This is a genomic window from Flavobacteriales bacterium, from assembly GCA_016700415.1.
Lineage (GTDB): Bacteria > Bacteroidota > Bacteroidia > Flavobacteriales_F > PHOS-HE28 > PHOS-HE28.
Window position 1 is genome coordinate 2,026,030 of the sequence record CP065018.1, and the last position, 57,671, is coordinate 2,083,700.

General features: G+C 60.0%; 51 protein-coding genes (2 of these 51 only partly in view). 26 read left to right on the forward strand and 25 right to left on the reverse strand.

Annotation, left to right across the window (positions count from 1 at the left end; genetic code table 11):
• The 6 genes from IPP95_08500 to IPP95_08525 form a co-directional block, all read left to right on the forward strand.
• Nucleotides 1-5,035: the 3' portion of a T9SS type A sorting domain-containing protein gene (locus IPP95_08500; protein ID QQS71240.1), read on the forward strand. Its footprint begins 338 nt before the window's first position; only the last 5,035 of its 5,373 coding nucleotides appear in the window; the start codon falls outside the window, past its left edge; the stop codon is at nucleotides 5,033-5,035.
• A 374-nt stretch (nucleotides 5,036-5,409) separates the two neighbouring features.
• Nucleotides 5,410-6,300: a lysophospholipid acyltransferase family protein gene (locus IPP95_08505; protein ID QQS71241.1), complete on the forward strand. Its 891-nt coding sequence runs from the start codon at nucleotides 5,410-5,412 to the stop codon at nucleotides 6,298-6,300.
• Between the two features lie 9 nt (nucleotides 6,301-6,309).
• Entirely contained in the window at nucleotides 6,310-7,290 is a 981-nt protein-coding gene (locus tag IPP95_08510) for a fatty acid desaturase (GenBank protein ID QQS71242.1), read from the forward strand.
• A gap of 119 nt (nucleotides 7,291-7,409) precedes the next feature.
• A complete protein-coding gene (locus IPP95_08515; protein ID QQS71243.1) occupies nucleotides 7,410-8,351 on the forward strand; it encodes an ATP-binding cassette domain-containing protein in 942 nt (313 codons plus the stop codon).
• A gap of 50 nt (nucleotides 8,352-8,401) precedes the next feature.
• Nucleotides 8,402-9,739, forward strand: coding sequence for an ABC transporter permease (locus tag IPP95_08520; protein ID QQS71244.1), 1,338 nt, complete (start codon nucleotides 8,402-8,404; stop codon nucleotides 9,737-9,739).
• 78 nt (nucleotides 9,740-9,817) lie between these two features.
• Nucleotides 9,818-10,741, forward strand: coding sequence for a phosphatase (locus IPP95_08525; protein QQS71245.1), 924 nt, complete (start codon nucleotides 9,818-9,820; stop codon nucleotides 10,739-10,741).
• Between the two features lie 51 nt (nucleotides 10,742-10,792).
• On the opposite strand, the gene IPP95_08530 is transcribed toward IPP95_08525, so the two are convergent.
• Both IPP95_08530 and IPP95_08535 read right to left on the reverse strand, forming a co-directional pair.
• Entirely contained in the window at nucleotides 10,793-11,653 is an 861-nt protein-coding gene (locus tag IPP95_08530; protein QQS71246.1) for a hypothetical protein, read from the reverse strand.
• A gap of 297 nt (nucleotides 11,654-11,950) precedes the next feature.
• Nucleotides 11,951-13,369, reverse strand: a complete 1,419-nt coding sequence (locus tag IPP95_08535) for an amino acid permease (GenBank protein QQS71247.1) — start codon at nucleotides 13,367-13,369, stop codon at nucleotides 11,951-11,953.
• A gap of 286 nt (nucleotides 13,370-13,655) precedes the next feature.
• Here IPP95_08535 and IPP95_08540 point away from each other — a divergent pair, with 286 nt between their 5' ends.
• From IPP95_08540 to IPP95_08550, 3 genes are all read left to right on the forward strand, one after another.
• Nucleotides 13,656-14,882 (forward strand): MFS transporter, encoded by a 1,227-nt coding sequence (locus IPP95_08540; protein ID QQS71248.1) that lies wholly within the window; start codon nucleotides 13,656-13,658, stop codon nucleotides 14,880-14,882.
• Between the two features lie 306 nt (nucleotides 14,883-15,188).
• Complete coding sequence (locus IPP95_08545; protein QQS71249.1) at nucleotides 15,189-16,355, forward strand: sigma-54-dependent Fis family transcriptional regulator; 1,167 nt, start codon at nucleotides 15,189-15,191, stop codon at nucleotides 16,353-16,355.
• Nucleotides 16,356-16,518: 163 nt separating this feature from the next.
• Entirely contained in the window at nucleotides 16,519-16,965 is a 447-nt protein-coding gene (locus tag IPP95_08550) for a hypothetical protein (protein ID QQS71250.1), read from the forward strand.
• Nucleotides 16,966-17,114: 149 nt separating this feature from the next.
• Here the strand turns inward: IPP95_08550 and alaS are convergent, their stop codons facing one another.
• Complete coding sequence (gene alaS / locus IPP95_08555; protein QQS71251.1) at nucleotides 17,115-19,784, reverse strand: alanine--tRNA ligase; 2,670 nt, start codon at nucleotides 19,782-19,784, stop codon at nucleotides 17,115-17,117.
• 84 nt (nucleotides 19,785-19,868) lie between these two features.
• Here alaS and IPP95_08560 point away from each other — a divergent pair, with 84 nt between their 5' ends.
• Both IPP95_08560 and IPP95_08565 read left to right on the forward strand, forming a co-directional pair.
• Entirely contained in the window at nucleotides 19,869-20,837 is a 969-nt protein-coding gene (locus tag IPP95_08560; protein ID QQS71252.1) for a M23 family metallopeptidase, read from the forward strand.
• 17 nt (nucleotides 20,838-20,854) lie between these two features.
• Nucleotides 20,855-21,205 (forward strand): MerR family transcriptional regulator, encoded by a 351-nt coding sequence (locus IPP95_08565; GenBank protein ID QQS71253.1) that lies wholly within the window; start codon nucleotides 20,855-20,857, stop codon nucleotides 21,203-21,205.
• An 82-nt stretch (nucleotides 21,206-21,287) separates the two neighbouring features.
• Here the strand turns inward: IPP95_08565 and rfaD are convergent, their stop codons facing one another.
• Together rfaD and IPP95_08575 are read right to left on the reverse strand one after the other, a co-directional pair.
• The gene (gene rfaD / locus IPP95_08570; GenBank protein QQS71254.1) at nucleotides 21,288-22,247 is read right to left on the reverse strand and encodes an ADP-glyceromanno-heptose 6-epimerase; all 960 of its coding nucleotides are present in this window, start codon (nucleotides 22,245-22,247) and stop codon (nucleotides 21,288-21,290) included.
• Between the two features lie 74 nt (nucleotides 22,248-22,321).
• Nucleotides 22,322-23,368 (reverse strand): endonuclease/exonuclease/phosphatase family protein, encoded by a 1,047-nt coding sequence (locus tag IPP95_08575; protein QQS71255.1) that lies wholly within the window; start codon nucleotides 23,366-23,368, stop codon nucleotides 22,322-22,324.
• Between the two features lie 105 nt (nucleotides 23,369-23,473).
• Between IPP95_08575 and IPP95_08580 the strand changes: the two genes are divergently transcribed.
• Complete coding sequence (locus tag IPP95_08580) at nucleotides 23,474-25,654, forward strand: T9SS type A sorting domain-containing protein (protein QQS71256.1); 2,181 nt, start codon at nucleotides 23,474-23,476, stop codon at nucleotides 25,652-25,654.
• Nucleotides 25,655-25,725: 71 nt separating this feature from the next.
• Here the strand turns inward: IPP95_08580 and IPP95_08585 are convergent, their stop codons facing one another.
• From IPP95_08585 to IPP95_08595, 3 genes are read right to left on the reverse strand one after another with little or no spacing between them, the layout of a single operon-like run.
• Nucleotides 25,726-26,358, reverse strand: a complete 633-nt coding sequence (locus IPP95_08585; GenBank protein ID QQS71257.1) for a hypothetical protein — start codon at nucleotides 26,356-26,358, stop codon at nucleotides 25,726-25,728.
• Nucleotides 26,355-27,119, reverse strand: coding sequence for an alpha/beta fold hydrolase (locus IPP95_08590; protein QQS71258.1), 765 nt, complete (start codon nucleotides 27,117-27,119; stop codon nucleotides 26,355-26,357). Before IPP95_08590 ends, IPP95_08585 begins: the two co-directional genes overlap by 4 nt.
• Complete coding sequence (locus tag IPP95_08595; GenBank protein QQS71259.1) at nucleotides 27,116-27,829, reverse strand: pyridoxine 5'-phosphate synthase; 714 nt, start codon at nucleotides 27,827-27,829, stop codon at nucleotides 27,116-27,118. The genes IPP95_08590 and IPP95_08595 overlap by 4 nt, the downstream gene beginning before the upstream one ends.
• Nucleotides 27,830-27,902: 73 nt before the next feature.
• On the opposite strand from IPP95_08595, the gene IPP95_08600 reads away from it, so the two are divergent.
• The 3 genes from IPP95_08600 (at nucleotide 27,903) to IPP95_08610 (ending at nucleotide 31,251) form a co-directional block, all read left to right on the forward strand.
• Complete coding sequence (locus IPP95_08600) at nucleotides 27,903-28,565, forward strand: CBS domain-containing protein (GenBank protein QQS71260.1); 663 nt, start codon at nucleotides 27,903-27,905, stop codon at nucleotides 28,563-28,565.
• Nucleotides 28,566-28,873: 308 nt separating this feature from the next.
• A complete protein-coding gene (locus IPP95_08605) occupies nucleotides 28,874-30,343 on the forward strand; it encodes a BamA/TamA family outer membrane protein (GenBank protein QQS71261.1) in 1,470 nt (489 codons plus the stop codon).
• A gap of 11 nt (nucleotides 30,344-30,354) precedes the next feature.
• Nucleotides 30,355-31,251: an NAD kinase gene (locus IPP95_08610; GenBank protein QQS71262.1), complete on the forward strand. Its 897-nt coding sequence runs from the start codon at nucleotides 30,355-30,357 to the stop codon at nucleotides 31,249-31,251.
• A gap of 53 nt (nucleotides 31,252-31,304) precedes the next feature.
• On the opposite strand, the gene IPP95_08615 is transcribed toward IPP95_08610, so the two are convergent.
• On the reverse strand, nucleotides 31,305-31,793 hold the full coding sequence (locus IPP95_08615; GenBank protein QQS71263.1) for a hypothetical protein: 489 nt from the start codon (nucleotides 31,791-31,793) through the stop codon (nucleotides 31,305-31,307).
• Nucleotides 31,794-32,208: 415 nt separating this feature from the next.
• Here IPP95_08615 and IPP95_08620 point away from each other — a divergent pair, with 415 nt between their 5' ends.
• The 6 genes from IPP95_08620 to murI all read left to right on the forward strand — a co-directional run bounded on the left by IPP95_08620 (nucleotide 32,209) and on the right by murI (nucleotide 38,695).
• Entirely contained in the window at nucleotides 32,209-33,039 is an 831-nt protein-coding gene (locus IPP95_08620) for a hypothetical protein (GenBank protein ID QQS71264.1), read from the forward strand.
• Nucleotides 33,040-33,289: 250 nt separating this feature from the next.
• Nucleotides 33,290-34,030 (forward strand): isoprenyl transferase, encoded by a 741-nt coding sequence (locus tag IPP95_08625; GenBank protein QQS74229.1) that lies wholly within the window; start codon nucleotides 33,290-33,292, stop codon nucleotides 34,028-34,030.
• The gene (gene bamA, locus IPP95_08630; protein QQS71265.1) at nucleotides 34,030-36,603 is read left to right on the forward strand and encodes an outer membrane protein assembly factor BamA; all 2,574 of its coding nucleotides are present in this window, start codon (nucleotides 34,030-34,032) and stop codon (nucleotides 36,601-36,603) included. Before IPP95_08625 ends, bamA begins: the two co-directional genes overlap by 1 nt.
• A gap of 30 nt (nucleotides 36,604-36,633) precedes the next feature.
• Nucleotides 36,634-37,335 carry an OmpH family outer membrane protein gene (locus IPP95_08635; GenBank protein QQS71266.1) on the forward strand — a complete coding sequence of 234 codons (702 nt, stop codon included), beginning with the start codon at nucleotides 36,634-36,636 and terminating at the stop codon, nucleotides 37,333-37,335.
• Between the two features lie 14 nt (nucleotides 37,336-37,349).
• Nucleotides 37,350-37,859, forward strand: a complete 510-nt coding sequence (locus IPP95_08640; protein QQS71267.1) for an OmpH family outer membrane protein — start codon at nucleotides 37,350-37,352, stop codon at nucleotides 37,857-37,859.
• Nucleotides 37,860-37,870: 11 nt separating this feature from the next.
• The gene (gene murI, locus IPP95_08645; GenBank protein QQS71268.1) at nucleotides 37,871-38,695 is read left to right on the forward strand and encodes a glutamate racemase; all 825 of its coding nucleotides are present in this window, start codon (nucleotides 37,871-37,873) and stop codon (nucleotides 38,693-38,695) included.
• Nucleotides 38,696-38,811: 116 nt separating this feature from the next.
• Here the strand turns inward: murI and IPP95_08650 are convergent, their stop codons facing one another.
• The 4 genes from IPP95_08650 to IPP95_08665 form a co-directional block, all read right to left on the reverse strand.
• A complete protein-coding gene (locus IPP95_08650; GenBank protein ID QQS71269.1) occupies nucleotides 38,812-39,375 on the reverse strand; it encodes a gamma carbonic anhydrase family protein in 564 nt (187 codons plus the stop codon).
• Nucleotides 39,376-39,379: 4 nt separating this feature from the next.
• Complete coding sequence (locus tag IPP95_08655; GenBank protein ID QQS71270.1) at nucleotides 39,380-39,859, reverse strand: heavy-metal-associated domain-containing protein; 480 nt, start codon at nucleotides 39,857-39,859, stop codon at nucleotides 39,380-39,382.
• Between the two features lie 2 nt (nucleotides 39,860-39,861).
• Entirely contained in the window at nucleotides 39,862-42,111 is a 2,250-nt protein-coding gene (locus tag IPP95_08660; GenBank protein QQS71271.1) for a TonB-dependent receptor, read from the reverse strand.
• Nucleotides 42,112-42,184: 73 nt separating this feature from the next.
• A complete protein-coding gene (locus IPP95_08665) occupies nucleotides 42,185-42,592 on the reverse strand; it encodes a hypothetical protein (protein QQS71272.1) in 408 nt (135 codons plus the stop codon).
• Nucleotides 42,593-42,851: 259 nt separating this feature from the next.
• On the opposite strand from IPP95_08665, the gene IPP95_08670 reads away from it, so the two are divergent.
• From IPP95_08670 to IPP95_08685, 4 genes are all read left to right on the forward strand, one after another.
• Nucleotides 42,852-43,466 carry a NifU family protein gene (locus IPP95_08670; GenBank protein QQS71273.1) on the forward strand — a complete coding sequence of 205 codons (615 nt, stop codon included), beginning with the start codon at nucleotides 42,852-42,854 and terminating at the stop codon, nucleotides 43,464-43,466.
• A gap of 105 nt (nucleotides 43,467-43,571) precedes the next feature.
• Nucleotides 43,572-44,291, forward strand: coding sequence for a TonB-dependent receptor (locus IPP95_08675; protein QQS71274.1), 720 nt, complete (start codon nucleotides 43,572-43,574; stop codon nucleotides 44,289-44,291).
• A gap of 133 nt (nucleotides 44,292-44,424) precedes the next feature.
• Nucleotides 44,425-44,985 carry a sigma-70 family RNA polymerase sigma factor gene (locus IPP95_08680; protein QQS71275.1) on the forward strand — a complete coding sequence of 187 codons (561 nt, stop codon included), beginning with the start codon at nucleotides 44,425-44,427 and terminating at the stop codon, nucleotides 44,983-44,985.
• Nucleotides 44,969-46,069 carry a hypothetical protein gene (locus IPP95_08685; protein QQS71276.1) on the forward strand — a complete coding sequence of 367 codons (1,101 nt, stop codon included), beginning with the start codon at nucleotides 44,969-44,971 and terminating at the stop codon, nucleotides 46,067-46,069. Before IPP95_08680 ends, IPP95_08685 begins: the two co-directional genes overlap by 17 nt.
• A 196-nt stretch (nucleotides 46,070-46,265) precedes the next feature.
• On the opposite strand, the gene rpmA is transcribed toward IPP95_08685, so the two are convergent.
• The 7 genes from rpmA to IPP95_08720 all read right to left on the reverse strand — a co-directional run bounded on the left by rpmA (nucleotide 46,266) and on the right by IPP95_08720 (nucleotide 53,293).
• Nucleotides 46,266-46,850, reverse strand: coding sequence for a 50S ribosomal protein L27 (gene rpmA, locus IPP95_08690; GenBank protein QQS71277.1), 585 nt, complete (start codon nucleotides 46,848-46,850; stop codon nucleotides 46,266-46,268).
• Between the two features lie 37 nt (nucleotides 46,851-46,887).
• A complete protein-coding gene (gene rplU, locus IPP95_08695; GenBank protein ID QQS71278.1) occupies nucleotides 46,888-47,409 on the reverse strand; it encodes a 50S ribosomal protein L21 in 522 nt (173 codons plus the stop codon).
• A gap of 267 nt (nucleotides 47,410-47,676) precedes the next feature.
• Nucleotides 47,677-48,939 (reverse strand): methionine adenosyltransferase, encoded by a 1,263-nt coding sequence (locus tag IPP95_08700; protein QQS71279.1) that lies wholly within the window; start codon nucleotides 48,937-48,939, stop codon nucleotides 47,677-47,679.
• Between the two features lie 208 nt (nucleotides 48,940-49,147).
• Nucleotides 49,148-50,056, reverse strand: coding sequence for a gliding motility-associated ABC transporter ATP-binding subunit GldA (gldA, locus tag IPP95_08705; protein QQS71280.1), 909 nt, complete (start codon nucleotides 50,054-50,056; stop codon nucleotides 49,148-49,150).
• 340 nt (nucleotides 50,057-50,396) lie between these two features.
• On the reverse strand, nucleotides 50,397-52,610 hold the full coding sequence (locus tag IPP95_08710) for a hypothetical protein (protein ID QQS71281.1): 2,214 nt from the start codon (nucleotides 52,608-52,610) through the stop codon (nucleotides 50,397-50,399).
• A 259-nt stretch (nucleotides 52,611-52,869) separates the two neighbouring features.
• Entirely contained in the window at nucleotides 52,870-53,058 is a 189-nt protein-coding gene (locus IPP95_08715; protein ID QQS71282.1) for a type II toxin-antitoxin system HicA family toxin, read from the reverse strand.
• 19 nt (nucleotides 53,059-53,077) lie between these two features.
• Nucleotides 53,078-53,293, reverse strand: a complete 216-nt coding sequence (locus IPP95_08720; protein QQS71283.1) for a type II toxin-antitoxin system HicB family antitoxin — start codon at nucleotides 53,291-53,293, stop codon at nucleotides 53,078-53,080.
• Nucleotides 53,294-53,358: 65 nt separating this feature from the next.
• On the opposite strand from IPP95_08720, the gene rsgA reads away from it, so the two are divergent.
• Nucleotides 53,359-54,357: a ribosome small subunit-dependent GTPase A gene (gene rsgA / locus IPP95_08725; GenBank protein ID QQS71284.1), complete on the forward strand. Its 999-nt coding sequence runs from the start codon at nucleotides 53,359-53,361 to the stop codon at nucleotides 54,355-54,357.
• Nucleotides 54,358-54,519: 162 nt separating this feature from the next.
• Here the strand turns inward: rsgA and IPP95_08730 are convergent, their stop codons facing one another.
• The 5 genes from IPP95_08730 to trmB form a co-directional block, all read right to left on the reverse strand.
• Entirely contained in the window at nucleotides 54,520-54,786 is a 267-nt protein-coding gene (locus IPP95_08730; protein ID QQS71285.1) for a NifU family protein, read from the reverse strand.
• The gene (locus tag IPP95_08735) at nucleotides 54,783-55,928 is read right to left on the reverse strand and encodes an Mrp/NBP35 family ATP-binding protein (GenBank protein QQS71286.1); all 1,146 of its coding nucleotides are present in this window, start codon (nucleotides 55,926-55,928) and stop codon (nucleotides 54,783-54,785) included. Before IPP95_08735 ends, IPP95_08730 begins: the two co-directional genes overlap by 4 nt.
• Before the next feature lie 47 nt (nucleotides 55,929-55,975).
• On the reverse strand, nucleotides 55,976-56,437 hold the full coding sequence (locus IPP95_08740; protein QQS71287.1) for an STAS/SEC14 domain-containing protein: 462 nt from the start codon (nucleotides 56,435-56,437) through the stop codon (nucleotides 55,976-55,978).
• 95 nt (nucleotides 56,438-56,532) lie between these two features.
• A complete protein-coding gene (locus tag IPP95_08745) occupies nucleotides 56,533-56,898 on the reverse strand; it encodes an MGMT family protein (GenBank protein QQS71288.1) in 366 nt (121 codons plus the stop codon).
• 214 nt (nucleotides 56,899-57,112) lie between these two features.
• On the reverse strand, nucleotides 57,113-57,671 hold the 3' portion of the coding sequence (trmB, locus tag IPP95_08750) for a tRNA (guanosine(46)-N7)-methyltransferase TrmB (protein ID QQS71289.1). Its footprint extends 122 nt past the window's final position; 559 of the gene's 681 nt are visible here — the last part of the coding sequence; its start codon lies beyond the right edge, outside the window — the gene reads right to left on this strand; its stop codon occupies nucleotides 57,113-57,115.

The window sequence follows — 57,671 nt, forward strand, 5'->3', positions numbered from 1 at the left end:
CGGGTTCGGCCTCACCCGGCTGGACGCTGACGCATTTGATAATGGATGCGAGACCACCATTGCGCCGGAAACCTGGTTCACCATCACCACGATCCCCGTGGCGGGAGGCGGCTGCACGGCCTTCACCTTGGGCAATGACGCCTTCACCACCGCCAACAACCGCGATTTCTTCATTTCCATGGGGGGCGAAGAAGTTACCGGGGCGGTGATCAGCGGAGCCGTTAACGGTGGGGTCTGCACACTGGACTGCCTCGGCGTACCCGGCGGAACAGCCATCATCGGATCTTCCTGCGATGACGGCAACGCCAACACCGGCAACGATGTCTACGACGCCAACTGCGATTGCGTCGGGCAACTGAACGACTGCCTCGGCGTACCCGGCGGAACAGCCACCATCGGTTCTTCCTGCGATGACGGCAACGCCAACACCGGCAACGATGTATACGATGCCAACTGCGACTGCGTCGGACAACTGAACGACTGCCTCGGCGTACCCGGCGGAACAGCCACCATCGGTTCTTCCTGCGATGACGGCAACGCAAACACAGGCAACGATGTATACGATGCCAACTGCGACTGCGTCGGTTCCCTGAACGACTGCCTCGGCGTACCCGGCGGAACAGCCACCATCGGTTCTTCCTGCGATGACGGCAACGCCAACACCGGCAACGATGTATACGATGCCAACTGTGATTGCGTCGGTTCGCTGAACGACTGCCTCGGCGTACCCGGCGGAACAGCCACCATCGGCTCTTCCTGCGATGACGGCAACGCAAACACCGGCAACGATGTCTACGACGCCAACTGCGACTGCGTCGGACAACTGAACGACTGCCTCGGCGTACCCGGCGGAACAGCCACCATCGGTTCTTCCTGCGATGACGGCAACGCCAACACCGGCAACGATGTCTACGACGCCAACTGCGACTGCGTCGGACAACTGAACGACTGCCTCGGCGTACCCGGCGGAACCGCGACCATCGGATCCTCCTGCGATGACGGCAACGCAAACACCGGCAACGATGTCTACGACGCCAACTGTGATTGCGTCGGACAACTGAACGACTGCCTCGGCGTACCCGGCGGAACCGCGACCATCGGTTCTTCCTGCGATGACGGCAACGCAAACACCGGCAACGATGTATATGATGCCAACTGCGACTGCGTCGGACAACTGAACGACTGCCTCGGCGTACCCGGCGGAACAGCCACCATCGGTTCTTCCTGCGATGACGGCAACGCAAACACAGGCAACGATGTATACGATGCCAACTGCGACTGCGTCGGACAACTGAACGACTGCCTCGGCGTACCCGGCGGAACAGCCACCATCGGATCTTCCTGCGATGACGGCAACGCCAACACCGGCAACGATGTCTACGACGCCAACTGCGACTGCGTCGGACAACTGAACGACTGCCTCGGCGTACCCGGCGGAACCGCGACCATCGGATCCTCCTGCGATGACGGCAACGCCAACACCGGCAACGATGTATACGATGCCAACTGTGATTGCGTCGGTTCGCTGAACGACTGCCTCGGCGTACCGGGCGGAACGGCGACCATCGGCTCTTCCTGCGATGACGGCAACGCCAACACCGGCAACGATGTCTACGACGCCAACTGTGATTGCGTCGGACAACTGAACGACTGCCTCGGCGTACCCGGCGGAACAGCCACCATCGGATCTTCCTGCGATGACGGCAACGCCAACACCGGCAACGATGTCTACGACGCCAACTGCGACTGCGTCGGACAACTGAACGACTGCCTCGGCGTACCCGGCGGAACCGCGACCATCGGTTCTTCCTGCGATGACGGCAACGCAAACACCGGCAACGATGTATATGATGCCAACTGCGACTGCGTCGGACAACTGAACGACTGCCTCGGCGTACCCGGCGGAACAGCCACCATCGGTTCTTCCTGCGATGACGGCAACGCAAACACAGGCAACGATGTATACGATGCCAACTGCGACTGCGTCGGTTCCCTGAACGACTGCCTCGGCGTACCCGGCGGAACAGCCACCATCGGTTCTTCCTGCGATGACGGCAACGCCAACACCGGCAACGATGTATACGATGCCAACTGTGATTGCGTCGGTTCGCTGAACGACTGCCTCGGCGTACCCGGCGGAACAGCCACCATCGGCTCTTCCTGCGATGACGGCAACGCCAACACCGGCAACGATGTATACGATGCCAACTGTGATTGCGTCGGTTCGCTGAACGACTGCCTCGGCGTACCCGGCGGAACCGCGACCATCGGTTCTTCCTGCGATGACGGCAACGCCAACACCGGCAACGATGTATACGATGCCAACTGCGATTGCGTCGGGCAACTGAACGACTGCCTCGGCGTACCCGGCGGAACCGCGACCATCGGTTCTTCCTGCGATGACGGCAACGCCAACACCGGCAACGATGTATATGATGCCAACTGTGATTGCGTCGGGCAACTGAACGACTGCCTCGGCGTACCCGGCGGAACAGCCACCATCGGCTCTTCCTGCGATGACGGCAACGCCAACACCGGCAACGATGTATATGATGCCAACTGCGATTGCGTCGGGCAACTGAACGACTGCCTCGGCGTACCGGGCGGAACGGCCACCATCGGTTCTTCCTGCGATGACGGCAACGCCAACACCGGCAACGATGTATACGATGCCAACTGTGATTGCGTCGGTTCGCTGAACGACTGCCTCGGCGTACCCGGCGGAACGGCGACCATCGGTTCTTCCTGCGATGACGGCAACGCCAACACCGGCAACGATGTATATGATGCCAACTGCGACTGCGTCGGACAACTGAACGACTGCCTCGGCGTACCCGGCGGAACAGCCACCATCGGCTCTTCCTGCGATGACGGCAACGCCAACACCGGCAACGATGTATACGATGCCAACTGCGACTGCGTCGGGCAACTGAACGACTGCCTCGGCGTACCCGGCGGAACAGCCACCATCGGATCCTCCTGCGATGACGGCAACGCCAACACCGGCAACGATGTATATGATGCCAACTGCGACTGCGTCGGGCAACTGAACGACTGCCTCGGCGTACCCGGCGGAACAGCCACCATCGGATCTTCCTGCGATGACGGCAACGCCAACACCGGCAACGATGTCTACGACGCCAACTGCGACTGCGTCGGACAACTGAACGACTGCCTCGGCGTACCCGGCGGAACGGCGACCATCGGCTCTTCCTGCGATGACGGCAACGCCAACACCGGCAACGATGTATACGATGCCAACTGCGACTGCGTCGGGCAACTGAACGACTGCCTCGGCGTACCCGGCGGAACAGCCACCATCGGATCCTCCTGCGATGACGGCAACGCCAACACCGGCAACGATGTATATGATGCCAACTGCGACTGCGTCGGGCAACTGAACGACTGCCTCGGCGTACCCGGCGGAACAGCCACCATCGGATCTTCCTGCGATGACGGCAACGCCAACACCGGCAACGATGTCTACGACGCCAACTGCGACTGCGTCGGACAACTGAACGACTGCCTCGGCGTACCCGGCGGAACGGCGACCATCGGCTCTTCCTGCGATGACGGCAACGCCAACACCGGCAACGATGTATACGATGCCAACTGCGACTGCGTCGGACAACCTATCGGTACGTTGGACTGCGAAGGAGTGCTTGACGGACCAGCACTTCCCGGAACCGCGTGTGATGATGAAAATGCCTCGACGACCAACGACACATGGAGCGCTAATTGCACCTGCTTGGGGACTCCAGTGGGGCCGTGTTCTGGTGATCAGGTGGTCGTAGCGATCAACACCGACGGCAACCCGGACCAACTCACCTGGGAGATCACCGATGAGAGCAACGTCGTGATCGCCGCTGGAGGACCGGCCGCCGTTGAGAACAACATGCTGGTAAGTGAGGTCGCCTGCTTGGGAGCAGCACCCGCAAGTGCCTGCTATGGCTTCCGCCTCTACGACAGCTTCGGCGACGGCATCAGTGGCGGGAACTGGCAGCTCAGGACCATGGACGACAAGGTGCTATTGGGCGATGATTTCCCCAACGGAGGTGATTCACCTTCGCTCACCCCGGCCTACGCAGGCTACACGGAGCACAGCTTCTGCCTGCCTCCGGGTCCCGCCCAGATCGCGAACAAGTCCTGCGACATCTTCAATTACACCATGAACAGCTACGTCTATTGCCGCGATGTGGCGGGAGCGACGAGCTACCAGTTCGAGTTCTCCGATCCCGACGCCGGCTTCATCCGCCGGATCGCTGTGAACACCAACAAGGTGCGCTTCAACCAGATGAACACCAGCCCGCTGACACCCGGTGTAAAGTACTTCGTCCGGGCACGTACCAACGACGCCGGACCCATGGCCAGCGCACACTTCAGCACGGGCTGCGAGGTGGGCATGAGCGTACCTTTCTCGGTGACCTGCTCGGAGCTGATCAGCGCGCCCACCTACGGGCATTCCTGCAACGAGAGCCGCGCCTTCAACACCAACAACAGCTTCATCTACGCCACGCCGGTGGTGGGTGCGACGGAATACCAGTTCCGCATCTCCATACCCGGAGAAGGCTACGATGAGACCTTCATCCGCAGCACCTACATCCTGCAACTAAAGTGGAACAACCATCCTCCGATGGTGAACGGCTCCACCTACAATGTGCAGGTGAACGTGAAAGTGGGCACGCTGTACAGTGGTTTCTGCGGGGACGTCTGTACCATCACCATCGACAACAGCGGCAACCGTCCCGAAGCCGGCATGGCGCAGACCGCGGGAACAGCCACGATGTGGCCGAACCCTGTGCGTGAGGGACAGGTGAACCTGACCATCGACGGCATCCGGGATGCGGAGCAGAACATCACCGTGGACATCCAGGACATCTATGGCAAGCAGGTCTTCGCCAAGGAGTTCGGGAACAGCGGTGAGCACTTTACCACCATTCTCGATCTGCCGGGCGACATCGCCAGCGGGGTCTACATGGTCAACATCGTAGTGAACGGACAACATTCCGTGCAGCGGTTGAGCATCATCAAGTAAGCGCAGAACTTCCACTTTTCCCCATCTGAGGGATCCGGAGTCCACGATGTACGGAAAGCCCTTGCGGAAACGCAGGGGCTTTCTGCTTTTACCATAACATTATTCCGCAATGAAATATCCCCATTTATGGGTATTGCCAATGGCCCGGACATCCTGTTGCTTCGCACTGTGGCACTGACCCCACTTTCCCGCTTCCCGTTGAAGGAGCACTTCGGGCGGCATTTATAAGGAAAGACGGACCGTCGGTCACATTAGCGGTAGCGCGGCAGTAGGCAACGGACGCGCACCCTGCGAAGGCCCCTTCGGCAACGAAGGGGCTTTTCGCTTTCCACCTTCACCCGGTTCCGTCCCGATCGTGCTTTCTTTGGCAATCCATGGGCACCCTTGGTTACTACTTGATCCTTCCGTTGATCTACGGCATCTCGCTGCTGCCCTTCCGTGCCCTGTACCTCCTGAGCGACGTGTTGGAGTTCGTGTTGTTCCGGATCATCGGTTACCGCCTGAAGGTGGTGCGCGAGAACCTGCGGAACAGCTTCCCGGAAAAGTCACCGGAGGAATTGTCGCTGATCGAACGGAAATTCCGCCGTTGGTTCTGCGATTTGATGCTCGAGACGGTCAAAACCCTCACTATTCCGACCGCGACACTGGAGCGACGCATCACGGTGGAAGGGACGGAATTTCTGAAGCGGTATTTCGATGCGGGCACGAGCGTGATCCTCGTGATGGGGCACTGGGGCAACTGGGAGCTCGGGGGGGCACGTTTCAGCCAACTGCCCTATCACCGGTTGAACGTGATCTACCACCCGCTTGCGAACAAGCACTTCGACGGCCTGTTCATCCGGATGCGCACCCGCTTGGGCAATGGACTTTACCCCATGAAAGAGACGGTGAAGTGCATGCTCCGCGACCGGCACCAAGTGACGGCCACGGCTTTTATCGCGGACCAGACACCTGCTCCGGAACATGCCTACTGGACCACCTTCCTCAACCAGGCCACACCCGTTTTTTGGGGCACGGAGAAGATCGCGCAAAAACTCGACCGGCCCATCATCTACTTAGGCATCGACCGGCCGAAGAGAGGGCATTACGTAATGCGGTTCGAACCGCTCGTGGCAGACCCGAAGAACACTTCGGAGGGCCTCATCACCGAATTGCACACCAAACGATTGGAGCAGGACATCCACACGCGCCCGGAGATCTGGCTTTGGACGCACCGCCGGTGGAAGCACAGGCCTCCGGCATCAATGCCATTCCGCCCGGCGTAACTTTGCACCATGCTTCAAGGCAAAGATCTCATTCTGGCCACCCGTGCCTACGCGAAGGAATATCGCGGCCGTAGCTGGTGGCATGTCATCATCACCCTTGTGGTGCTGGCCGCAGGCTATACCGGCGTATTCCTCCCCACCCCGATCTGGGCCAAGGTGATCTGCGGCTTATTGGTGGCCCTCACCTTGGGCCGCATGTTCGTGATCTACCACGACTTCCTGCACCAGAGCATCCTCCAGCACTCGAGGGCCGCCCGCGGGATCTTTACAGTCTTCGGCTGGTACATGCTGGCCCCCGTGAGCATCTGGGAGCGCAGCCACAATTACCACCACGCCCATAACAGCAAGCTGTACACCAGCAGCATCGGCTCCTTCCCCATCGTCACCAAGGAGAAGTATTTAGCCTCACCCAAAGGGGAGCGCACCATCTACATGTTCATCCGCCACCCGATCACCATCGGTCTGGGTTACATCTTCATGTTCCTCTACGGCATGTGCATCCGCTCCTTGGTGAGCAACACGGGCAAGCACTGGGACAGTATCGTGGCGCTGGTCTTCCACATCGCCGTGGGCACGGGCATCTTCCTGCTCGCAGGCTGGCCGGGGCTGGTGTTCGGCTTCTTCGCCCCCTTCGTCATCAGCCTTGGGCTGGGTTCCTACCTCTTTTACGCACAGCACAATTTCCCCGGGGTGCAATTCGCCGAGAAGGATGGATGGACCTACCACGATGCGGCGTTGAGCAGCAGCAGCCACATGCGCATGAGCGGGGTGATGCGTTGGTTCCTTGCCAACATCGGCTACCACCACATCCACCACCTCAACCCCCGCATCCCCTTCTACCGGTTGCCGGAGGTCTACAAGGCCATCCCCGAACTACAGAAGGCAAAGGTCACCAGCCTGCTGCCTTGGGACGTGATCAAGTGCCTTCGACTGAAGGTGTGGGACACCGCCAAGCAGCGCATGGTGGGGCGGCGCGAGATCTACGCATAGATCCGTTCCCGGCGTCTCGCCGGTCGAACGGTCCGCCCGCTCCACGGGCGGAAGCCATCCTCTGAACGCAGGCGGCTACCTTCGGCCCGTCCGTAAACCGAAAACCCGGACCCGACGGCATGCTCGCAACGGAAACCATCGTTAAGAAATACGGCGACCATCTCGCGTTGGACGGCGTAAGCATAGAAGTCCCTACGGGCAAGGTCTTCGGCCTGCTCGGCCCCAACGGCGCCGGGAAGACCACATTGATCCGGATCATCACCCGCATCACCGGCCCGGACAGCGGCAAGGTGCTCTTGAACGGAAGACCCATGACCGAGGCCGACGTGGCTACCATGGGCTATCTGCCAGAGGAGCGCGGGCTCTACAAAAAGATGAAGGTGGGCGAACAGGCCGTTTATTTCGCCCGGCTGAAAGGGATGGACAAGAAAGAGGCCACCAAGCGGCTCAAGGACTGGTTCGAGCGCTGGGACATGGCCACCTGGTGGAACAAGAAGGTGGAGGAGCTCAGCAAGGGCATGGCCCAGAAGGTCCAGTTCATCACCACCGTGCTGCATGGCCCGCAACTGTTGATCCTGGACGAGCCTTTCAGCGGCTTCGACCCCATCAACGCGGAGCTGATCCGCTTGGAGATCCTGCGTATGCGCGACGAGGGCGTCACGGTGATGTTGAGCACGCACAACATGGGCAGTGTGGAGGAGCTCTGCGAGCACATCGCCCTGATCGATCGCAGCAAGGTGGTCCTCCATGGCAGCGTGAAGGACATCCGCAAACAATACAGCGACTCCACTTACACCATCGAATTCAAAGGGTCGAAGGTGGCCTTTGCCAATGCATTGGCCTACCACGGCGAGCTGATCGACCCCAAAGAGGACGGCGGCCTGTGCACGGCACGGGTGAAACTCCTGCACGGTGCCACGCTGAACAACGTGCTGGCGGCGACCATGCCAGTGGCACAGATCCTCGGCGTACATGAACTGGTGCCCGGCATGCACGACATTTTCATCAGGGCCGTGAGCGAAAAAGCGCCGGAGACCATTTCCACGGACATGACCGAATAAGGATGGACATGCGCAACAACACCACGGCAACTCTCAACGCTTCCTGAACCATGGGCAAGACCGGATTGATCATCTGGCGGGAATTCATCACCCGCGTGCGCAAGCCCAGCTTCCTCATCATGACCCTCCTGGGCCCCCTCCTAATGGTGGGCGGCATCACCTTGGTGGTCTACCTCGGCATGCAGGAGAGCGGCATCCAGAACATCGTAGTGGTGGACAAGGCAAACTTGCTGACGAACAAATTACAGGAGACCGACGACATCAAGTTCTTCTACGAGCCGCAAGACATTTCCGACTCCGTGTTCAAGGCCAGCCCTTATACCGCCATGGTGGAGGTGAACCCCTTGATCTTGGAGAACAACACCATCCAGGTGTTTTACAAGAGCCTGCCCAGCCAAAGCGTGCAGAACTACCTCTCCACCCAGATCGAGAAGGTGATCGAAAAGGAAAAGCTGCGCGTGAACAACGTGGATCCCGAGGTCTACCAGAAGATCAAAACCGCTTTGAACATCCAGCTCTTCGACATCGACAAGCAGGGTAAGCAAAGCTACGACCAGGCCAAGGCCGGCATCGGCTTCGCGTTCGGCTATCTCATCTTCATCTTCATATTTCTGTATGGTGTGCAGGTGATGCGCGGGGTTATGGAGGAAAAGCAGAACCGCGTGGTGGAGGTGCTCATCAGCTCGGTGAAACCGTTCCAACTGATGATGGGCAAGATCGTCGGGGTGGCCATGGTGGGCCTCACCCAGTTCCTGCTTTGGGTCGTCATTTCCTTGGTGCTCGGGTCCGTGGGCATGTCCTTCGCCAAGGACGCGATCTCCAGCTCCGCACTGGAAAAGGGCAACGTTCAAATGACCACGCAACTGCACTCCCAGTTCGAGGAACAGGCACAGGTGCAGGACCAGGAAAGCCCGAACGAACAATTGGACGTGATCATGGACATCTGGAACGACCTGCCCGTAGCGGCGATCCTCGGTCTGTTCCTGTTCTATTTCCTCGGAGGCTATCTTCTTTACAGTTCGCTTTTCGCTGCCGTGGGTTCGGCGGTGGATGCCGAGACGGACACGCAGCAGTTCATGATGCCCATCACCATTCCCATGATGGTCGGGCTCTTCATCGCCCAGACTGCGGTGTACAACCCGGACGGCCCGGCGGTGTTCTGGTGCTCGATCATTCCGTTCACATCACCGATCGTGATGATGGTGCGCGTGGCCACCGGGAACGCTTTTGAGCACCTCGGCGAACTTTTCCTGAGCATGGGCCTGTTGATCGCGACGTTCATCTTCACCACCTGGCTCGCGGGCCGCATCTACCGCACAGGGATCCTTATGTACGGCAAGAAGGTCTCGTGGAAGGAACTGGGGAAGTGGTTGTTCTATCGCGGATAATTCTGAGTCGGGGGTCGGGAGTCTTTGAGTCGGGAGTCCGACTCACGACTCAAGACTCACAGACTCACGACTGCACTTATGAAAGTTGCTGTCATCGACCTCGGTACGAACACCTTCAAATTGCTGGTGGCCGAGCAGCATAGCGGAAGCCAAAAGGGCCTTCACGTACTGCATACGGAGGAGCTCTCCGTTTTCCTGGGCCGGGGCGGAATTGAAAGGAAGGAGATCACGGCAGAGGCATCCGCTCGCGGAATGGAGGCCTTGCGCATACTGATGGATACGGCGGGAGAGCTTGGCGCGGAACACGTGAGCGGATTTGGCACCTCGGCCTTGCGGAATGCACGGAACGGCGAGGCCTTCGTGGAAGAGGTGCACAAGGAGCTTGGTCTGGTGATCAGGATCATTCCCGGTGAGGAGGAAGCCGGTTTGATCCTGGACGGCGTTCGCCAGGCGGTACCGTTCGGGAAGAAGCCCATGCTGGTGATGGACATCGGCGGGGGAAGCACGGAGTTCATCCTGGCCACCGATCGATCACTGATGTGGAAGCACAGTTTCGAACTCGGCACCACGCGCCTGTTCGAACGCTTTCCCGATATCGACCCCATGGGCATGAACACCCAACTGCGCATGGCCCAGCACATGGATGCGCAACTGGAGTCCTTGTGGTCCGTAGTGGACCGGCATTGGCCCACCACCTTGGTCGGTTCCGCAGGCTCTTTCGATTCCATCGCGGCGATGATCGCCTTGGAACGAGGCACGCCGATAGCAACGGATACCGTCTCCCTGACTTTCGATGCCACGGAATTCGATGCCTTGAAGGATCAGTTCTTCGCCATGACGCGCGATCAACGCTCGGCCATGCCCGGGCTGCCCGCGCACCGCGTGGACACCATCATTCCCGCGATGGCGTTGATCGAGCGCGTCCTTCTGCACGGGATGCATCAACTGCAGTGGAGCAAGTATTCCCTGAAGGAAGGGGCGGCGGCACGCATCCTCCCATGAGGAAATAAGAAAAGGAGGCGGGGCCGCCTCCTTTTCCTGTCCGATGATCGCTTACTGCTTCATGAAGGAGCGCATGTTACGCCTGCCATCGGCCATGCGCACGCCTAGGAGGTAGCGACCGACAGGAAGATCGGACACGTGCATTTCCACTTGTGCCTGTCCCGTGCTCATGGTCTTCACGGTGCGCCCCGAAAGGTCCAGTATGGTGAGCTCGGCCATCGGGATGGCCGTGGTCACGGTAAGCAGGTCCGTTGCCAAGGTGGGGCGGACGGTCAGCTCAGGTAAGGCGTTGGGCTCATCGATACCGGTAAAATTCCCGAAGCTCAGTTCGTCCAACGAAAGGGTGCTGCCTGCAATGCCCGCCCCGGCGCTGGACATAATGACAATGATCGCCTTGTCAGGCACGTCCGGACTGACGTAGATGATCGACATGCTGAAGGCTTGCCAAGCAGCTTGGGTACCCGCCACACTGATACTTCCCACGCCCACGGCCTCATCGCTTTGGCTAGTGGTATTGAATTTGCTCAACGTTACCGTGATGAACCCGGCATCACCGGTCTGAATAGCATGTTTCCACATACCGTTCAAGGCCTCGGGCCGTGCCGCATAAGGAAAACCGGTCATCCCGTTGGCATCCACGGCCGTCAATTGGCCCGGTATCACGCCAACGCCTGCCATGGCAAGTGATGTCAGCTTCACATAGCTGCTTCCCACCGCGCCTGGTGTTCCCTTTTCACAGGAAAGCCCCGCGCCTTGAGAGGTGGTCATCTGATTGATCGTTGTCCATTGCACCGGGTCCTGATAGCTGCCTACCGTGATCCAGTTCTCGAAGCCCGCATTGGGGATCTGTGCCATGGCCGGCACCGTGGCAAAGACGGTGGCAGCAAGAAGAATGTGTAGTGGTGCTTTCATGGTGCGGCGATTTGTATCAAAGCTGATCATTTTAACTTTAGGAACAAAACCTGTCCAAGCAGGTCCACACGCCGAATGCTTTCGCTATAAAAGGAACGGACCTGACGAGCTCCGTTGGCCAAAGGCGTCCGCACCAAAGAGCGTCCGGACTTTAGGCCCGCCACATCCGCGGTGATATGCTCCGCGTTCGCGCCTTACCGTAGCACGGTCCGGCCGATCATGTCCAACAAGATCCGGTACGGGATACAGAAATCAGCAGTTGACAATGCTCTGCGCAACATGCTGAGCCGGTGGTGCTCAGAACTTACTGTGCTTAGCACTGTAGCGGAAGTAGACCACCATGCCGATGCCGAGCCACACCACCAGGCGCAGCCATGTGTCCCAAGGAAGAGCCAGCATCATGGCGCCGCATACGACCACGCCCAGAATGGGGACCAACGGCACCAACGGCGTACGGAAACCGCGGGGTGCGTCCGGCATGCGCTTGCGGATGATGAGCACGCCGATGCTCACCAGGATGAAGGCGAGCAGCGTACCGATGCTGGTCATCTCCCCCACCACCCTGCCCGGCACGAAGGCGGCGAACGCCCCCACAAAGAGCATGAAGAACATGTTGCTTTTGAACGGTGTACGGTACTTGGGGTGAACATCGGAGAAGACCTTCGGGAGCAGGCCGTCGTGGCTCATGCTGTAGAACACGCGGCTCTGGCCCATCAGCATCACCAAGATCACCGAGGAATAACCGGCAAGGATGGCGATGATCACGGCCTGCTGGAGCCAAACGTAGGGCGTGTGCTTAATGGCGGTGGCCACCGGCGCAAGCGAATCAGTCCCCGAACCGAACTCGGTGTAGTTCGCCAAGCCGGTCATCACGTGGCCGAACAGCACATAGAGCACCGCACAGATAGCAAGCGAGCCGAGGATGCCGATGGGCATGTTGCGCTTGGGGTTCTTGGTCTCTTGTGCGGCGGTGCTCACCGCATCGAAACCGATGTAGGCGAAGAAGATGATGCCCGCACCACGGAGCACCCCGCTCCAACCGAATTCGCCCCACACGCCGTTGTTCGGTGGGATGAAGGGCGTGAGATTGGCCGGGTTGATGTAGGACCAGCCGAAGAAGATAAAGACCAGCACCACAGCCACCTTCAGTACCACGATAATGGCATTTACCCCGGCACTTTCGCGGGTCCCGCGCGCGAGCAACAGCGACATCAACGCCACAATGATCACGGCTGGAAGGTTGAACCATCCGCCCTCAAATGGCCCCGCCATCAGGTGCTCGGGGATGTGCATGCCGTGCATTGCCAGCAGTTTGTTGAGGTATTGGCTCCAGGAGATCGCGACCATGGCGGCCCCCACGGCATACTCAAGCACGAGGTCCCAACCGATGACCCAGGCCCAGATGCGGCCCATGGTGGCGAAGCTGTATGTGTAGGCACTGCCGGCGATCGGAATGATGCTGGCGAACTCCGCATAGCACAGCCCCGCAAAGGCGCAACCGACGGCACTGATGACAAAGGAGAGGACCACCGCCGGCCCCGCATGCTGCCCCGCCACCACGCCGGTAAGAGAGAAGAGGCCCGCACCGATGATGGCCCCGATGCCGAGAGCCACTAAGCTTACCGCTCCCAGCCTTCTTACCAAGGTCCCTTGGCCCTGATCCTCCGCTTCCGCGAGCAATACGCTCATCGGTTTCCTGGTGTCGTGTCTGCTCATGCGTAGTTCGGGTCGGGCGCTAAGCTATGGGAATTGGGAGACTGCGGAACATTCCTGCCACACTATCCCGACATATCCGCAAATGTGGGTGTTAGCACAGGAACCGGGCGGTGCCGTTGAGGTGTGAACGGCCACTGTGTGCATCTGGACGCGAGGCCACCAAGGAACCCCAAAATGCTGAAAACAAGAAGTGATCAAGCACATAATGATGAACGGGCCGGTCATCCCCCCTATCTTTTTTCCGTGATCATCCCGATCGCGGACCGCAAGTAATTTCGCGGCCCCCATGGGTAAGCCCGCCCGCCCCGCTTCCGCCTTCGCGCAACGCACGGTGGTCCCCGTCCTGATCGCCATCAGCGCGTCGCACATGTTGAACGACATCGTGCAGTCGCTGATCCCCGCGATCTATCCCATCGTCAAGGAGAAGTTCACGCTGAGTTTCACGCAGGTGGGCATCATCACGCTTTGCTTCCAGATGACCGCCTCGATCCTGCAGCCCTTCGTGGGGCGTTTCACGGACAAGCGGCCACAGCCTTATTCCCTGATGGTGGGCATGTGTTTCACCCTGGCGGGGATCCTGGCACTGTGGGGCGCGGGCAGCTTCACCGCCCTGCTCCTCTCCGTGATGCTCGTGGGCATGGGTTCCTCCATCTTCCATCCGGAGGCTTCCCGCATCGCGCACGCGGCATCCGGCGGAAAACGTGGCCTTGCACAATCCGTGTTCCAGCTAGGCGGCAACTTCGGGTCCTCCATGGGGCCATTGCTTGCCGCACTGATCGTGGTACCGTTCGGTCTGCACAGCCTGGGCTGGTTCGCGGTGATCCCGCTGATCGGGATCTTCGTGCTGCAGCGGGTGGGGACCTGGTACAAACGCAGTTCAGCGATCCGTGCACGCCGCCCGGCCAAGATGGTGGTACCCCATGGTATCCCGCGCAGCACCGTTAGGCGCTCCATCGTGATCTTGCTCGTGCTGATCTTCTCCAAGCAGTTCTACCTCGCCAGCATGAGCAGCTATTACACCTTCTACCTGATGGGCAAGTTCGGCTTGTCGGTGCGGGATGCCCAGATCCACCTCTTCATTTTCCTCTTCGCCGCCGCCATCGGCACACTTATCGGCGGGCCCATCGGCGACCGCTACGGGCGGAAGTACGTGATCTGGTTCTCCATCCTCGGCTCGGCGCCCTTCACTCTGCTGCTGCCCCATGCGGACCTGATGTGGACCGGTATCCTTTCAGCGATCGTTGGCCTGATCCTCTCCTCCGCTTTCTCCGCCATCCTCGTCTATGCGCAGGAATTGGTGCCGGGCAAGGTGGGCATGGTCTCCGGCCTGTTCTTCGGTTTCGCGTTCGGCATGGCCGGGATCGGTTCCGCGCTGCTCGGTGCGCTAGCGGACCACACCAACATCGCGTTCGTCTTCCAGATCTGCTCGTTCCTGCCGCTGATCGGTCTGGCGGCGGCCTTTTTGCCGCGTGTGCATGAGCGTTACCTGCATCCGGAACAAGCGAAGAGCTGACCGTACACGTAGTTGTCAGTTGTTAGGCTGGTCAGGCCGAAGCACTCCGGCGACGGTGTGCTGCCGGCTCTGCCGCTCCGCGTCCTCAACTGCCGGAGGCAGCCCCCCGTTTGCTTGGCATTCTCTGCGTCCTCCGCGTCCTCTGCGGTAAAAGGTCAGCCGATATGATCCGTTGCGACCGTTGCGGTAAAAACCACATCACCTCCGGCGCATCATCTGCGCACATCTGCGGCATCTGCGGATAAACCTGTCGCCTCCTTCCCATCTTTGCGCTTCACCTACGCAAAAGCTCAGGCGCAACAAAGCATGGCCAAGATCCTCATCATCGACGACGAAAAGGCGATCCGCAACGCGCTCCGCGACATCCTGGAACATGAGAAGCACAAGGTGGAAGAAGCCGAGGATGGTGCTTCAGGCCTTGAAAAAGCAAAGAAAGGCGGCTTCGACGTGGTGCTTTGCGATATCAAGATGCCCAAGTTGGACGGCATGGAGGTGCTGGAAAAGCTGATGGCGCATGACGATTCCATCCCCGTAGTGATGATCAGCGGGCACGGCACCATCGGCACGGCCGTGGAAGCGATCAAGAAAGGGGCATTCGACTTCATCCAGAAACCGCCGGACCTGAACCGGATCCTGGTGACCCTGCGGAACGCCTTGGACCGCGGCTCGCTGGTACAGGAGACCAAGACCCTCCGCCAGAAGGTACAGAAGGGCAAGGCCGATGGGCGCATGGTCGGAACAAGCAAAGCGCTGGAGGCGATCCGTGAAATGGTGGAGAAGGTCGGCCCGAGCGATGCCCGCGTCTTGATCACCGGCGGCAACGGAGCAGGAAAAGAGGGCGTGGCCCGGATGCTGCATGAAAAGAGCAGCCGAAAGGGCGGCCCCTTCATCGAGGTGAACTGCGCCGCGATCCCCGGGGAACTGATCGAAAGTGAGCTTTTCGGCCATGAAAAAGGCGCTTTCACCAGCGCAGTGGCCCAGCGGAAGGGGAAATTCGAACTGGCCGACGGGGGCACCCTCTTCTTGGACGAGATCGGGGACATGAGCCTGGCCGCCCAGGCCAAGGTGCTTCGGGCCTTGCAGGAAAACCGGATCACCCGGGTGGGCGGCGACAAAGAGATCAAGGTCAACCCGCGGGTGATCGCCGCCACCAACAAAGACCTGCGCAAGGAGATCGCGGAAGGCCGCTTCAGGGAGGACCTGTACCACCGCCTCAGCGTGATCCCCATCCATGTGCCCGACTTGAAGGAGCGGATCGAGGACATCCCGGAGCTGGTGGAGCATTTCATCAAGATGATCTGCACTGAGCAGGGTTGCGCCCCGAAAAAGGTCTCGGACAAGGCGATGAAGGAACTACAGAAACTACCCTGGACGGGAAATGTGCGGGAACTGCGAAATGTGGTGGAACGCTTGGTGATCCTGGGCGGACCGGAGATCGGCGATGCGGATGTCAAACGCTATGCAAACTCCTGATACTCTGCCACATATAGCTCTGGACCGGAATTCCCCCATTCCACTGTTCACATTCCTTCCGAAGGATCGGACAGGAGGGAGGCAACCTCCCGTTCTTTGAGGCGTCTTCAAGGGAGAAAACGCGTACTAATTACGCTTGGGGGGGAACCAAAACCACGCCGCCATGGAAATGCTGAGCCATATCTACAACTTCTTGTATAGCCATCTCGGGGACAGCATGTACTACATTCTGGGCTTCATGTTGGTCCTTTCCGTGGTGGCCCAATGGCGCCTGTATGAAAAAGCCGGGCAGCCAGGCATCGCCGCCATCGTGCCCATCTGGAATTTCATCGTCTTTCTGCGCATCGTAGGTCGGCCAGCCAGCCACCTTTGGCTCTTCCTGATCCCGGTCTACGGCCAGTTGTACATGATCCCCAAGGTGTGGATCGAACTGTGCCAGAGCTTCGGCAAGCGCTCCACGCTGGATCATGTGCTGGTGATCTTGCTCAATGGCCTGTACATCTTCAACCTTGGCATGAGCTACGACACGGCGTACACCGGACCGGTGTATGGACGGCCGGCCCCGGGCACACAAGACTCCAACCGGGAGCACAGCCCCAGCTTAGCCTAAGAGCCTGTTTAGAATCTCTTCGAACGCGGCCCCCGGCCTCTTTTCCGCCCATGCTTCGCCGGAAAATGATCCCGTAGACACCGCTACGCGATGATTTTCCTGCTTCGCCTGAACGAAAAATAGACTCGCGGTCCATCGCCCAAGAGATTCTAAATAGGCTCTAACAGCGTAGTCGCCTTTTTCAGTGCGCGTGGCAGGCCCTCAGGGTCCTTGCCCCCGGCCGTCGCATAGAAGGCCTGCCCTCCCCCGCCGCCTTTGATCTCGCTTGCAAGCGCCTTGATGATCTGCGGCGCTGCAACGCCCTTGTCCAAAAGTGCTTGGCCCACCATGACGCCCAACAGCGCCTTATCACCTTGACGGGCGCCCATTACCAGCAACAAGTCCGGGTTGGCATCCTTCAGCCGGAATGCCAGGTCCCGCATGCCGTTGGCGTCCAGGTCCACCTCCTCGGCGATCACACGCGCGCCATTCACTTCCACGGCTTTGGCCAGGATCGTTTCCTGCAAACGACCGACCCGCTCGTGCCCGGCTTTCTCCACCTCCTTGGCCAAATTTGCGTTCTGGTCCAGAAGCTGATTCACGGCCGCAGTAATGTCCGCCGGATGCTTCAACAGGCCGTTCAATGTGTCGAGGGTGCTCAAACGCTCCTCCACGTACTGCTCCACGGCCTCGCTGGTGATGGCTTCGATACGCCGGATCCCCGCTGCCAACGCTCCTTCGGAGACAATACGGAATCCGCCGATCTCGCCTGTGCGCGGTACGTGTATGCCCCCGCACAGCTCCACACTGTCACCGAATTTGATCACACGCACAGCATCCCCGTACTTCTCGCCGAACAGCGCCATCGCGCCCATGGCCATGGCCTCCTTCACAGGGGTATCCCGCAGTTCTTGCAAGGGCAGGTCGGCACGGACCAGGTCCTTCACCTCAGCCTCCACTTGTGCCAGTTCCTCCGGAGTGACCTTGGCGAAGTGCGAGATGTCAAAACGCAGACGGTCGGGGGCCACCATGGACCCCTTCTGCTCCACATGCGTGCCCAGCACTTTTCGTAAGGCGTAGTGCAGCAGGTGCGTAGCGCTGTGATTGCGGCGCGTGAGCTTGCGGCGGTGTTCATCCACTTCCGCCGAGAGCGGCGCGGAAACATCCTGCGGAAGCTCCGTGGTAAAATGCACGATCAACTGGTTCTCCCTCCGGGTATCCAGTACGGTCACCTTGGTACCACCTTGGGCCAACCAACCCTGGTCACCGATCTGGCCGCCGCCCTCGGGATAGAAGGGCGTGCGGTCCAGCACCACTTGGTAGCGGTCACCTGCCTTGTCCTTCACCTTGCGATAGCGCAGGATCTTGGCCTCGGTAGCAAGTTCATCATAGCCGACGAATTCGGTGGTGCCTTCCGCCAATTCCGTCCAATCCCCCGTGGTGATGGCGGTGGCCGCACGTGAACGGTCCTTCTGTTTCTTCAGCTCTTTCTCAAAGCCCAGCATGTCCACGTCCACGCCCTGTTCACGGGCCATCAGGCGGGTGAGATCGATCGGGAAGCCGAAGGTGTCGAACAGCTCGAAAGCCTTGGCCCCGTCAAGGGTGCCCTTGCTTTCGGCGACCAATTGCTCAAGCCGCTTCGTACCCAGTTCCAACGTGCGCAGGAAGGAGCGTTCCTCCTCCAGGATCACGTTGGTGATCAACTCCTGCTGCTTCGCCAGTTCCGGAAATTGCTCGCCCATCTGCTCCACAAGCACCGGTACCAACGCATGGATGAACGGCTCTTGCAGACCGAGGAAACTGTACCCGTAGCGCACGGCACGACGCAGGATCCTGCGGATCACATAACCCGCACCGGTGTTGCTGGGCAGCTGCCCGTCGGCGATTGCGAAGGCGATGGCCCGCAGGTGGTCGGCGATCACACGCATGGCGATGTCCGCCCTTTCCCCAGACCCGTCATTCCGGGACATGCCTCCCGTAGAGATGGCCTGACCCGGGATCCCGGAAATGCTGGCCCCGTATTCCTTTCCGCAGGACTTGGCAAGCGCCTGGATCAACGGTTGGAACACATCTGTGTCGTAGTTGCTGCGCTTGCCTTGCAGCACCATGCACAACCGCTCGAAGCCCATGCCGGTGTCCACGTGCTTGGCGGGCAACGGGAGCAGTGAGCCGTTTGCCTTGCGCTCGTACTGCATGAACACATTGTTCCAGATCTCGATCACCTGTGGATGGTCGTTGTTCACGAGATCCTTACCGGGTGTCTTTGCTTTCTCGGCGTCCGAGCGCACATCCGCATGGATCTCCGTGCAAGGGCCGCAGGGACCGGTCTCCCCCATTTCCCAGAAGTTGTCTTTCTTGCTGAATGGCAGCACACGTTCACCAGGCAGGTATTCCAGCCAAAGGTCGCGCGTCTCATTGTCCGCCTCCAGTTTGTCCGCAGCGTCACCACCGAAATAGGTGACGTAGATGTTCGCGGGATCGATCTTGAAGGTGTCCACCAGCAGTTCCCAAGCCCACTGTACGGCCTCTTTCTTGAAATAATCGCCGAAGCTCCAGTTGCCGAGCATCTCGAACATCGTGTGGTGGTAGGTATCAATGCCCACCTCCTCCAGGTCGTTGTGCTTACCTGAAACACGGAGACACTTCTGCGTGTCCGCAATGCGCGGGTCCGTCACCGGCCTGTTGCCCAGAAAGAGGTCCTTGAACTGGTTCATGCCCGCGTTGGTGAACATCAGGGTGGGGTCGTCCTTCACCACCATCGGCGCGCTGGGCACGATGGCATGGCCGCGCTTGGCAAAGTGGTCGAGGAAAGCTTGGCGGATCTCGCGGGAAGTGGGCATGGCTGCGTTGCTGGCTTAAGGCCTGTGAATGAATGCGCCGCGAAATTAGGTGGCGGCTAACTTCGCACCTCCCTGCCGGACCACATGGCTGAGCACAAGTACCGCTTCAACCCCAACACGCTCAACTTCGAGCGCATCCGCACCAGCGGCTGGAAGAAGTTGAAGCGCATTTCTTTGGCGCTTGCACCGGGGCTGCTGATCGGCGTGATCGGCATCTTCCTCGCCTTCCAGTTCATCGATTCGCCCAAGGAGGCCACGCTGCGCCGCGAGAACCAGCAGCTGCAGGTGGAATACGAACTGATCAACAAGCAACTGGCGGACATGGAGGATGTGCTTAGCGACATCGAGCGGCGTGACGACAATGTGTACCGCGTGATCTTCGAGGCGGACCCCATCCCCTCCACGGTGCGCATGGCCGGTATCGGCGGAGTGAACCGGTACAAGGACCTATCGGGTTTCGCGAACAGCGAACTGGTGATCGGCACCCGCAAGCGCTTGGACATGATCGCCAAGCGGATGTATGTCCAAAGCCTCTCGCTGGACGAGGTGGGTTCGCTCGTGCTACGCAAGCAGGAGATGCTGGCGAGCATCCCCTCAGTGGAACCGATCCCGCAGGACCAGACGCGTGTCAGCTCCGGCTTCGGAGAGCGGATGCATCCCATCTACAAGATCGAGAAGCCGCACATGGGCCTCGATTTCACCAGCCCCATCGGCACGGAGATCCACGCCACCGGCGATGGCACGGTGGACTTCGCCGGATACAACACCACCGGCTTCGGCATCCATGTGATCATTGACCACGGCTTCGGATACCAGACGCTCTACGGCCACATGTCCGAGTTGAAGGTGCGCGCAGGCCAGAAGGTGAAGCGCGGCGACGTCATCGGCGAAGTGGGCAGCACGGGCCTCAGCACCGGCCCGCATCTGCATTACGAAGTTCACAAGGACGGCATGCCGGTGGATCCGGTGAACTTCCTCTTCAACAGCCTCAGCCCGGAGGAATATGCACGCATGGTGGAGATCGCCGGCAATGCAGGGCAGTCGATGGACTGATCATTACATTCGCCGTGATGCCCCTGAAGGAAAAAACCATCGAACGGATGTACTGGCCCATCGGCGAGGTGGCCGAGACCTTGGGCGTGAACACCTCATTGCTCCGCTACTGGGAGAAGGAATTCGGCACGCTTAGGCCTAAGCGCACCAACAAGGGCGACAGGCTTTATACCAAGGATGACATCGAACAATTGCGGCGCATCCTGTACTTGGTGAAGGAGAAGGGCTTCACGCTGCAAGGGGCGAAGGACCAGTTGCGCAAACCGGAACCGCAGGAGGCCCCACCGCCACCGCAGCTTCCTTTGGACGAAGTGCGATCAAAGCTGAAGCGGGTGCGGGAAAGGTTGGTGGCTTTGAGAGAAAGCTGAAAGAGGAAGGCTGAAAGTTGAAAAGGGGCCTCTCGGACGACCTACGCGTAGGATAGTTGGCAGCGGCAGTTGGTGATCCCTACTACCGCTTCAACAAAAAGTCCTTCACATAATCCTCGATGCCTTCTTCCAACGTGTGGAATGGCGCATCGTAGCCGATGCTGCGCAGCTTTTCCATCGGAGCTTCGGTGAAGTACTGGTACTTGTCCCGGATGTCCGCCGGTGTGTCGATGAAGGCGATCTGCTCGGGTTTTCCCATGGCCTTGAAGACGCCGCGAGCGAGGTCTAAAAAGGTGCGGGCCTTGCCGGTGCCGAGGTTGTAGATACCGGAATGCTTTCGGTGTTCCATCAGGAAAATGCAGACGTTACACAGATCCTTTACGTAGACGAAATCCCGGAGCTGGCCACCGTCGGTGTATTCCGGTTTGTGGCTGCGGAACAGCTTCATTCCTCCGCCGGCGCTGATCTGGTTGAACGCATGGAAGACCACGGAGGCCATTCGGCCTTTGTGGTACTCGTTCGGACCATAGACGTTGAAGAACTTCAGGCCGGCCCAGAAGTAGGGCTTGGCCTCCTGCTGCAAGGCCCACTTGTCGAATTCGTTCTTGCTCTCGCCGTAGGGATTGAGCGGCTTCAGTTCATAAGGAAGCGCATCGTCGGTATCGCCGTAGCCCAGCTCACCGACGCCGTAAGTCGCTGCGGAAGAGGCGTACACCAAAGGGATCGCATATTTCGCACAGCGCTCCCAGATCTGTTGGCTGGAACGCACGTTAAGCTCGTCGAAGATCGCTTTGTTGAACTCGGTGGTGTCCGTGCGGGCACCGAGGTGGAAGATGAACTGGATCTGGTTCTCGTTCGCATCGATCCATGCGGGGAATACCGAGCGTTCCACACGGGCGCTGAGCTTCACGCCTTCGAGGTTCGGGGCTTTCTCCGGATGCGAGAAATCATCCACGGCCACGAGGTCCGCGTAGCCGCGTTCCTGCAGTTCGACCAAGAGACGGCTTCCAATGAAACCTGCGGCACCGGTGACAACGATCATGGTGCGAAAGTACCGATCACCGTGAACTACTCCAGCATGCAACGTCCACTGCGTGAGACGTTGATGGGACTGAACTACTGCACCGGCTTCACCAAGATCACATACACGGGGAAGTGGTCGCTGTAGCCGCCTTGGTACTGATCGCCCACATAGGTGCGGAAGGGATATCCCGCATAGTTCCCGTCCTGCTGCCGGAGATAGGGCTGGTTGTACACGCGCACTCCGTAATAGCGGTAGCTGCCACCAGCCCCGGTGACCAGCGCGGGAGAGAGGACGATCTGGTCGAAGAGGTTCCAGGAATCGCGCCAAGCAAGGGTTCCGATGCCCTTCTTGTAAAGGTCGTACATCGGATTGAACAGCTTCTTTCCTGTGGCCATGTCCTTGTCACCGGTGGTGTTGAGGTATTTGCGGACGGCAGGGTCCACGGGATCGTCATTGAGGTCGCCCATGTACAGGATGTTGGCCTCGGCATTTCGGGCCATCAGCGAATCGATGATGTGCCTTCCCAGTTCCGCAGCGCGGATGCGGTTGGGCAGTGAGCGCTTTTCACCGCCATATCGGGAAGGCCAGTGGTTCACCAGAACGCTGACCGTGTCGGCGTCCATCAGGCCGGTCACCAACAGCAGATCACGCGTGCGAAAGAGGCTGTCGGAGGGATCGCGAAGTGGATAGGTCCGCTCATGAAGGACGGTGAAGAACTTCGGGTTATAGATGAAGGCCACGTCGATACCGCGGCGGTCCGGGCTGTCGTGGTGGATGATCTGGTAATGACGCTTGTCCAACGGGGAGGTCTTGACGAGGTCCTCAACCACGCCACGGTCCTCCACTTCAGAGAGGCCCAAACACACCAGGCCGTCCGGGTGGATGTCGGTGCCCATCTCGCCGATCACGCGTGCGAGGTGCTGCAATTTCCGCTCATATCGTTCAGTGTTCCACAACTTGGCACTGGTGGGCAGGAACTCGGCGTCGTCGTTGGGTCCGTCGAGGGTGTCGTACAAGTTCTCCAAGTTCCAAAAGCCGATGCAACGCGGCTCATAGCGGGCTTTGTCATTCTGGGCGGTGGCACCGTGGATGATAAGAGCGCTGGCGATCAGCAATAGGAGACGGGAAGGAATGCTCATGGCGTTGGCAATTCGGGGCGGCAAGTTATCCAGTGCACCGCCCCGAATTGCCAAATTCCGTACCGCAATGACCGATGGCGGTGGAACGGACCGTTCCTTTGCGGGATGAAATGGTATCAGTCCGGACTTTTCGTGGTCCTGTGCATGCTCGGCACGGCCACCTTGTCAGCGCAAACAATTGACGATGCACGCAACACAGCGATCGGCAGCAGTGTCACCATCAGCGGCATTGTCACCTCCGGCCCTTCGCTGGGCGGAGTGCGTTATGTGCAAGATGCCAGCGGAGGCATCGCCGCCTTCCCGGGCAGTGGGTCCGTGCCCGGCTTCTCGCCCGACATGGGAGATGCCATCACGCTTACCGGCACGCTCACCGAATACAACGGCCTGTTGGAGATCACGCCCATCAGCGCGTTCTCCGTCAACAGCTCGGGCAACACCTTGCCAGATGCGGAAGTGATCCCTCCGGACGGGCTGGATGAATCCGTGGAGTCGCGCGTGGTGCGCATCGAAGGGGTCTACTTCAGCGGCTCCGGCGTCTTTTCCGCCGGCACATGGCCTGTTCAGGCGGGTCCGTTGACGGCCAACGTCTACCTCCGTTCCGGGCATCCGTTGATCGGGACCGCCGTACCCACCGGCCCGGTGGACATTACCGGCATAGCCTCGCAGTATGATAATTCGCCGCCATACACCAGTGGCTATCAGTTGTTGCCCCGTGGCTCGGCTGATATTGTTCCGCATCCGTTCATCAGCATCATTCCCCCTGTGGAACAATCGAACCTCGTGCCGGACGGCTTTCATCTCACTTGGCAGACAAACCTGCCGGGTTCTTCGCAGGTGTTCTATGGCACCACCCCGGCGCTCGGCTCCTTGGCCGGTGACGGCATCGCCACGGAAACTCACGACGTGCAGCTCACCGGCCTGCAGTCCGCCACCTTCTACTATGCGCAGGCATTCTCCGTGGCCGACAGTGACACCGCATTCTCCCTCACCGGCCTGTACTCCACCGCCTCCACCTCCAGCGGGGCCATCGCGGTGTACTTCACCCAAAGCGTGGACCACAGCGTGAGCAGCGGCGTCGATGCGATCGCGCTGTTCCAGGCCACCGACGACACCATCAAGGCCTACATCGACCGCGCGCAGCAGACGCTGGACATCGCCATGTACAACACCAACAGCACCATGCTTGTTTCCGCCGTGAACGCTGCCAAGGCACGCGGTGTTCAGGTGCGCTGGATCGCCGAGGGAAGCAACAACAACACGGCACTTTCAGGGCTGGATCCAAGCATTCCCGTGCTGTACCGCACCGATGGGCTGGGCAGCGGCACGCACGATAAATTCTTCATCGCCGATGCCGAGGACACCCAGCGCGCCACCATCATGGGCGGCTCCTGCAACTGGACCGTGCAGAGCTTCTTTGACGACTACAACAACATCGTCTTCATCCAGGACCAGGCCTTGGCGCGGTGCTACCGCATGGAGTTCGAGGAAATGTGGGGCGGCAGCGGCGCACAGCCCGTACTTGCTCTCAGCCGTTTCGGGCCGGACAAGACGGACAATACGCCGCACCTTTTCAACGTGGGCGGCAAGGAGGTGGAAAGCTGGTTCTCCCCTTCCGACGGCGTGACCGACCACATCGTTCATGAGCTGAATGCCGCCCAGAGCAGTGTGCGGCTCGCCCTGTACGCCTTCACGCAGAATGACCTCGGTGACGCCGTTGTCGCCGCCTACCAGCGCCCCGGAGTGCTGGTGGAAGGGGATATTGAGGACGTCGACGGCATAGGCGCCGAATTCAACTACCTCGTGGGACAAGGCATAGACCTGCATTCACACCTGGATGAACCCGGTCTGTTACACCATAAGTACGCTATCCTGGATGAAGGCGTCACCGGCGACCCGCGTGTGATCACCGGCAGCCACAACTGGACCGCGGCGGCCGAAACGGTGAACGATGAGAACACCTTAGTGATCCATGATGCCACGGTGGCCAACCTGTTCTACCAGGAATGGTACGCACGCCATAACGATGCAACAGGCATCGCAGAGACCACCTCTTCAGACAACATGCGCGTGTGGCCGGTCCCTGCGAACAACTGGATCAAGGTGCGGCCCGCCGCCGATGGGACGGCGCTGATCACCGTGCATGATGCGACCGGAAGGGAAGTGCTGCGCACCGATGCGAACGGAGCGATCACCGTGCCGACCAGCGACCTGCCATCAGGCTTGTACACGGTGACCAGCTTGCAGAACGGAGTCCGCTCCCAGCGGTTGATCACGATCGCGCGGTAAGAGAGCGCCCGGTCTCCCCTCCTTCCTGAAAGGAGGGGCCGGGGGTGGTTCAGGCCATTTGACGTAAACCCTCACCTCGGAAAATAAAGCGGGTGGCGGTCGTTGTACCTCCGCATAAAGAGGAAGACCGTCTCCGGCTTGTTGCGTTGCTTCCGTGAAAGCGCATCAAAGTCCTCCTTGAGGATCGCGTCCCTGCTGATGGCCTGATAGATCCCGCCAGCGGTGACGGTCAGGAACGCGCCGGTCTCCATGTTGAGGAAGCGTTGTTCCTCCACGGTATAGGTGGAGCCGCCATTATACATGTACGGGTCGAAGTTGTGGTAAGTGGCGTCGAACACGAGATGTGCCAGCGTGCCCATCAGGCCGATGCGGGAGAAGTCATTTCCGGCGCGGACATACACGATGCCTTTGTCGCAAAAGCCCCACGTACGGTCCAGGTCCAGGCGTGTGGACTGTCCCGCGCTGTCCGTATAGAACAATTTGCCATTGGTGCTGGCGAGGTCCGTGACACGCTGGTCTTGCGCAGTGGTGAGCGCCGCCATGGGAACGCTCGGCGCGTTGTTCCGGAACGCCTGAAAATCGAGATAGATGCCGTCGTGAAAGACGAAGCCACCAGAGTAGCGCACGCTGTCACGTTGCTCTTGCGCATGTGCAGGCGATAGGAGCCAACAGGCGGAAACCAGCAACGTAATGGATAACCTCATGCCACGGAGCGGATGAAGTCCATCACCTCATCGGGAGCCTGTGCATGCACCCAATGGCCTGCGAAAGGAACGGTCTCCACCCGGCTTTTCGGGAATTGCTCCTTCAGCTGTGGCAGGTCTTCCCGCGTGATGTAGCCGCTCTTGCCGCCGCGGATGAAGAGCGTGGGAACACGGACGACCTCCGGCCCCATCGCCGCAAGGATGTTGTCCAAGTCGCGGTGCAGCACGGGCACGTTGAAGCGCCAGGCCAATCGGTCCGGCTTTTCCCAATACAGGCTCTTCATCAGGAACTGCACCACGCCGGGCTCGGGAACATAGTTGGAAAGATGGACCTCTATTTCCTTGCGCGAACCTTTGCTTGCGGGATCGCTGGTGCGCAAGGCTTCGATGATCGCGGCATGGTCACCGATGGAATACTGGCGCGGACTGATGTCGATCACCACCAAGTGCTTCAGCAGCTCCGGCCAGCGTTGCGCGAAGGTCATCGCCGTCTTGCCGCCCATGCTGTGGCCTACGAGCACGATGTCCTTCAGGCCGAGCTTCGTCACCAAGGCTTGCACGTCCTCCGCCATCAGCGGGTAGGTGATGTGCTCCGTGTGCGGCGAGCGCCCGTGGTCGCGCTCGTCCACCAGCACCATGTCGAACTCATTGCTGAGCGTGCGCCCGATGCTGCCAAAATTGTCGCTACTGCCAAAAAGCCCGTGCAGGATCACTACGGGGGTGCCGGTGCCTTCCCGGCGGAAAAAGAGGTCTACGCTCATCGCAACTCACGCAGATATAATTGCACAGTGTTCTCCATACCAAACCACAAAGCGTCGCACACCAGTGCATGGCCGATGGAAACTTCTTCCAAACCCGGCACTTGCGCCTTGAACCACGCCAGATTCCGGAGGTCTAGATCATGTCCGGCATTCAGTCCCAAGCCCAGCGCCACGGCCTTTTCCGCCGCGCGGGTGAACGGTGCCACCGCCGTGTCGCGGTCGGCGGCATACTGCTCCGCATATGGCCCGGTGTAGAGTTCGATGCGGTCGGTGCCCGTGTCCACGGCGTGCGCGATCAATTCCGTGTCCGTGCCCATGAAGAGCGAGGTACGGATACCTGCTTCCTTGAAGCGCGCCACCACCTTTTTCAGTTCGGCCTTGTGGGTGCGCGTGTCCCATCCGGCATTGCTGGTGAGCACGCCCGGCGGGTCCGGCACGAGTGTCACCTGCGCGGGCAGCACCTCCAGCACCAGGTCGATGAAGCTCGCATTGGGATAACCCTCGATGTTGAACTCGGTGGTGAGCACCGGCTTCAGTGCCCGCACGTCCGCGTAACGGATGTGGCGCTCGTCCGGCCGCGGATGCACCGTGATGCCCTGCGCCCCGAAGCGCTCGATCTCCAGCGCGGACTTCAACAAGTCCGGCCTGTCGCCGCCGCGCGCATTGCGCAATGTGGCGAGCTTATTGATGTTAACACTGAGCTTGGTCATCCTTCAGCGCCACATAACTTGGTCCCCCGGTGGCGCAACAAAAGTAGCGGCCAAGCTCCGCAACACCGATCGCATGCAAGCCATAGACCTGATCTCCAAAGCCATACTCCCGCTGAACCCGCGCGATCCCGTGGCGCGCGCCTTGGACCTGATGGACGAGTTCAAGACGAGCGTGCTGCCCGTGGTGGCCAACGGACGGCTGCTCGGCCTGATGAAGGACAGTGCGACATTGGACAACAGCAACCCGGCGGCCACGGTGGAAAAACTGATGGACCGGGTGGAGATCCCCTACGTGCGCGACCGGCAGCACCTCTATGACGTGCTGAAGTTGATGGCCGAGCTCGGCCTGCCGATAGTGCCTGTGCTGGACATGGGCGGCAACTACCTCGGGGTGGTCAGCGAGCACGAGGCGATGCGCCGCATGGCGGAATTAGTGAACGCGAGCGCGGCGGGCAGCGTGCTGGTGCTGGAGATGGCGCGGAACGACTATTCCCTGCAACAGATCGCCCGCATCGTGGAGGATGAAGGGGCCCGGATATTGAGCGTGTACACCTCTGATCTGCCGGACAGCATGCGGATGGAGGTGACCCTAAAGGTCAACCACGACGACGTCCGCGCGATCCTCCAAGCCTTCGAGCGCTTCGAGTACACCGTCCACACCACCTTCCAAGGCTCCAAGGCGGAGGACGACTTGCGCGACCGTTATGAGGACGTGATGCGCATCATTAAAATGTGATACCAATTCTTTATTGGTGTCCGGAATAAAATGCACAGCTATTCGATAAATGCTGATATCAGAGACATAGGTGGGAAGCCTGAGATCATTGTCCTGCGTTCAAAGAAGAAGCATCGCCAACCTTTTCGCGACCCCGGCTCGGAGGCCGGGGTGACAACCACCGGAGGGCCGGAAGCTCGAATACACGCGCTCGGCGCGTGTATTCGAGCTTCCGGCCAAGGAACAAATGTCATTCCGGGCTTGACCCGGAATCGCGAAAGTGTTCCCAGCTTGTCTTAGCTCCTGTGACCCATGAACAGCGGAACCGGATGATCGCCGTGCCTCACGCCAACGCGGGTCCGATAGACATCGGAGCTCACCACCACGGGCCGCCCCGATGCCTATCGGGGCGGGGCCTGCTCTTCCCGTTGCTCCTCTTGGCCACTTTGGGTTCTTTCGCGCAGCAGCGCGTCATGGACTTCACCGGCCCCTTCGGCGTGTCGGGCATCCTGGTGGAAGGGAACCGGCGTACCAAGGAACGGATCATCCTGCGCGAGCTCACCTTCCGGCAAGGGGATACGCTCACCGCCGACGAACTCTACGAACGGCTCGCTCGCAGCAGCGAAAACCTGCTCAACCTCGGCTTGTTCAACACCGCCACGCTGCTCCCCACCTACCTCGGGCCGCACGAGGTCTTCATCACCATCACACTGAACGAACGCTGGTTCTGGTGGCCCACGCCCATCGTGCGTTTCGCCGACCCCAACTTCAACACGTGGTGGCTCACCAAGGATCTTTCACGCCTCAACATCGGCGCTTGGTTCTTCCGCTACAACATGCGCGGGCGCAACGAGACGCTCTTCGCAAAAGTGCAATTGGGCTACTCCAAGGAATTCGGGCTCAACTACCGCGTGCCCTTCGTGGACAAGCGCCAGCGTTGGGGCTTCGAGGTGGGCGGTGCCTATGGCGAACAGGACGAGATCACCATCGGCACGGTGGGCAACAAGCGCGTGCTGTTGAAGACCCCGAAGGACAACATCTACCACTATTGGAAGGCCGGCGCGAAAGTGATCCTGCGCCGCGGACATGACGTCCGGCACTACCTCGGAGCCTCTTGGACCGATGCCACCGTGCGCGACACCGTGGTGCGGCGCAATCCGGAATACCTCACCTCCGGAATGCAGGAGATGGCCTACCTCAGCCTGAACTATGCACTGGTGCTCGACCAACGGGACTCGCGCTCCTTCCCGCTCAGCGGCAGCTACGCGAAGCTGCTGTTGGACCACAACGGCATCGGCCCGGAGCAGCCCGATGTCACGTCTCTGCGAGCCTTGGTGCAGCGCAGTTGGAAGCGGGGCCAACGCTGGAGCTTTGGCGGCAGCCTGAACGGCAAAGTCTCCGCCGGCAGCGAGGACCACTACTATCTCCAGGAGGGTCTGGGCTATGATGAACACCTGCGCGGCTACGAGTACTACATCATCGATGGACAGCACTATTTCTTAGGCAAGGCCAACATCTTCTTCGCGCTGCTGAAACCGCGCACCTTCCAAGCGGACTTCATCCCCTTCCGTGCCTTCCGGACGCTCTACCTCGCGGTGTACCTCAACGCCTTCAGTGACCAAGGCTACGTGTGGGACGAGCGGAACGGAGCATTGAACCCCTTGGCCAACCATTGGCAACAGAGCTACGGCCTTGGGTTGGACATCGTGACGAGCTACGATCAGGTGCTGCGCTTGGAGTACGCTGTGAACGGCCTGTCGGAGACGGGATTGTACCTACATTTCACCCAACCGTTCTGAAGAAAACGGAAATGCGCATAGGAACACATGGCCGCTTGTATCCGGCGGCGGCGGCGGCCACGATCAACCGGATCCTGGAGCGGATGACCGCCGCAGGGGCCACGCCCGTGGTGGAGCGCGGCCTGGCCGAGCGCATGGCCGAGGCCAACTACCCGGTGGCTGAAGGCACCGAGTTGATGGACCGCGTGGAAGGCGCCAAATTGGACGTACTAGTGAGCTTGGGGGGAGATGGCAGCTTTCTCGACAGCGTGAACTTCATCGGCAGCAACCCTGTGCCCATGCTCGGGATCAACCTCGGCCGGCTCGGTTTCCTCAGCAACACCCGGATCGAGGATGTGGACGCTACGTTGAAGGCCCTCATGGAGCGGCGTTACAGCATTGAGGAGCGCAGTCTGTTGACCATGGAAGGCTGCGCCAGCTTCGGCACGCACAACAGCGCCTTGAATGAGGTAAGCCTCCACAAGCGCGACGGCGCCACCATGATCGCCATCCATGCCCACTTGGACGGCCGCTTCCTCAACACCTACTGGGCGGACGGCATCATCATCGCCACGCCCACCGGCAGCACCGCCTACTCCCTCAGTTGCGGAGGCCCGCTGCTGGCCCCCGGCTGCGATGCCATGGTCGTTACGCCCATCTCGCCGCACAACCTGAACGTGCGACCCTTCGTTCTGCCCGGTGACAGCAACCTCACCCTCACCGTGGACGCGCGTGGCGAGAAGTACCTCGTGAACCTCGACTCCCGCAGCGAAGTGCTGGACCAACCCTGCGACCTCGTGGTGCGCCGTGCCCCCTACCGCATGCAATTGGTGCAGCTGGAAGGCCAGAATTTCCTGGATACCCTGCGCTCGAAGTTGGCGTGGGGACTGGACATCCGGTCCTCGCGGCCGGGGTTTCAGGCGGGGTAGTGAAGGGAAACGCTCTCCTTGAACAACCCCAAAGAAAACGACGTCATTCACTCCTACTCCCGTTTCACTGCATACTCCCGATAGCTTTGCCTGAAATACGGAACGCCATCGGAAACGTAAAAGGCAATATTGTCCTTGAGGTAGGACATTCGAAGGGTGTCATTGACCAATGTATTGTTGAATAAGGGGTCGTATTCCCGAAATAAGGCCCATCGATGCCCCATATGATCGATTATTCCAAACTGACTACCTATGTTCAAATAATTCGATACATTTCCATCATCATGTTGAGCATAAAAATCAAAAGCTCCACCCCAATTATATATATAGATAGAATCTACATTTGTAACCCCATTGTATAATGAAAACTCCATTTCATATAGCCAGTTGCTCATGGTATCGTATACGTCGTACGTACCGACGAACTTTTGGCGACCATCTACCGGTACTGAAGGACTTGGCTCAACGGGATCATCCCGCCGGCACCCTGGAATGCAAACCAGAGTGCCACACAGCAACAGGAGAACATTCAACTTGCTCATTCTTTGATCAGTATGCGGTTGTGTATCTGGCCTTCGGCATCCACGACCATGAGGACATAGCTGGCCGACGCCAGCCCGCGCTCCCGCAAGTCTTTCCGGCCAACCCAAGGTTGCGCTCCAAGACAGATGGCCGGAGCGACTTGTGGGAGATGTTCAAAGCGCTCATCCATGCTTATCTGTGAAGTCTTCGGCCTTCACACCCTCAAGGCCGAACACATCGAATGTACATGATCCATCGATCCTCGACACCACGCATCGACCCAAGAGCAGCTTCTAGCAGCCGTCTGACAACAGCCGGAGTTCACGATGCATTGTGCAGCATCCGTAACCATACAGACCAATTCCGTCACCCCGAACCCCTAATTTCGCGCCCGCGCCGGGCACGGATCTCGTTCCAGCGCCGTTGTTCCACCCGATGTCCAGGATCTGCACCCTTTTTCTGCTGCTCGTTCTCGCCACTTCGTCGCAAGCGCAGGTGAGCGAACTGGGCATCACCGGGGGCACCACCTTCTACATCGGCGACATTAACCCCACCCGGCACTATCCGCAGCACACGCACTTGGCGGGCGGGCTGATGTACCGCTACAATTTTAACCAGCACTATGCCGTGCGTTTGCAAGGGCTATACGGGAAGGTGGAGGCCTACGACAGCGAATCCCCGGACCCGCTGCAACGCTTGCGCGGCCTGGGTTTCCGCAGCGTGATCTTCGAGGCTTCGGCGCTGCTGGAGATCAACTTTTTCAAGTACCGCGGCATCTCCAAGGACAGCCGCAACTGGACGCCCTTCATCTTCGGCGGCCTGGCCTACTTCCATTTCAATCCGCAGAACCTGCTGGACGACACCTGGTACGACCTGCAACCCTTGGGCACCGAGGGGCAGACCATCGGCGGCGGAAAGGGATACAGCCTCAACCAGATCTGCATTCCCTTTGGTGTGGGGATCAAGCTCGCCATCACCAAGAAGGTGGACGTGCAGCTGGAATGGGGCCTGCGGCGCACCTACACGGACTATTTGGACGATGTGAGCGGTGCTTATACCGACAATGCAGCACTTTCCGAGCAGGCCGGGCCTCTTACCGCGGTGCTGGCAGACCCCAGCACCTTACGCAGCACCGGATACAACGTCGGCCGGTCGCGTGGCGACAGCCAGACCCGCGATTGGTACCAGTACAGCGGCATCACCGTTTCCTTGCTGCTGACGCGCTTTACCGAGTGTGATGCCATTTGGGACAAGATGAAGCGCTGATGGGGAGGAGGAATATGAGAACCGGTGCTCGGAATATCCATCGCTCCACACGTGCGCGATCCCGGGTCAAGCCCGGAATGACATTCGTTCTTGGGTCGGCTGATCGGGTCATCGGCTGCCCTCTGGTTTTGAAAAATCCTGAATTCCACGTGGTTTAGGATGCAATGCCGTTGAATTCCGCCGCTGGAATGCTTCCAATGGCGACCTTCGCACCCCCGTGAAAGAATCCACCCCATCCATCGAGGAGCAATTGCGCGCGCAGATCGACCCTGCACGCGTGCCCGCGCACGTGGCCGTGATCATGGACGGCAATGGCCGTTGGGCCGAAAAACAAGGCGAGCAACGGATCAGCGGCCACCTGAACGGGGTGCGGCCGATCCGTGAGACCCTGACAGCCGCGACGGAGATCGGCATAAAATTCCTGACGCTGTACGCCTTCAGCACCGAGAACTGGAGCCGACCGAAAGCCGAGGTGGACGCTTTGATGGAACTGCTGGTGAACACCCTGACCAGCGAGGTGGAGGAGCTGCATGCGAACGGCGTGCGCCTGCATACCATCGGCGACACGGACAGCCTGCCGCCCGGATGCCGGTCCGCCCTGCAAAAGGCCATGGACCACACGGCGAAGAACGAGCGGATCACGCTCACCCTCGCGCTGAGCTACAGCGCCCGCTGGGACATTCTGCGCATGGTGCGCAGCATCGCCACGGACATCCGCGAAGGCCGGATCGATACCCATGCGGTGAACGAAGAGCTGATCGACGAACGACTGAGCACACGCGGCCTGCCCGACCCGGAACTCTTGATCCGCACCAGCGGTGAGCAGCGCATCAGCAATTTTTTGCTCTGGGAGATCGCTTACGCCGAGCTCTGGTTCACCCCCGTCCTCTGGCCCGATTTCCGCAAGGAGCACCTCTTCCAGGCCGTGCTCGACTTCCAGCACCGCGAACGGCGCTTCGGCCTCACCCGTGAACAACTTCCCGCCTCTTGATGCGCCTTTCCTTTCCGATGTTCCGCGCCAACAGGCACATCCTCACACTGATCTGTGCACTGGGCTTTGCCCTTTCCGGCACGGCCCAGCAGCTCGACGTCCCAAAGATGGACTACGGCTACCCGAAGGAATACACCATCGGGGGCCTCACCGTGAGCGGCTGCGTGACCCGAGACCCCAATGCGGTAAAACTCTTCAGCGGCCTGAAGGTGGGCGACAAGATCACCATTCCCGGCGAGCAGATCGGCAAGGCGATCCGGGCCATCTGGGACCAGCGGCTCTTCACCGACGTGCGGATCGAGGAGGCAGAGATCCGCGGCGCCACCATTTTCCTGAACATCATCGTGACGGAGAACCCGCAGTTGGCGAGCTACGGCTTTGCCGGCACGGTGACGCGCAGCGAAGGCGACAAGCTCCGCGAGGTGATCAGCATGCAGCGCGGGCAGCAGGTGAACGAGGCGGTGAAGGCCAATGCGGCCCAGGCCGTGCGCCACTACTTCCGTGAGAAGGGCTTCCTGAAGGCCGAATGCCGCATCGTGCAGACCAGCGACACCTCCTTGGAGAACAGCGTCCGGTTGCAGGTGCTGGCGGAGAAAGGCCCGCGGGTGCGGATCAAGAACATCAATTTCAACCAGGTCCGTTCGCAAGAACTCCAAAAGAATAAGTGGTACCAGCTCTTCGAACCGAAGGAGCAGCTCTCCGAACGCCGCTTGCGGCGCGCCATGAAAGGCACCAAGCGCAAACGCTGGTACAACATCTTCGGATCCAGCAAATTCAAAAGCACGGATTACCGCGATGACAAGGCCAAGTTGATCGACCTGTACAACGAGAAAGGCTTCCGCAACGCCACCATCACGCATGATACCATCCGGTACGTCTCCGCCAGGAAGATCGCCATCGACATCACCGTGGACGAGGGGAACCGGTTCTATTTCCGGAACATCGATTTCACGGGCAACACCAAATACAGTTCGGACACGCTGGTCAAGCTGCTCGGCATCAAGCGCGGCGACGTCTACAACAAGAAGAAATTGGACAGCCGCCTCTACATGAACCCCAGCGGCGTGGACATCAGCTCGTTGTACATGGACCGCGGCTATCTCAGTTTCAACCCGGACCCGATCGAGCGCGTGGAGGGCGACAGTATCGACCTCGAAGTGCGCATCCGCGAAGGCAAGCAATACCGTGTGCGCGACGTGATGGTCCACGGGAACACGAAGACCTTCGACCATGTGATCCGGCGGGAGATCCGGACGCGACCGGGGGACCTCTTCGACCGCAGCGAGGTGATCCGTTCGCAGCAGCAGCTCATCAGCTTGGGCTTCTTCGACCCCGCGCAGGTGGGTGTCACTCCCACGCCGGACCCGCGCACCGGCTTGGTGGACCTGGACTATACCGTGGCGGAAAAGCCCAGTGACCGGCTGGAGCTCAGCGGTGGCTACGGCGGTGGTCGGGTGCTCGTATCGCTCGGGCTCTCCTTCACCAACTTCAGCGTGCGCAAGATGTTCGACAAGAAGGCTTGGACGCCGCTGCCCGCCGGCGATGGCCAGACGCTGAGCCTCCGCGCGCAGACCAACGGCAGCTACTACCAGAGCTACAGTCTTTCCTTCGTGGAGCCTTGGTTGGGCGGCCGCAAGCCCAATTCCCTGAGCTTCGGCGGCTATTACACCCGGCAGACCAATGGCGTTTCCAGCGAAGACCCGTTGTTCCAGCAGTTGGGCATCATTGGCGGCAGCATCGGGTTGGGCAAGCGTCTGAAATGGCCGGACGACTATTTCTTCATGAACCTCACCGCCAGCTATCAGCAGTACAAGCTGCAGAACTGGAACTCGTTGTTCGCCTTCAGCAACGGCACCAGCAACGTCTATGCACTGCAGCTCCGCTTCGCCCGGCGCTCCATCGCGGAGCCGTTCTGGATCACGCAGGGATCCGAGACGGGCATCACCGTGAAGGCGACCCCGCCCTTCTCGGCCTTCAGCCCCGGAAAGGATTACACCTTGTTGCCCGCAGCCGAACGGTACAATCTGGCCGAATTCCACAAGTGGAAATTCACCAGCCAGTGGTTCACAAAGCTCACGCGCAGCAAGACCAAGCACGACCTGGTGCTGATGGGCCGCATCGGATATGGCTTTATCGGCCGCTATACCGAACGCAAGGGGGATTCGCCCTTTGAGCGGTTCTACCTCGGCGGCAGCGGCCTTACCGGCTTCCAGTTAGATGGTCGCGAGATCATCGCGCTGCGCGGTTACGACGACAACTCCCTGTCATCGACCTACGGCAGCTTCTTCGTGAACAAATACACGGCCGAACTGCGCTTCCCGGTCTCCCTGAACCCCTCGGCCACGATCTTCGCTTTGGGCTTTGTGGAAGGCGCCAACGCCTGGGACTCGATCGACCGATACAACCCCTTCAAACTCTACCGCAGCGCGGGCATCGGCCTTCGTCTCTTCCTGCCCATGTTCGGGCCCATGGGGCTTGATTACGGGTGGCGTTTCGACGACGTGCCCGGCCAGCCCAACATGGCCAAGAGCCAGTTCCACTTCACTATTGGCATAGATCTTGGCGAGCTCTGACCGCGATCGCCTATTTTCGACGGCTTTCCCATGACACGACACCTCCTCCGTACCGCCCTCATGGCGCTCCTCCTCACCGGGGTCGCCGCCCATGCCCAGCGCATCGCCTTCGTGGACACGAAGTACATCCTGGAGCAGATGCCCGAATATGCCGCCGCACAACAGGAGCTGGACCTGAACAGCAAGAAATGGCAGGACGAGATCGATGACCGCTGGGGCCAGATCAAACGCTTGCGCGAGGCCTTCAACGCCGAAGCGATCCTGCTGACGGAGGAGATGAAAAAGTCGCGGCAGGAAGAGATCAGCAAGAAAGAGCAGGAGGCGCGCGACGTACAGCAGAAGCGCTTCGGCGTGGGCGGCGACCTGTTCAAAAAGCGGCAGGAATTGATCCAGCCGATCCAGGACCGCATCTTCGACGCGGTGAAAGAAGTGGCCGGTACCAGCTACGTGGCCATCTTCGATATCGGCGGCGTGGGAAACAACGTGCTTTACGCCAGCGAGAAATACGACAAGAGCGACAGCGTGCTGCGGAAGCTGGGCATCCGGCCCGGAAAGGACGGTAAGAACTCCGGCAACTTGCGCGGCAATGACGATGACGACGATAACGGCGGGAACGCCACCCCCGAAGATGACGGTGGAAAAATGAGCACGCCGAGCAAGGGTGGCAAGACGACCACGCCGGACAAGGGCGGCTCCGACCGTGTACAACCCAACATGAAACCCAAGCAGTGAACCCCAAGACCAAGATGAGGAAATTGATCATGACCCTATGCGTGATGCTCGCGGCCTCCACCGCCATGCAAGCGCAGGCAACCGCCAAGCTCGGCCATATCGACCGCCAAGCCCTGATGCTGATGCTCCCTGAGCGCAAGGCCGCCGAAACCAAAATGCAGGACTTCGCCAAGACCTTGGACGAGCGCCTGAAGGCCATGGGCCAAGAGTATCAGGACAAGGTGACCGACGCACAGTCCAAGGCGGAGAACATGACCAAGACCGAGCAACAGGTTGCCATGCGCGAGATCCAAGAGCTGGAGCAACGCATCAGCGACGCGCAGGACAAGGCTAAAGAGGACCTCTCCAAGCAGGAGAACGAATTGCTCGCACCGATGATCGACCGGACGAACAAGGCCATCAAGGACGTAGCGGCTGAAGGGCATTTCACGTACATCTTCGACACCAGCACCGGCATGGTGCTCTATAGCGATGGGGGCACCGACATCCTGCCCTTGGTGAAGACCAAGCTGGGCATCCAATAAGCGGTCGGCGCATGGGCACCGTCCCGCGCATCGGCATCTTCGACTCCGGCATCGGCGGCCTCAACGTCGCTGCGGCCATTCGGCAGGCGCTCCCCCGGGAGCGCCTGCTCTATTTCGGGGACAACGCCCACGTGCCATACGGTGAACGTACCTCCGAGGAGATCCTCGCCTTCAGCACCGCCATCACAGGGGCGCTGCTTGACCAAGGCTGCAGCTGCGTTGTTATCGCCTGCAATACGGCTTCCAGCGCCGCACTCGGTCCCTTGCGCGAGCTATTCCCCGAGGTGCCCTTCATTGGCATGGAACCAGCGGTGAAACCGGCCGTGGAGCATACGCGCACCGGCGTAGTGGGCGTTTTAGCCACGCGGGCAACCGTGGAAGGTCGTGCCATGGCGGACGTGGTGGAACGCTTCTCGCATGGCGTGGAAGTGATCCGACAGGCCTGCCCGGGTCTGGCGCAGCGCATCGACGCCGGTGACTTTGACGGGCCGGAGACCGAACGGCTCTTGCGCGATTGGATCGCACCGATGCTGGAACGCAACATCGATGCATTGGTACTGGGCTGCACGCATTATCCGCTGGTGCGGCCCTTGATCGAAAAGATCGCGGGGCCGGATGTCCGTGTCATCGAGCCTTCGGAAGCGATCGCGCGGCGTGTGGAAAAGGTGCTGGAGCAACACCAGTTCTCCGCGCCCTTGGATGCCACCGGGATATTGGAGTGTTATACCAGCGGCGATCCGGAGTCCTTCCGCTCGGTGCTTGAACGGCTCGGGATGGAAGATGCGCCGGTGAAGCAAGGTGTTTGGGAGGAGGATGGGACGTTGCGGTTGCCGTAACACCCCGCCTCAAGGCGGACCCCCGATCCTGTAAATCCTGTGATCCTGTCCAAAAAAAAAAGTCCCACCAGACCTCAGGGTCCGCTTCTCGATGCCACTGAGGGAACTACAGAACTCTATCCGTGCCTATCCGTGTTCATACGTGGTTCAGCACCCTGACCACCCTCTTCTTTGTACCAACTGGCATAGATCCCGTAGTTCTTCGCGATCCGCTCGATCTCGCCTTCGGAAAGGTCCTTGCTCACCGCAGCGATGCGCTTCGCCGGGACCCCGGCCATCAAGCTGCCGGGTTCCACCACGGTGCCTTGTGTCACCACGGCGCCAGCGGCGATCACACTACCGGTACCGATCACCGCTTGGTCCATCACGATCGCACCCATGCCGATGAGCACCTTGTCCCCTACCGTGCAGCCGTGGACGATCGCGTTGTGCCCGATGCTCACGTCATTGCCGATCTGCAGCCCGCACTTTTGGTAGGTGCAATGCAGCACCGCGCCATCTTGGATGTTCACCCGGTCGCCGATGCGGATCGAGTTCACATCCCCGCGCACAACCGCACAATACCACACGCTGCAGCCGTCGCCCATCACCACGTCGCCGATCACCACGGCGGTTTCTGCGAGAAAGGGATCACGCCCGAACGTGGGCGTGATCCCATTTAATATGCGCACTAAAGCCATCGGCTTAGTGTTGTGGTTCCGTCGGTTCCGCAGGGGCCTCCGGTACAGGGGGGGCTGCGGGAGCCTCCGGTTCAACGGCGGTAGGTGTGATCTGCTCGGCTGGTGCAGCAACTTCCTTTTTCTCCCCCGGCAGGCCGCATCCTTCTTTCTGGCAACAATCAGGTAATGCTTTGCGGGCCTCCGGATCGGGCATCACGCTATCAGCCATATAGCCCAGCTTCGAGATCGCTTGTCGCAGCTTGTCCGGGTCCGTCTTATTCGCTTTGTAGTCCACATGGATCGTGTTCGTTTCCAGGTCCACCTTCACGGCCTGCACGCCTTTCACGTAGAGCATTTCCGTCTGGATGGTGGTCTGGCACATGTCGCACACGGCATTGGAATGGATATCCACCGAGGCGAACTTGGAATTATCGGCATCCTGTGCATAGGTGCGTCCGGCCACGAGCAGCAGTAGGAAGGCACCTGTTTTCAGTAGGTTTTTCATGTTCAAGGTGTGGGTGTTTTTGCTTTTTCCTTCAAGGTGAAACGCAGGCCGAAGTAGGCCATCTGCGTATTGGTGGGGCCCCAGATCATGGAGGCGTCAAAGTACGGGCCGAACGGATCACCGGGATCGAGGATCTGCCGGTTCTGCAACGTGCCTGTGAGATTCTCTCCGCCGAGGTAGAGTTCCCAAGCACCCATCACCCGTGTGACCTGTGCGTTGAGCGTGGCATAGGCCGGTGAGCGGTCGCCGAGGCGGTATTCCTCCGGGTTGCTCGCGGTGCTCGGCAGCCGGGCCGTACCAAATCCGTTCAACGTGATGTCGAAGCGCCATTTTTCGTTCTTCGCGATGTAGCCGAGATCAAGCAACCCGCGGTGCGAAGGAACCAGCGGACGTTCACGGAGCACGCCGTCGTACGTGGTCTCAGCGTCGTAATAGCGGTAGCTCGCCTTCATCTCCCACTGCTTGCTCAATTGCACATGTACGTCCACGAGCGCGCTGTTGGCATAGCTCGGCCCGTTCAGCATGTAAAAGGCCAAGATCTGCGGATCGCGGTCCATGTCGGCCACCACCTGGTCCGTGAAATCCGAGCGATAGGCATCCAGCCCAAGGCTCCATTTCTTGCCGAACCACTTGAACTTGTGCAACAGGGAAATGCCGGTGTTCCACGAGCGCTCAAAGCCGAGCGGGCCGTCGAAAACCACATGGCGCGAGCTGGCCAAGGCGGCGGCATTCTCCATGATCGGGTTCGCGCTGCGGAATCCGCTGCCCACGGAGAAGCGGATGGTGGTGAGCGGCGCGATGTCGTACTTCAAGTGCAGCCGCGGGCTGATCGCTTCACCGTATTCGCTGCTATGGTCGGCGCGCAGGCCGGCCACCAGGATAAAGCGGTTCCGTGTGCGGGTGTACTCCGCGAAGACGCCAGGCATACGCTCCGTGCGACCCAGGTCCAGCCGTTCGTCCAATGGTTGGTGAAAGAGCTCTTCGTAATCATCGAACTGGAAGCTGGCCCCGGCCTTGATCTGGTCTTTGCCTTTCAGCAGTTGCTGGTACACCACGTTCGCATAGCCGCTGCGTTGCGCGCCTTGGTAGTTGCGGTCACCGAAGACCGAAGAAATGGTGTTGTTGCGGAACGCGGTGAGGATGCCGATGCTTTTGCCTGGATCGTTCAGGATCCAGCCGTTCTTCACGATCACGTCCGCCATTTCGTTGTCGATATCGACGCCGTAGCGCCGCCCGTCCGAGCTTTCGCCCAAGCGCGCATCGTTCATCTGTCCACCGTTGCGCAGGTCGGTCACATAGCGCAGGATCACCTGCGTGGTGCGCTTCTCCGTGCGCTGCATCCAGCGGTCCATGATGTTGAAGCGCTTGGTGAGCGGCTGGTCCCGGAAGCCGTCGCCGTTGTCGTCCAGCTCGCGCTGCATCAGGTTCCCCTGCACCATCAGTAGGTTATCACCTCCCTTGCCTAAGTGCTGCGCGGCGTTCACGTTCAGCTCCGTACGGCTCTGGCTGTTCACATACAGATTTGTGAAGAGCGTAGGCGAGGAGGCCGGGTCCAGCAGGCAGAGGTCGATCTGGCCCGTCATCGCATTGGGGCCGTTCACCGCCGTGCCGATGCCCTTGCTCACGTTGATGGCCTGGATCCACGGACCGGGGATCAGCGTGAGCCCCGAATTGGAGGAAAGCCCGCGTACGAAGGGGATGTTCTCCATGCTGATCTGCGCGTACTTGCCGTCGAGGCCGAGCATGCGGATGGTCTTGGTGCCGCTGATGGCATCGCTGTAGTTGATGTCCACCGTGGCATTGGTCTCGAAGCTCTCGCTGATGTCGCAGCAGGCCGCACGTTTCAGCTCACGTGCACCGATGGATTCGATGGCCTGCAGCGATTGAAGGCTCACGCGGGTGCTGGCTTGGCGTTCGCTCACCTCGGCGGCGGCGAGTTGCACGGAGCCCTCCACGGTGATGGTCAATGGTGTGCTTGGCGGCGCATCCAGGAGAAGCGAATCCGGCGTAGTGGAAAAGGAGGAGGTGACGAGCGTCGCGGGCCATGCGGCCGGTATCGGAAGCGAAAAATGGCCGTCGGGGCCGCTCATCACGGCAGCACCACCGGCCCAGCCCACGCGGGCATCGGGCAAGGGCGCGACACTCTTGTCGGCTGCGCGTGTGCGCACCACGCCCGTCACGCTATCCTGCGCAAAGAGCGCGCTGCCCGCTACGGACAGTGCGAAAAGGATGATCACTTGTTCGGGTCTCATTCAGAAAAAGTCTTTAGGGTGATAAACAAAACAGACCGCAGCAGTTGCTGCAGTCTTCACCGAAAAGACCGATCTAAATGAGGAAAACGCCCGTAGTGGCCAAGCGCTGGGAGTGCGCCAAGGGGGGCGGGCGCGAAAAACGCGCATCACTGCGGACAACAGGCGCCGCTATTTCAGCAGGAATGATCACCGCAGGCAGGATCATGGCGAAAAGCACCGGCACCGAAGCACTGGCAGCCGGAACGAAGTCCGTGCGCTGTGGCCGCGCCTGCAACACTTCGCAGCAAGTAGCCTGCACCGTGGTAACAGGATGCGCATGATCCACTGGGGAACATTCCTCCGCTTGGCCGAAGCTTACAATGCTGGGGCCGCCCATCGTGCAGGTCATGCGCGCCAACGCGGGCGCCGCCGTGCCCAGCAAGAGCACAAGCATAGCCAAGACCGAGAGGCCTTTCGAGCGAAGTGAGCGCAAGGAATGCATGGATGGCAAAGATACGTGCTGCTGGATGTAAGGTTCTGGCAGAACGGTGCAAAAGCTTGGTAAGCCACGGCTCTGGTCGGCAAGCGGTCGTCCTACATCCCGCTGGGTGGGATCATCTGCGGCATCTGCGGTTTTTCTTTCAGAACATCCCCTGTGCTCCTCTGTGCCTCCGTGCCCTCGCCTGGGCGTAGCCGCTTCGGCGTAGCACGGTCTGTGGTTTCCCTTCCCCCTCTCGCACGATCTCTACCTTTGCAGCCCCATGGAATCCATCGAAAAACGTATCCCCGTCTCGGTCTATGCCGAGGCCACCCCGAACCCGGCCACCATGCGCTTCGTCACCAACCGCGCGCTCGTACCGGAAGGACGCCTGATGGAATTCACCTCGCCCGAAGAGGCCGAAGCCGTATCGCCGCTCGCCGCGAAAGTGTTCAACTTGCCCTTCGTCACCGGCGTGTTCATCAGCGGGAATTTCCTCTCGGTCACCAAGAACGACAGCATCGGCTGGGACATGGTGCAGATCGAGCTGCGCGAATACATCCAGGAATACCTCAACTCCGACGGCCGCATAGTGCTCTCCGATGCTCCCGCACAGAGCCTCGCCGACGCGAACGAACGCGCCGTATCACACGCCAAACCCACAAGCAAGGAAGATGAGATGATCATCTCCGTGCTGGAGGAATATGTGCGTCCATCGGTGGAAGGCGACGGCGGTCACATCGCTTTCAAATCCTTCAAGGATGGCGTCCTCGCTGTTTCCCTACGCGGTAGCTGCAGCGGCTGCCCCAGCAGCATGGTGACGCTGAAAGGCGGCATCGAGAATCTGATGAAGCAGATGGTGCCGGGGGTGAAGGAAGTGGTGGCGGAGGAGCTTTAGGGGACGAGTCCGACAATAGGGAGTCTTGAGTCCGGGAGTCGTGGATCCCTTTATGCATTCCCCCCACTTCGTGCATCTTCTTGTGGAACAACAACCGCAACGACGATGACAAACACGAAATGGATGATCGCATTGCTGGCCTTGGGTTTTGGAGCGCAGGCATCAGCACAGGGCTTTGGAGAGATACACGGAAAGGTGCTCGACCCCGATGGCAACCCGGTGGAATTCGGCATCGTCCGGGCCGAGCAGGGCGGCTCGGTCACCGGCACGGAGACGGATGCCGAGGGCCGCTTCATCCTGAAGCCGTTGGCAGCAGGGGAATATGACGTGAAGGTGCAAGCCATCGGCCTTCAACCGGCGGAGATCACCGGCGTGCGCGTGGACCCCGGATTGATCGTACGGCTCAAAGACGTGCATTTGGCTTCCATGCTGGGGACCATCGTGGTGGAACGCTACAAATGGGAGGAACCCCTGATCCGCCCGGACGACCCGAGCCGCATGGTGATGACCACCGCGCAGATCAAGACCAATGCTGTCCGGAAGGACCCGGTGAAGATGATCGCGAGCATGACGCCCGGCGTCACCAAGTCGGCGAACAGCGACGAGCTGTACTTCCGCGGATCACGCGCCGGGGCGATGGCCTACTACGTGGACGGCGTGAAAGTGACCGGCACGAACCCCGGCGTGCCTTCGGAGGCGATCAACAGCGTGAGCGTGTACACCGGCGGTCTGCCCGCGAAATACGGCGATGTGACAGGAGGCGTGGTGGCGATCGACACGAAGAGCTACTTTGATCTGTGGCAGCAGAGGAATTCTGGGAGGTGAGAGGATCGTCAAGTTTTAAACCACAGAGGCACAGAGACACAGAGGACAAAGGGAAGTTTGAGTCTTGAGTCTCCGCACCAGTCACTGATCACCATTCACCAATCACCAGTGACCGATCACCAGCCGCTAAGGCATGTTCCTCCGCAACAAAACCGCTCCGAACCTCACCGATGAGGAACTGGTCGCCCGGCTTCGCGCTGGCGATCGTTCTTCGTTGGGCGTGCTTTGGGACCGGTATGCGCACTTGCTGTTCGGCGTGGCGATGAAGTACCTGAAGGACGTGGAGGCCGGGAAGGACGCGGTGATGGGACTTTTCGCGGAGCTGCCCGCGCTGATCGGCAAGCACGAGGTGAAGAGATTCCGGCCATGGTTGCATGCCGTGATGCGGAACCGATGCTTGATGGTATTGCGGAAAGCAGACCCGCTGGTGCGCATGGATCCCGCGCTGATCGAGCAGGAAGACCAAGGTGGTGAAGCCGCGTTGCACGAGGCTTCACTACAGGAACTCGAAGCCGCTATCGCGCAATTGCCCGAAGGACAGGAAGCGTGCATCCGCTTGTTCTATTTGGAAAGGAACAGCTATCAGCAAGTGGCCGAGCGCACCGGCTACCCGCTTGAACAGGTGCGCAGCCATCTTCAGAACGGCAGGAGGAACCTGCGCATTTCATTGGAACGCCATGGCCCACAGCACTGACCCTTTCACGCCAAGCACGCCGCTTTCGCGCGAGCTACTGGAACGCTATGCCCAAGGCAGGCTCACAGATGGGGAGCGCCACGCCGTCGAGCTTCATCTGGAAAGCGATCCGCTGCTCCGCGAGGCGGTGGAGGGCCTTCAACAGCCTGGGGCTGTTGCGGCCTTGGGCCACTTGAACGCGCAGCGGCCCGCTCAAGGGCTGAATTGGAAATGGGGGATCGTCCCTGTGGTTTTACTGATCGGAGCCGTGGTCACGTTTTTTACGTTGCAAAAGCATGAATCGACCACACCGATACGGAAGTCTTCTGTAGCTGTGCAGGATCCGAACTTTGCGCAAACGATGCCCGCTGCGGTGGAAAGCACCTTGCTGGTGGTCCATGCGGAGATCGATGCGCTGCCCACGAAAGCAGTACCCGAAGCCACAGGACACCAAGCTGCTTCTTCTGTGCCGGAGCGGTTCCATGGCCCATCTTCCGGGGGAACACGGCCGGAACGGGAAACCATCGAACGGATCGATGCCCAGCCGGTCACCGTGGCACGGGATCCTGGAGTTGCTGCCCCGCGTGAGGCCCAAGCACCGCGGCCTTCCCGCCACTTGGTCTTTCTGCATGACCTGAAGGTGGTCCATCCGGAAGAGTTGTACGGGACTGCCGGGCCTCGGCTACGCTCACCGGGTGTGCCTGCGAACGTTGACCCTTCCCGGCCGGAGGTGGTCCCGTCGGCAAGACCTACACAACCCTACTTGGATTTTCTGGACGTGGCCTTGGGTGCTTTGGCAAAAGGCAACGACCGCACCGCCTTGGACGACCTCTACTTCCTCCTCGGCCAATACCCGGACGATGTGAACGCGCAGTTCTATGCGGGGCTGGCCTGCTATCGGCTCGGACTGTATCCGCGTGGCATCCGCCTGCTGCATGCTGCTGCAAGCAACTCCGTGGACAGCTTTCGCGAGGAATCCCTGTGGTACGAGGCGCTCGCCACGGTGAGACAGGACGGTAAGGCTGCACGGCCAGCGCTGGAGCGGATCGTAAGTGGCGGCGGGTTTTATGCGGCACAAGCGAAAGCGCTGTTGGAAGCGCGGTGAAAGTTGTGTTAGGGCGGCACCTCGCTTGTGGGAAGTTGCTTGAGCCCGCCAGAGGCGGAAAAAGCTGGGCACACTCGCGAAAAACGCGAGCGTGGGCTTCGGTGGTTGAGCGCGGGTTTGTCGGGCACTCGAAACCGTACCAAAGACAAAGCCCCCGGAATCTCCGAGGGCTTTGATAGTTGCTTGTTGGAACGGCTTACTTGCCGCCGCTCAGCTCGTCCTGCCACGCCTTCAGCTCGTCCCACTTGCCGACTGCGGCGAGTTCAGCTTGCTTGGGCCAAGTACCAGGGTTGTGCGAAGCGAAGTGGGGGCCGGCGGCCTCCAGGATCTCCTTCAGCTTGTCCACGGAAGTAGCTGCCAGCTCGGCGAAGCTGTTGATCCCTGCTTCGTTGAAAAGCTCGGCGATCTTCGGCCCGATGCCTTCGACCTTCTTCAGGTCATCGGCCTTGGGAGCTTTGGCGGCTTTGGGGGCCTCGGTCTTCTTGGCGGTCTTCACGATGGCCTTTCCGCCACCGTTCAGGTCGACGCCGACGGGGATGATGCTCACGTAGCTCTTGTTGTCGCGCTTGCGGCGGAACTCCACTGTGCCGTCCACAAGGGCGTAGAGGGTGTGGTCCACGCCGATACCGACATTCTTGCCCACATGGTGGTGGGTGCCGCGCTGGCGGACGATGATGTTACCTGCGATAGCGGCGCTGCCACCGTAGATCTTCACGCCCAGACGCTTCGAGTGCGACTCGCGGCCGTTCTGGGTACTACCTGCTCCTTTCTTGTGTGCCATGGCTGAGGGGGTCTTTCAGGATGAAACCTGGTGACACTTATTTCTTATCGTCTTTTTTCGGAGCGGCTTTCTTGGCTGCCGCTTTCTTGGCCGGTGCTTTCTTCGCTGCCGCCTTCTTGGCCGGGGCCTTCTTGGCAGGAGCCTTCTTCACCGGAGCGGCCTCGGCCGTCTCACGGGTCTTCTTCACTGCCGGAGCGTAGGGGATCACGGCAGGTGCGGTGCTCTTGCTGGCATCGAACTTCTCACCCTTGGCGAGGATGGCCTCCACCCACAGCTCGGTGAGGTATTGGCGGTGGCCGTTGACCTTCTGGTAGCCCTTGCGGCGCTTCTTTTTGCCCACTATCACCTTGTCGGCCTTGCTGTGTACCAGCACTTTGGCGGCGATGCGGACACCGTCCACCACCGGCGTGCCGATGCTGGTCTTGGTACCATCGCTCACCATGAGCACATTACCAAGTTCAACATGCTTGCCTTCCTCGAGCTCGAGGCGGTGAACTTTCAGCTTTTGGGGGGCCTGCACCTTGAATTGCTGGCCGGCGATCTCTACGATGGCGTACATGGTTCCTGAAAAATGGGGTGCGAAAGTAGTGCTTCTTTATGATCCCGCAAACAGTGCGGTCAGTTGTCAGTTGTCAGTTGTTCGTTGTCAGGGGGTTCCGTGCGTTGTGGGGAGGTTAGTTTGGCGCTCCTTTCCGTACCCATGGCGGGTTTTGGTGATTAGTGGCTGGTAATTGGTGATTGAAAGGCTGCTCACGGCTGCCGACTGTCTCTGCCGACTGCCACTTCAGCGTCGGCAGCCTGACAACTGACAACGAACAACGGATAACTACTTCAACCCGAACGCCTTCCTCACTGCCGGCACGGCATCCAGTTCCTCCCAAGGGAAGAGCTTCACCTTCACAGTGGCCTTCCTGCCCGCGTTATCGAATTTCTTGGTCACGGTGCGCGGCGTGCGGCCCATGTGCCCGTAGGCTGCGGTCTCGCTGTAGATGGGCGTGCGCAGGTTGAAGCGCTTTTCGATGAAGTACGGGCGCATGTCCAATTCCTTCATCCCCGCCAAGGTCTTGGCTATGGCGCCATCGGTCTTCTTCACTTTCGCGGTGCCGTAGGTGTTCACGTAGAAGCCGACAGGCTTGGCTACGCCGATGGCATAGGCCACCTGCACGAGCACTTCGTCGCAAACCCCCGCTGCGATCAGGTTCTTGGCCACGTGCCTAGCGGCATACGCGGCGCTGCGGTCCACCTTGCTGGGGTCCTTACCACTGAAAGCACCGCCACCATGCGCGCCCTTGCCACCGTAGGTGTCCACGATGATCTTGCGACCGGTGAGGCCGGTATCACCGTGCGGTCCGCCGATCACGAACTTGCCGGTGGGGTTGATATGGTATTGGATCTTGTCGTTGAAAAGCGCCTGCACACGCTTGGAAAGCTTCTTCTTCACCCGGGGGATCAGGATCTCCAGTACATCCTTCTTGATCTTCGCCAACATCTTCGGCTCGGTGTCGAAGTCGTCATGCTGGGTGCTGATCACGATGGCGTCGATGCGCAGCGGCGTATGGTCGTCGCCGTATTCAATGGTCACCTGGCTCTTGGCATCGGGCCGCAGGTAGGGCATCTTGGAGTTCTTCTCGCGGCGGATCGCGGCGAGCTCCTGCAACAGGCGGTGGCTCAGGTCCAAAGCCAGGGGCATATAGGAGTCCGTGTCGCGGCAGGCATAGCCGAACATCATGCCTTGGTCGCCGGCCCCTTGCTCTTCCGGCTTTTTGCGCACCACGCCTTGGTTAATGTCCGGGCTTTGCTCGTGGATGGCGCTGAACACGCCGCAGCTGTCCGCCTCGAACATGTATTCACTGCGCGTGTAGCCGATGCGGCGGATCACTTCCCGCGCGATCTGCTGCACATCCAAATACGCGGTGCTCTTCACCTCGCCGGCCAGCACCACCTGTCCTGTGGTCACCAATGTTTCGCAGGCCACCTTGCTCTCGGGATCGAAGGCCAAAAAGTGGTCGATGAGCGCATCGCTGATCTGATCGGCGATCTTGTCGGGATGGCCTTCGCTGACGCTTTCTGAAGTGAAGAGGTATGGCATGGTCGAAGTTTCGTTGGTGCTCCCCAGAAGGGAAAAAACAGGCCGCAAAGAAACGGTTTTGCTCCATACGGTCGTTCGCACCTTTCTCTAGCAGTGTGTTTTGAGCCCGGACCTCAGGAGCTACAGGAGCTATCCCCCTCTCAAATGGCGCGGGCGCGGTGGGATCCGAACGGGCCAAGCCAAAGCACGACCCGCCCAAGCCAGTGGATCAACGTCCTGTCAATTCCTTGAACACCGCCTCCAGATCGCGCTCGGAGCGTTGCAGCGTGAGCACCTTCAGGCCCTTGTCCACGGCGAACTGGAACACGGCGGGGCGGATGTCGTGCTCCTCCCGGAAGGTGATGGTCCATGTGCTCCCGCTGCCCCGTTCAACACCCTCCACGCCCGGTAATGCAAGCAGTTCCTCAGCGGTGGCGCGACCGTCGAACTCCACGAGGATGGCCTGCCGCTGATCGCCCATGCCGCGCAGGTGCTTGGCATTGTCGTCCGCCACGATGCGGCCCTTGTCGATGATGATGACCCGGCTGCAGATGGCCTCCACCTCCTGCATGATGTGCGTGCTCAGCATCACCGTGCGCGCCTCACCGATGTGCTTGATCAAGCCGCGGATCTCTTCCAACTGGTTCGGATCCAGACCGCTGGTGGGTTCATCCAGGATGAGCACCTTGGGGTCGTGGATCATGGCCTGCGCCAAGCCCACGCGCTGGCGGTAGCCCTTGCTCAGCGCTCCGATCTTCTTGTGCGCTTCCCGCTCCAGCCCCACCGTGCCCACCATCTCCTTCACACGGGCGGCGATGTTCTTCATCTTGTGCAGTCCCGCGACGAATTCCAGGTATTCCCGCACATAGAGGTCCGTGTACAGCGGATTGTGCTCCGGCAGGTAGCCCACGTTGCGGCGCACGTCCATGCTGGCCTCACGGATGTCGAAGCCGCACACGCTGGCATCACCGCTGGTAGGCGGCAGGAAGCACGTGAGGATCTTCATCATCGTGCTCTTTCCCGCGCCGTTAGGCCCGAGGAAGCCGACGACCTCGCTCCCACCGATCTCGAAGGAAACGTCGTCCAGCGCTTTCTGGGTGCCGAACTGCTTGGTGATGTGGCGGACGGAGATGGACATGCTTGTTCCGCCGTAGCGGTGGATGAGATTCTTTGTGCAGCAAAGGCGAAGGGACAAAGGTCGGGAGAACTGTGGTTGATCAGAAGATCAGACAATCAGATGATCAGATAATCAGAAAACGAAATGCCGTTGCCGCGACGGGCCGATGAGGGATGGAACGCAGATGACGCTGAAAGAAATGATAAACGCGGATCTGAAGAGTTCCGCTCTGGGGTCTCACGCAGATGACCCGGAGCATGGGGTTCGGCTTTGATGGAACGCTGATGCTTGCCTGCGACAGCCAGCAACACTGAAAGAAAAATAAACGCAGATCTGAGCGTCCATATCCGCACGGACCCGATCAAGGCAATTGCTCCGCGCGCTGTGTGGTCGGTAATACGCCGCCGATGTTCACCAGGATCGGGTCGCGGTCATTCCGGGCACCGGTGTATTTCACCACGCCGTCCAGGTTCACGTCCTCCTGCACGTAACCGGTATAAGTATTGTTCGGTGCACTTCCGCTCAACCGGACCAGGATGGGGTCGCGGTCGTTCGCCTGGCCCGTGTATTTCAGTTCAGCATCGATATGCGTGTTCCCGGCCCAAAGCAGTTGGACGGACCCAAGTGTTTTTTCCGCTGCGGAGCCAACGGAATACAGGCTGGTGGCCGATGTGCGCAGGTCGATGCTTGTCGGGAACGTGCCAAGGGAAATGGCCTGCTGGGTCATTACGCCCAGATGATTGCGGTGGCGCACCGCCACATCATAACTGCCTGCGGGCATGGAAAAGGTCACTGCGGAAACGCCATCGATATCCACCACGTCGCCATCCCGCTGAAGCAGCGCGGCGCGGGTGGACAAGATCAAGGAGGGCGCTTGGGAGTCGCGCAATTCCAGCAGTACCCAATCCACGATGGCGTTGCCTCCGGTGGTGTTGAGCACGGAGGGAAGGATGGTCTCGCCGCCGCCTCCACCGGCCTGTGTGAAGCCCAATGCGGTGTAGGGTTCCGCCAAGGGGATCAAGCCCTTCCTGCGGAGACTGTCCTGCATCATTCCCGTGTTCGCATCGTACGGCCCCTCCAGGAACAGATGCACATTCACGGAACAACCCGGCTGCGGCACGATGAAGTCGGAGGTCACCGCAAAATGGTCGCTGGCGGTCGACGCATCGTTGCTGTTCAGTCCCAAGGCGCTCAGCGTGGCCGGTGGCATCACCTCGGTGCGCAAAATGAAGGACTTCGCCAGCGTGGCGGCAGCGTCGGTGTACAGCATGTGGTCCAGCAAGCCGCTTGGATAGGAACTGGTGTTGCTGCGCCAGGTGTAGCCCATGCGTGCATCCGTCTGCAAGGCATGCGTGCTCGCATCATTCGTCCCGTCCCAGTCCATGGCGCCATCGGGCCCGTAGGTGGCGTTGTTCTGAATGTCGCCCGTGAGCAAGGTGATGAGCTGTTGCGCATAACCAACGGAATTCAGGTCGCCGGCGTATACCATGGGCGTACCGTACGGCAGGGTGATGTTGCCACCGGGACTCTTCGCGTCCTGCACGAATTGCACATACTCATCGGCCTCGTTCTGGCGGTTGGCATCGGCCGTACAGCAGTGCAGGTGGGCGGCGGTGAAGAGCAGGTCGGTACTGTATGTTGATGGCGGGTCGATCAAAGCGGCATACTGGCGCGTAAGGCCCGGCCAGGTCTGCAGGATCGGCCAGCGCGAGGCGATCACCATGTCATAATCGTCCTTCGTGGTGTACCAGCCGCTTCCACCAATGGGCAACCAGCTGTCCAGCCGCGTTTTGACCTGCGCCGCCGTGCTGCTAACGCATTCGCTGAAGCCGATGATGTCCGGCGACATGGCCGAGAGCATGCGCTGGTACTGGCCTTGCAAGGCCGCATCGGTGATGCCGTCGGCCAGCACGTTCCACGCAGTGATGCGGACATAGGAGGCCACCGCCTTGGGCATTGCGATGGGCACCAGCGGGGCCACCGGCGTGGCATCGAAGGTGTAGCTGAAGGTGCTGCCTGCATCAGGCATGTAGTCGCCGCCATCGGTCTCGCGGAAGAGCAGCTTGATGGTGTTCGAGGTGAAGAGGGGATGCACGCCGTCCGGAATGGAATTGCGTGCGATGGCGATCTCGAAGGTGTCGCTGGTGACGGTGGGCAGGGGCACCAGGTCGATGGTGCTCCATGAGACGTTGGTGCTGCTGCCGAAGTAGGTGGTGACCACGCGGGTATCGAATTTGATCTGGAGCTCGGCTCCATAACCCGCCTGCACCGCGGTGCCCGTGGCCGCATTGTTGTCCCCGTCGATGTAAAGGCGTATGGTCTGCGCGGGGACGTTGTCGGTGAGGTCGATCGCGCTGCCAACGACCAGCTTGATGAAGAGATAGTCCGCATCATTGGTCACCTGCATGCTCAGCAGGTCCACGCCGGAGCTGGGCGAGTTGTCGTCAGTGAACGTGGCCAGGCCGGGCCCCCAATCATCGAATCGGCCGTCCATGGTGATGGCGGCGCTTTGGGCGAAAAGGGCCGGTGAAAGGGTTACCGCGCCAAGGCAGGCGGCGTACAGAATGTGCTTCATGGCTGAAAGGGCCAACGAAATTAGGGACGGGCACCGTCGCCGGTCAAAGGTCGAACAATTTGATCCGGTGGTTGCAGGGCCGGTCTGATGGAGGGCAGATGACCCTGGCCATGGCTCGGGAGTTAGTCCCTTCAGCACCTCCGGCCCTCAGCCGTTCTCCCGCGCCATGGGCTAGACTCCACATAATGGCAACGCGGGAGAAGATCGCAGCGCTGGAGGGCACCAGTACAGGCGATCGCAGTCGGTAAGGAAGGCGGAATTATTTCAAACCCGGTACCTCAAGTTGCTTGCAGATCTTTTCGCAAAGCAAGTCGGCCAGTTCACGGTGACGTCCAACTGCGGATCGTCTTTGGTTCTTCGGGTTGAGGTAGATGGCATGGTTACCTCCTTCCCGCAACAGGATGCATCCGTGCTTCTCCAAGTGCCGGATCAACTTCAACCGCTTCATGGACGCCGACCGTTGCGCTTCAGGCCACCTTCAGCCTCTCCCGGATAACGGTTCTGCCTACATGTTCATCCTCCACCTGCTGCTTGTTCGCTATGAACAATTGGTGCATGGCATCACGCAAATTGTCCATCAATTCCTCCAAGGTGCGCCCTTGTGAAAGCACCTCGGGGAGTTCCTCCAGCTGGCCTACATACCAACCGTCTTCGGATCGTTCGACTATTGCTGAGAGTTCCATGGTTCTTTTCTGTTCTTCAAAGATAGCGGATCCGTTCTCCAACCTCCACCCCCCATCTTTGCCCAATGCCCACCGGCCTCCTCATGCGTTCCACCGGCAGCCGCTACATCGTACGCGGTGAAGATGGCGTGCTGCATACCTGCATCGCCAAGGGGAAGCTGCGCATCAAAGGCTATAGCACCACCAACCCGTTGGCCGTGGGCGATCTGGTGGAATTCAACCCGGCGGCGGAAAAGGTGGGCAACGAGATGGTGGGCGCCGTGACGGAGCTGCACCATCGCCGCAACTACTTGGTGCGGAAGTCCGTGAACCTCTCGCACCACAAGCATGTGATCGCGAGCAATATGGACCAGTGCCTGGTGCTGGTGACCTTGGCCCGGCCGCGCACGTCCTTCGGCTTCATCGACCGTGTGCTGGTGACGGCGGAGGCCTACCGCATCCCGCCGATCATCATCTTCAACAAGGTGGATGACTACGATGACGACGAGCTGGGCCTGCTCGCGGAATACGAGGATGTGTACCAAGGCGCAGGCTATCGCACGTTGATCACCTCCGCGCTGAAAAACGTGGGGATGGACGAGGTGAAGGAACTACTGAAGGGAAAAGTTTCGCTGTTGGTGGGGCACAGTGGCGTGGGCAAGAGCACCTTGGTGAACGCCATCGACCCGGCACTGGACCTGCACACATTGGAGATCAGTGCTTCCACGGACAAGGGACAGCATACCACCACGGCAGCGGAGATGTTCGAATTGCAGTTGTCACCAGCCGTCTTGAGTCGTGAGCCCGTGAGTCGTGAGTCCGGATCATCGCTACCCACATTCATCATCGACACGCCCGGCGTGAAAGGCTTCGGCCTGGTTGACATGACGCAGGAGGAGATCGTGGACCAGTTCCCTGAGTTTTTTGCGCTGAAGGGTGAATGCCGCTTCGGGGATTGCAAGCATATGAAAGAGCCGGGCTGCGCGGTGCTGGAAGCGGTGGAGAGCGGCGAGATCGCCGGGAGCCGTTACAACAGCTACATCGACATGGTGGAGGGCGTGGATGAGGCGACCTCCTACCGCTAGGGTCGATGGTCCGAGGAGATCATCCGCTGATCCTTATTACCGCAGATCACGCAGATGGCCGCAGAGAATGCCGGGGGTCCGTGAACTCGGAAACGGGGTGCCTTAGCCGAAATGCAGCCTACTTCGCGGGCACCTGTGACATCTACGGTCAGGCAAAGACACTCACTTCACCGCCTCCACCTTCACCACTTCCGGGGCCACGCGCTTGATGGCCTCTTCCACACCGGCCTTCATCGTCATGGCGCTCATGGAGCAGCTGCTGCAAGCCCCGTGCAGTCGCACGCGCACTACGCCCTTCTCACTGATGTCAACGAGGGTGATGTCGCCACCATCAGCTTCGAGGAAGGGCCGGAGTTCCGTGAGCGCATCCTTCACCCGCTGCGTCAAGCGTTCGCGTTCTTCGGTACCGATCAGGATGGCAATGCTCATGGCTTAACTATCATTTCGTCTGCCGGGTCGGCAACTTTCTTCTTCGGCGGCGCGACCTCCAGTTCGGCCAAGATACGCTGCATGGCATCCAGCATGGGCGCGAAGGCCTGTGCGGCCGGGGTATCGCCCTGAAGCACGGCGGGGCGGCCCACGTCGGCAGCCTCGCGGATGCTTTGCACCAATGGCACCTCGGCCATGAACGGCACGTTCAGCTCCTCTGAAAGCGCGCGTGCGCCCCCTTTGCCGAAGATGTACTGGCGCTCTTTTTCGGGGATGTCGGCGAGCGGCCGGCCGGCTGCGGTTTCCGCAGGGATGAACCAGGACATGTTCTCCACGATGCCGAGCACGGGCACGTTCACGCTGGGCATGTTGAAGAGGCCCACGCCCTTGCGCGCGTCCACCAAGGCCACGGGCTGGGGGGTGCTCACGATAATGGCCCCGCTGAGCGGCACGGCCTGCACGAGCGACAGGTGAATGTCGCCGGTGCCGGGCGGCAGGTCCACGAGCATGATGTCGAGTTCACCCCAATCGGCATCCTTGAAGAGTTGGTCGAGCGCCTTGCTGGCCATGGGCCCGCGCCAAGCGATGGCCTGACCGGGATCGGCGAAGAAGCCGATGCTGAGCATCTGCACGCCGTAATTCTCAACCGGTATGATGAGGTTCTTTCCGTCCACCGCCTTCACGCGGGGCCGCTCCTTCTGCACGTCGAACATCATCGGCATGCTGGGGCCATAAATGTCCGCGTCAACGAGGCCGACCTTATATCCGCGTTGCGCAAGGCCGACCGCGAGGTTGGCGGTGATGGTGCTCTTGCCCACACCGCCTTTGCCGCTGGCCACGGCCACGATATGCTTCACGAAGGGCAGCACTTTGCGAAGGCCGCCACGTGCACCGCTGATGGGGCGAACGCTTACGTTCACCTTCACCCCGTCGCCGAAAGCCTGCTTCAGCTGGAAGATCACGGCCTCCTCCATGCGCTTGCGGCTGTGCATCGCGGGATTGCTCACCTCCACGATGATGCTGATGGTGTTCTCGTCGATGACGACCTCTTGCACGAGGTCCAGTTCCACGATGTCCTTCTTCAGGTCGGGTTCGATCACCCGGCTCAGTGCCGCTTGCAGGGCTTCTTCGGTAATATCCATTGCGGCGCGAAATTACCCCTGAAAAAGCAGGTGTAGGATGCCTATTGTCAGGTCCCGCCGCCGACATTGCGTATACCTGCGTCCCCGATGGCATCCCGCACGGGCCTCCGCTCCAGCAACCAGAGCATGGCGATGGAGGGATCCTCAAAGAAACGGACGGCGTATGGCGCGTCGGCCGGGGTGGCGGTCACGAACCGGTCCACGGCCTCTGCGTTGCCGGGGTCCTCACTTCCTACGATGGCGATGCGCTCAATGCCCGCCTGCATCACCTGCGGAGTGAACTCACGCATGGTCCACGCTTGGTCCTCTTCCGGTATCGCTCCCGCCTTGCGGCCATCGGTGAGCCAATAGCGCAATCCTTCGCGCTCCACCACGTCCATGACACGCTGCAACAAAGAGCGATAGACCTCACCGACGAATACGCCGCTCCATGTGGACCGTACGAACCGCTGCACCGGCTGCACTTCCAGCAACAGGTTATCGCATTTATGTTCGGTGTGGATCAACATGAGGTGCGGCCTTTCGGCACGATGAAGGTACACGGCAAAAAAGAACTGAAGGAACGGATGGGACAATTTCCCTATTTATGGGTACGCCTTGCAGGTCAGAACCGCAAGCCTTCCACCGGGTCCCAGAACTTCTTGGCAAAATCCTGTACTTGGTCCTTCTTCACCTTCACGCCTTCCTTCCCCAACAGTTCCTCCATCCGGTCTGGCGTGGCGAAGTGGTGCTTGCCGGTGAGCAGTCCGTTGCGGTTCACGACGCGGTGCGCGGGCACCTTGGGCTTCACGGTGTGGGCCCGGTTCATGCACCAGCCCACCATGCGGGAGCTGCGCGCGGCACCGAGGTAGCGCGCAATGGCCCCGTAGCTCGTCACCCGGCCGCGCGGGACCTGCCGCACCACGTCCATCACGTCGGCGAAGAAATCGCGCTCCTGTACCGCGTCGTTAAGTATGGTGTGTTTGATCATGAGGAAGTTCTAACCGCAGAGAGCGCAAAGGTCGCGGGGAATGCAAAAAGTTGACCGCAACGTTCGCAACGAGCGCAACGGATCTTCCGATGAGGCCGGGCGGAAACCAACTTCTGGGCGGACCAATGCCACCTGCTCACTTGAGAGGCTGCCGCATTTACGTTGCGCTCGTTGCGTCCGTTGCGTCCGTTGCGGTAGAAAAAACCTCCGCAGCTCAATCCCAACCAAATCGTACGTAGTGGATCGTCCTTCCCTCTTCCAGCCACATGTTTTCATAGAATGTGCGGATGTTCAGCACGGCCTGTTCCTCCGGTGAAACGCGCGGCACCAGCTCGGCATATACGTCGGCGCTGCTTTCCTCGGTGCGCAGCTTGTGCTCGGCGATCTGCTCCAAGGTGTATTCGTAAAGCAGTGGGCTGTCTGTCTTCAGGTGGATGATGCCGCCCGGTTTCAGGATCTCCTTGTAGCGTGCGAGAAAGAGCGGGCTGGTGAGGCGCTTGCGGGCTTTCCCGATCTGCGGGTCACTGAATGTGAGCCAGATCTCGTCCACCTCATGTTCACCGAAGCAGCGCAGGATGTGGTCCACGTGCGTGCGTAGAAAGCCGACATTGTCCAATCCTTTTTCCTTGGCGGTTTTCGCGCCGCGCCAAATACGTGCCCCTTTGATGTCCACACCGAGGTAATTCTTCTCCGGTCGCAACTGCGCGAGACCGACCGTGTATTCACCGCCACCACAGCCCAGCTCCAGCACCAACAGGGCATCGCGCTTGAAG

Excerpts from the sequence above, each read along its gene's own strand:
- IPP95_08505 (QQS71241.1), top strand. The coding sequence starts at position 5,410 with ATGGGCACCCTTGGTTACTACTTGATCCTTCCGTTGATCTACGGCATC.
- IPP95_08510 (QQS71242.1), top strand. The coding sequence starts at position 6,310 with ATGCTTCAAGGCAAAGATCTCATTCTGGCCACCCGTGCCTACGCGAAG.
- IPP95_08515 (QQS71243.1), top strand. The coding sequence starts at position 7,410 with ATGCTCGCAACGGAAACCATCGTTAAGAAATACGGCGACCATCTCGCG.
- IPP95_08520 (QQS71244.1), top strand. The coding sequence starts at position 8,402 with ATGGGCAAGACCGGATTGATCATCTGGCGGGAATTCATCACCCGCGTG.
- IPP95_08525 (QQS71245.1), top strand. The coding sequence starts at position 9,818 with ATGAAAGTTGCTGTCATCGACCTCGGTACGAACACCTTCAAATTGCTG.
- IPP95_08530 (QQS71246.1), bottom strand. The coding sequence starts at position 11,653 with ATGAAAGCACCACTACACATTCTTCTTGCTGCCACCGTCTTTGCCACG.
- IPP95_08535 (QQS71247.1), bottom strand. The coding sequence starts at position 13,369 with ATGAGCAGACACGACACCAGGAAACCGATGAGCGTATTGCTCGCGGAA.
- IPP95_08540 (QQS71248.1), top strand. The coding sequence starts at position 13,656 with ATGGGTAAGCCCGCCCGCCCCGCTTCCGCCTTCGCGCAACGCACGGTG.
- IPP95_08545 (QQS71249.1), top strand. The coding sequence starts at position 15,189 with ATGGCCAAGATCCTCATCATCGACGACGAAAAGGCGATCCGCAACGCG.
- IPP95_08550 (QQS71250.1), top strand. The coding sequence starts at position 16,519 with ATGGAAATGCTGAGCCATATCTACAACTTCTTGTATAGCCATCTCGGG.
- alaS (QQS71251.1), bottom strand. The coding sequence starts at position 19,784 with ATGCCCACTTCCCGCGAGATCCGCCAAGCTTTCCTCGACCACTTTGCC.
- IPP95_08560 (QQS71252.1), top strand. The coding sequence starts at position 19,869 with ATGGCTGAGCACAAGTACCGCTTCAACCCCAACACGCTCAACTTCGAG.
- IPP95_08565 (QQS71253.1), top strand. The coding sequence starts at position 20,855 with ATGCCCCTGAAGGAAAAAACCATCGAACGGATGTACTGGCCCATCGGC.
- rfaD (QQS71254.1), bottom strand. The coding sequence starts at position 22,247 with ATGATCGTTGTCACCGGTGCCGCAGGTTTCATTGGAAGCCGTCTCTTG.
- IPP95_08575 (QQS71255.1), bottom strand. The coding sequence starts at position 23,368 with ATGAGCATTCCTTCCCGTCTCCTATTGCTGATCGCCAGCGCTCTTATC.
- IPP95_08580 (QQS71256.1), top strand. The coding sequence starts at position 23,474 with ATGAAATGGTATCAGTCCGGACTTTTCGTGGTCCTGTGCATGCTCGGC.
- IPP95_08585 (QQS71257.1), bottom strand. The coding sequence starts at position 26,358 with ATGAGGTTATCCATTACGTTGCTGGTTTCCGCCTGTTGGCTCCTATCG.
- IPP95_08590 (QQS71258.1), bottom strand. The coding sequence starts at position 27,119 with ATGAGCGTAGACCTCTTTTTCCGCCGGGAAGGCACCGGCACCCCCGTA.
- IPP95_08595 (QQS71259.1), bottom strand. The coding sequence starts at position 27,829 with ATGACCAAGCTCAGTGTTAACATCAATAAGCTCGCCACATTGCGCAAT.
- IPP95_08600 (QQS71260.1), top strand. The coding sequence starts at position 27,903 with ATGCAAGCCATAGACCTGATCTCCAAAGCCATACTCCCGCTGAACCCG.
- IPP95_08605 (QQS71261.1), top strand. The coding sequence starts at position 28,874 with ATGATCGCCGTGCCTCACGCCAACGCGGGTCCGATAGACATCGGAGCT.
- IPP95_08610 (QQS71262.1), top strand. The coding sequence starts at position 30,355 with ATGCGCATAGGAACACATGGCCGCTTGTATCCGGCGGCGGCGGCGGCC.
- IPP95_08615 (QQS71263.1), bottom strand. The coding sequence starts at position 31,793 with ATGAGCAAGTTGAATGTTCTCCTGTTGCTGTGTGGCACTCTGGTTTGC.
- IPP95_08620 (QQS71264.1), top strand. The coding sequence starts at position 32,209 with ATGTCCAGGATCTGCACCCTTTTTCTGCTGCTCGTTCTCGCCACTTCG.
- bamA (QQS71265.1), top strand. The coding sequence starts at position 34,030 with ATGCGCCTTTCCTTTCCGATGTTCCGCGCCAACAGGCACATCCTCACA.
- IPP95_08635 (QQS71266.1), top strand. The coding sequence starts at position 36,634 with ATGACACGACACCTCCTCCGTACCGCCCTCATGGCGCTCCTCCTCACC.
- IPP95_08640 (QQS71267.1), top strand. The coding sequence starts at position 37,350 with ATGAGGAAATTGATCATGACCCTATGCGTGATGCTCGCGGCCTCCACC.
- murI (QQS71268.1), top strand. The coding sequence starts at position 37,871 with ATGGGCACCGTCCCGCGCATCGGCATCTTCGACTCCGGCATCGGCGGC.
- IPP95_08650 (QQS71269.1), bottom strand. The coding sequence starts at position 39,375 with ATGGCTTTAGTGCGCATATTAAATGGGATCACGCCCACGTTCGGGCGT.
- IPP95_08655 (QQS71270.1), bottom strand. The coding sequence starts at position 39,859 with ATGAAAAACCTACTGAAAACAGGTGCCTTCCTACTGCTGCTCGTGGCC.
- IPP95_08660 (QQS71271.1), bottom strand. The coding sequence starts at position 42,111 with ATGAGACCCGAACAAGTGATCATCCTTTTCGCACTGTCCGTAGCGGGC.
- IPP95_08665 (QQS71272.1), bottom strand. The coding sequence starts at position 42,592 with ATGCATTCCTTGCGCTCACTTCGCTCGAAAGGCCTCTCGGTCTTGGCT.
- IPP95_08670 (QQS71273.1), top strand. The coding sequence starts at position 42,852 with ATGGAATCCATCGAAAAACGTATCCCCGTCTCGGTCTATGCCGAGGCC.
- IPP95_08675 (QQS71274.1), top strand. The coding sequence starts at position 43,572 with ATGACAAACACGAAATGGATGATCGCATTGCTGGCCTTGGGTTTTGGA.
- IPP95_08680 (QQS71275.1), top strand. The coding sequence starts at position 44,425 with ATGTTCCTCCGCAACAAAACCGCTCCGAACCTCACCGATGAGGAACTG.
- IPP95_08685 (QQS71276.1), top strand. The coding sequence starts at position 44,969 with ATGGCCCACAGCACTGACCCTTTCACGCCAAGCACGCCGCTTTCGCGC.
- rpmA (QQS71277.1), bottom strand. The coding sequence starts at position 46,850 with ATGGCACACAAGAAAGGAGCAGGTAGTACCCAGAACGGCCGCGAGTCG.
- rplU (QQS71278.1), bottom strand. The coding sequence starts at position 47,409 with ATGTACGCCATCGTAGAGATCGCCGGCCAGCAATTCAAGGTGCAGGCC.
- IPP95_08700 (QQS71279.1), bottom strand. The coding sequence starts at position 48,939 with ATGCCATACCTCTTCACTTCAGAAAGCGTCAGCGAAGGCCATCCCGAC.
- gldA (QQS71280.1), bottom strand. The coding sequence starts at position 50,056 with ATGTCCATCTCCGTCCGCCACATCACCAAGCAGTTCGGCACCCAGAAA.
- IPP95_08710 (QQS71281.1), bottom strand. The coding sequence starts at position 52,610 with ATGAAGCACATTCTGTACGCCGCCTGCCTTGGCGCGGTAACCCTTTCA.
- IPP95_08715 (QQS71282.1), bottom strand. The coding sequence starts at position 53,058 with ATGAAGCGGTTGAAGTTGATCCGGCACTTGGAGAAGCACGGATGCATC.
- IPP95_08720 (QQS71283.1), bottom strand. The coding sequence starts at position 53,293 with ATGGAACTCTCAGCAATAGTCGAACGATCCGAAGACGGTTGGTATGTA.
- rsgA (QQS71284.1), top strand. The coding sequence starts at position 53,359 with ATGCCCACCGGCCTCCTCATGCGTTCCACCGGCAGCCGCTACATCGTA.
- IPP95_08730 (QQS71285.1), bottom strand. The coding sequence starts at position 54,786 with ATGAGCATTGCCATCCTGATCGGTACCGAAGAACGCGAACGCTTGACG.
- IPP95_08735 (QQS71286.1), bottom strand. The coding sequence starts at position 55,928 with ATGGATATTACCGAAGAAGCCCTGCAAGCGGCACTGAGCCGGGTGATC.
- IPP95_08740 (QQS71287.1), bottom strand. The coding sequence starts at position 56,437 with ATGTTGATCCACACCGAACATAAATGCGATAACCTGTTGCTGGAAGTG.
- IPP95_08745 (QQS71288.1), bottom strand. The coding sequence starts at position 56,898 with ATGATCAAACACACCATACTTAACGACGCGGTACAGGAGCGCGATTTC.